This is a genomic window from Kitasatospora sp. MAP5-34 (genome assembly GCF_029894335.1).
In the GTDB taxonomy this organism is placed as follows: Bacteria; Actinomycetota; Actinomycetes; order Streptomycetales; family Streptomycetaceae; genus Kitasatospora.
In genome coordinates this window covers 1-57,671 of the sequence record NZ_JARXZC010000036.1, presented here as the reverse complement: position 1 = coordinate 57,671, position 57,671 = coordinate 1, and the positions used below count along the sequence as shown (strand labels likewise).

Below are 57,671 nucleotides of genomic sequence, written 5' to 3'. Positions count from 1 at the left end.
CCGCCTCCCAGCCGTGGATCGTGGCCATGATGCTCGAACAGCTCGGCGCCCTGCCTGGCGAGCAGATCTTCGAGGCCGGTGCCGGCACCGGCGTCAACGCCGCCTACATGGCCACTCTGGTGGGCTCCGACGGACACGTGGTGACCGTGGACGTGGACGACGACCTCGTCGACGGCGCCCGCAAGCACCTCGCCGACGCCGGCATCGCGAACGTCGAAGTCGTCCTCGCGGACGGCGCACTCGGCCACCCCGACGGCGCCCCCTACGACCGCGTCATCGCCACCGTTGGCACCAGCGACATGCCCACGGCCTGGCTCAGGCAGCTCAAGCCCACCGGCCGGATCGTCGTCCCGCTGCGGTTGCGCGGCACCGCCTCCCGCTCCATCGCCTTCGAACGAGGCCAAGGCGGCTGGGTGTCCGTCGACAGCCAACTCGCGGTGTTCATGCCGCTGCGTGCCAGCATGGATGACGCCCGACGCACCGTCACCCTCGGCGAGCAGGGCGACGTGGAACTCCAGGTCCACAAGGACCAGAGCGACGCGGTCGACGCCACCACCCTGCTCGGCGTCCTCGGTACTGAGCGCCACGAGTGCTGGACCGGCGTAAACATCGTCGCCGGCACGACCTACGAGTACATGGACCTGTGGCTGGCCTGCGTACTGCCGCACTCTCTAATGCGGATGAGCGTGGCCGACAGCGCCCAGGAGCGCGGCGTGTCCCGCATGTTCGGCTGGGGGTCCATGGCGACCGTGGACGGCTCCTCCCTCGCCTACCTCACCATCCGCCCCGCCGAACCGAGCGAGGACGGCCGGAAGACCTTCGAGACCGGCGTCATCGGCCACGGCCCCGCCAGCAGGGACCTCGCCGAGCTGGTCTCGCGACAGATCCGCATCTGGGACGAGGAGTTCCGCAACCGCACCGTTCGGTTCGAGCTGCCCGACGTCTCGGCCACCGCCGACCCCGGTGCCGGCCGGATTGTCCTGTCCCGCCCGCACCACCCGATCATCGTCATCTGGGAGTAGCCGCCGTGCACCCGACCGGACCCATCGCCCGGCGCTTCCCGTTGGTCGCCCGGATCCGGCCCGCGTGCCTGCCCCTGGAAGCCCGCGTCGACAAGCTCTGTGAGCTGGCCGACGCGGGCACCCGGCAGGCCGACCCTGGCCTGGCATCCACGGTCTTCAACCAAGCCGCTCTCCTCGCCTCCGACCTCGGCCTACCCGACTATGCGCGCGAGCTGTGCCGGCGCCATGCCCACCTCTACCTGAACCTCGGACCGCTGCCGCCGACGAGCGCCATCCGCGGCCTCGAACCCGTCGTCAACCTCGCCCGCCTGCACATCAGAGCCGGCCACCACGAACAGGGCCACCAGCTCCTGCTCGACCTCTACCAAGCCGTCACCACCGGCGCCGGAACCGTCCTCGACGGCGTCACCATCCCCGCCCACCTCACCGAGACCCACCAGCAACGTGCCGAAGTCCGCAAGTGGCTCTGGCGCGTGGTCCTGGCCGACGGCACCCGTGCCCTCACCACCACCGGCCGCTGGCACGACGCAATGCGCCATCTTCAGGAACACCGCGGTATCGGGCTGCGCATGCTCGACGGCCGCCAGGTCGCCGTCCTCGCCCGCGCCACCACCGGCGACACCGCCGGCGCACTCGCACTCCTCGAAGCCACCGAACCCGGCGAGCCCTGGGAGAACGCCGTCACCGCTGTCCTGACCGCCCTCTGCCGCCCCGGCCACCAGCACACAGCAGCCACCGCCATCGACCACTGCCTGTCCCTGCAACCGACCGCCGGGCTGGACCTGTTCACCACCCGCCTCGCCCTGACCGCCGCCGAAGCAGCCTCCGACGACCGGGGCGCTGCAGGTGGCCCGCTTCTGGACTCGCTGATCAGGCGGATGAGCGAGTCCGGCGACGGCTACGCACTGCGCGAGATCCTCGCCCATCCCCCAGCCCGCGCCCGCCTGAAGCCCACCGAAGCGAACGCCCTCGAACAAGCCCTGCACGCCTGCGCGCTGGACTCCGGCGAGCTACCCGAGCCCACCCAGGCCCAGCTGTGGGAAGCGCTCGGCCACGCCACGAACGTCCTCGAAAGCGCCCCGATCAACCGATGCACGCCCGGGGCCGGACCCGCTTGAACGTACGGTTCAAACCGCACCAACCTCGCTGGACCATCGTCAGCGAAGCGGCCTACAGCAGGGCGTTCCCGGGCCCAATCAGTCGGTCCCGCGTTCGTCCGGCCGCTGGGCTTCGAGGTCAGCGACACGGGCCCGCAGGCCCAGGATCTCCGCCTGTAGCTCCTCATTCGTACGGGCGGACAGCGGGCCCGGCGGATGCGGCTCATCGGGCTGCACTGACAGACGGGCCGCGGCTGCCTCGGACTCACGCTTGTCCTTGAAGAGGATTTCGAGCACCGCCATCATCTGCTCCGGGCTCAGCGGCGGCGGAGGGCAGCAGCGCATGCAGTGCTCGCCAAGGCGCCCAGCGAGCGTCCACCGGAAGGCATGGCACAGCGGGTGCCGAGCCCGGAACTCGGCCTCATACGCAGCAGCCTCGGCCTGCTCGTCCTCCGTGTAATACATGGTCCCCTTGGAATGCCACTCCGGCGCTTCCTGAGCAGTGAGCAGCGGCTGGCCGCAGCCACGGCAGGGTGCGCCGGCGGCGTACTCCTCCCAGCTCAGCTCGGCGCCCACTTCCCAAGCGGCATCCTCACCGACCGGGCACAGGAAGCCGTCGTCCTGCCGGTTGCTCAACGGGGTGAGAATTCCGTTCTCATGGCACTGCAGGCAGTACGACGTACCGTCAATGCCGACGACAGATAGGCGTTGAACCATGACACCGACCCTCCGCTCTCCACTCACGGGGACTACTGCCACCATGGTGACGGACCATCAGCCGTTAGAGCCGAAGCACGGTTCGAGGCCATAACACACCCCTGCCCGCTGTACAGCTGCTCCCACCCAGCCGTCGGCAGCGCGTCAGGCAGCAGCGACACACCGACCAACATCGCTGAAACGGGCTTCTCGCCCTTGACCCCCTGCAAATGGCCCCCGGGCAAGTGGCTTTAATCACGAGTCGTGACGTCAGTTGTTCACGAGTTTGGGAGGCACCCCGAACCACGGACGGGTGATGTTCACGAGTTTCAACGTCACTGGGGTACTTGCCAGGGCAGCATCGGGGTGCTCCTGGTGAAAGGCCCTGGTCATGCCGCAGATGTCGAAGGTCGAGCTGTACGCCGCGATCCGGCGCGACCACCGCGACGGCATGAAGCTGCGGGAAATCGAGCGCAAGTACAACGTGTCGTGGCGGACGATCAGGAAGGCCGTCGACTCGGTCTGGCCGGAGCCGCGGAAGAAGCTCCCGCCGCGGCCGACCGGGCTGGACCCTTACAAGGCGGTGATCGACGGGATCCTGCGGGCGGACCTGGACGCGCCGCGCAAGCAGCGGCACACGGTCACCCGGATCTTCCACCGCCTGGTCGCCGAGCACAGCGCCGAGGTCTCGTACCAGCAGGTCCGGCGCTACGTCGCTGACCGCAAGCCACAGATCCTGGTGGCGTCCGGCAAGGCCCCGATCGAGGCGTTCGTCCCGCAGACGCACCAGCCCGGGATGGAGGCTGAGGTCGACTTCGGCGACGTGAGCGTGCGGCTCGCCGGCGAGCTGGTGACCTGCTACCTGTTCTCCTTCCGCTTGTCGTACTCGGGCAAGGCCGTTCACCGCGTCTTCGCGTCCTGCGGGCAGGAGGCGTTCTTCGAGGGCCACGTCCATGCGCTGCGGACGTTGGGCGGGGTCCCGCGGAGCAAGGTCCGCTACGACAATCTGAAGGCCGCCGTTGCCCGGGTGCTTGGGCTGAGCCGAGCGCGGGTGGAGGCTGACCGGTGGATCGCCTTCAGGTCGCACTTCGGGATCGAGAGCTTCTACTGCCGGCCCGGCATCGAGGGCGCTCACGAGAAGGGTGGCGTCGAGGGGCAGATCGGCTACTTCCGGCGCAACCACTTCGCGCCTGTGCCGGAGGTCGAGTCGCTGGCGGAGCTGAACGAGCTGGTCGAGCAGTGGGACCGGCACGACGGGCGGCGCCGGATCGGCTCCAGGGCCCGGACGATCGACGAGTACTTCGAGGACGAGCGCCCGCGCCTGCTGCCGCTGCCGCAGGACCCGTTCGAGACGGGCCGGGTGTTCACCCCGCGGGTCGATCGCTACAGCCAGATCGCAGTCCGCACCAACCGCTACTCGGTGCCGGTGAGGCTGATCGGCAAGCGGGTCAGGGTGCTGCTGCACGCCTCCCACCTGGTGGTCTACGACAGGAACGTGGAGGTGGCCCGGCACTAGCGGCTGATCGCCAAGGGCGGCTGCCGACTGGAGCTGGATCACTATCTGGAGGCCTTGGTCCGCAAGCCGGGCGCCTTTCCCGGTGCAACCGCGCTCGACCAAGCCCGCTCCGCCGGGAAGTTCACCCCGGTCCACGACGCCTGGTGGGCCGCGGCGGTCAGGGCACACGGCGACGCCGAGGGCACCCGGGCGCTGATCGAGGTGCTGCTGCTGGGTCGTCACCTCCCGCACGAGCACATCGTCGCGGGCCTGGCCACCGCCCTGCGGGCCGGGGCACTGACCGCGGACGCGGTCGCCCTGGAGGCCCGCAAGGCCGCCCAGACCGAGGACGAGCCCGCCGTCGACGTCCCGGCGCCGCGGCCGGGTGCCGGATCGGGATCGGGGACGGTGACGTTTCTGCACGAGTGGAAGCTCAACCATCTTCCGCCGGACACCAGGCCGCTGCCCTCGGTGACCCACTACGACCAGTTGCTCCGACACCGCCGCGCCGGCGGCGGTGACCTGCGAGAGGGAGAAGTGCCATGACCGCCATGCTGCCCCGTCAGCGGAACCTGACCGAGCAGGCCGCGACCACGGCCATCGACACCGCCTGCCGACTGCTGCGGCTGCCGTCGATCCGCAACGAGTTCGCCGACATCGCCGACCGGGCGGTCAAGGATCAGATGACCTACCGCGGCTTCCTCGCCGAGCTGCTGATGGCCGAGTGCGATGACCGGGCCCGCCGCCGCTCGGAGCGGCGGATCAAGGCCGCCGGGTTCCCCCGGGACAAGTCGCTGCGGACCTTCGACTTCGACGCCAACCCCAACATCGACCCCGCCGTGATCAACACCCTCGCCAGCTGCGAGTGGATCAAGAAGAGCCAGCCGCTCTGCTTGATCGGCGACTCCGGCACTGGCAAGTCCCACATGCTCATCGCCCTTGGCACCGAGGCCGCCATGCAGGGCTACCGGGTCCGCTACACGCTCGCCACCAAGCTGGTGAACGAGCTGGTGGAGGCCGCCGACGAGAAGCAGCTGAACAAGACCATCGCCCGCTACGGCCGCGTCGACCTTCTCTGCATCGACGAGCTCGGCTACATGGAACTCGACCGCCGCGGCGCCGAACTGCTCTTCCAGGTCCTGACCGAGCGCGAGGAGAAGAACAGCGTCGCCATCGCCTCCAACGAGTCGTTCGGCGGCTGGACCAAGACCTTCACCGACCCCCGCCTCTGCGCGGCCATCGTCGACCGCCTCACCTTCAACGGAACCATCATCGAGACCGGCACCGACTCCTACAGGCTCGCCACCACCCGTGCCCGCACCGGACAAGCCGCCGCCAGCTGACCTGCCGCGGCCCGCCACCTCCCCGAGAGCGGGCCGCACCACTGGGATCGATTCTCAGCTGACCGTGAAGCCTCCACGGACCACCGTCTCGCGCAGCCACCCAAGCCAGTCACGCCAAAGCTCATCGGCCTCCGGCTCGGCACGCACGCTGACCGGCGCCTCCTCATACCGGTCCAGAGCCTGCGCGATCTCCTGAGAACCGACCAACCACGGGCCGTTGCTCAGCAGCTTGAACTCCGGGATCCCGACCTGCCCAGGCACGGTCTGCGCCGAGGCGGCTCGCTCGGCGGCGACATACGCGTCCCTCCGGGCCTGGTCAGCTGACCGCCAGTCCTCGACGTCCTTGAACGGCCAGGCGGGGAAGGGATGATGCTCTGCCCGATAGGTCATACCAGAACGGCGCATCACGTCCCGGCACACCGCCATCCCCGCGACGTTCAGATGGAATTGAAACGGCTCCGCGAGCGAGAAGTACGACTCCGAGCACCTCGGAACGTGATCACACGGTAGACCAGAATCGGTGCACGACTCCCATCGACTCCGCGCCTCCGCCACGGCTTCGGGCAACTCCACCCACTCCAGGTCATAGCTCATGCGTTCCCCCATCGAACAGTCCAAGGCTGCCCGCACAGAATCCCACGCCACGACCTGCCGAGACGATCAAGAATCGAGCCTATGCCACGGCCCGCCACCGCGACGCTGCTGTCAAAACTCGTGAACATCCACTCGTCGAGTGATCACTAACCGCTGTCCGAACTCGCGGACAAACGCTGTCCCTAGAAGTGAACGAAGCCAGGCAAGGGCACTCCCAGCCCCGAGGGCCCAAAACCGTTGACAGGTAACGCCGCTCCCAGTCAGAGAAACCTGGGAGCAGCAGGTCAGTGACCCCGACCAGTTGCGCACGCCAGCCCGTGCGCCCCCGGCGGACACGACACGCCCCGCCGCCACAGAAAAGATCTCTGCGAACTCGACCGCATCGGGTGACAATGCCCGCCGCCGCATTGACCTCTGGGAGCAGACTGGGAGCAAATCGCTCCCATTTACTCCCAACACTCCCAGCCCTGCGCTCCCAGAAGTTGCCCCCATGAACGCCAAAAGACCGTACTCTGAAAGTAGAGTACGGCCTCTGAGCTGCGACTTTGGACATCAGTCCGAAGTCGGGATGACAGGATTTGAACCTGCGACCCCTTGACCCCCAGTCAAGTGCGCTACCAAGCTGCGCCACATCCCGTGGTCTCGTGACCTCCGGTCAGAGCCTGGGGCTGCTGATCTTCGGTTTCTTGACCCGCCGCCCGATCTTCTGGCGACGTGGAAAACAATACAGCACGGCGGGGGGTGCTCGCTGCCAGGTTTCCGGTGGGGTCGGTCGGGTGGTGTCGCAGGTCAGGGAGCGGGGTGGCGAGCGTCGTAGCGGAGGAAGGCGGGGCGGCGGGCGGCGAGGAGGAGTACGGCGGCGATGCAGGCGAGGCCGCCGGTGACCGCTGAGACGGCGGGGGAGGTAAGGGCTGCGACGGAGCCGGACTCGAAGTCGCCCAGGCGGGGGCCGCCGGCGACCACCACGGTGAAGATGCCCTGCAGGCGGCCGCGCATCTCGTCGGGTGCCGCGACCTGCATCATGGTGTTCCGGAAGATCATGCTGATGGTGTCCGCGCAGCCGGCCACCGCCAGGAACAGCAGGCCCAACCACAGCTCGCGCACCAGGCCGAAGGCGGCGATCGAGAGCCCCCACACGCTCACGGCGACGAGGATGGCGATGCCGTGGCGATGCACCCGGGACACCCAACCGGAGAACAGCGCCCCGGTGAGCGCGCCGACGGCCGGCGCTGCGACCAGCAGTCCGACCGTGCCGGGCCCGCCGCCGTAGAACCCGACGGCGATCGCCGGGAAGAGCGCGCGCGGCAGCCCGAAAATCATCGCGGCGAGGTCGGCCAGGAAGCTGGTCCGCAGATTGGGCCGTTCGCGGAGGAAGCGCAACCCGTCCAGCACCGAGGCCCGCCGCGCGCCACCCGTGCCGGCCGTACGGGCGGTACCGGCCGTGACGGCATTGCCTACAGCACCCGTAGCGCCGGTCACCGCTCCCCCGGGCCGCATCGCGGGCAGGCGCCACATCGCGTACAGCGTGGCGCCGAACGCCACGGTGTCGACCAGGTACGCGGCCTGGGCCCCGTAAGCCCCGATCAGAACACCACCGAGCATCGGGCCCACGGTCATGCCGAGGTTCATGCTGACCGTGTTGAGGGCGTTCGCGGCCGGCAGCTGACGGCTCGGCACCAACCTGGGGATCATGGACGACCGGGCCGGCGAGCTCAGCGCGAAGAACGCGGCTTGGACAGCCACAGCCCCGTACAGCAACGCCACGGACCCGAAGCCCAGCAGTGCCTGCACGGCCAGCACCACCGAGACGGCGGCGAGCCCGGCCGAGCCGGTGAGCCCGAGCAGCCGACGGTCCACCCGGTCGGCGATCACGCCGCCGTACAGGCCGAAGGCGATCAGCGGCAGCAGCGAGAAGAGGCCGACCAGACCGGTCGCGAAACTGGATCGCGTCAGGTCGTAGACCTGTACGGACACCGCCACCGCCGTCATCTGCTGACCGATGGACGAGACGGACTGCCCGAACCACACCCGCCGGTAGTCCGGGATCTCCCGCAGCGGACTGAGGTCGGCGAACGCCCCCTTGGCCACCCGCCGCAGCCGCCCGGGCACTGGGCCGGGACCACGCCCGGACCCACGCCCGGACCCAGGTCCGGGCCCGGACCCGCCGGAGCCGATCGAACTGTCAGGGCCGGCCGCCTTGTCGGCGCTCGCATCGGACGGTGGGGAAGGTTGATTGGTCGACATGTTGGTCCATGCTCGTCCAGGCACTCGGGGGCCCCCGCCCCGGGGCCCCCGAACCCCCGCCGCCACCACCACCAGCAGCACCGCCACTACTCGCGTTACCGCGAGAGCACCTGCTTCTCCCCCGCTATACCGTCGCCGGTCACCGGTAGGAGCGTGTCACCGGTAGGAGAGTGTCACCGGTCGGAGAGCGGGCGGAACAGGCCCTCCTGCATGACGGAGACGACCAGCTGGCCGCTCCGGTCGTAGATCTGGCCCCGCGCCAGGCCGCGCGCTCCGTGCGCGACGGGTGACTCCTGCTGGTAGAGCAGCCAGTCGTCAGCCCGGAACGGGCGGTGGAACCACATCGCGTGGTCGAGCGAGGCCATGTCGAAGTTCCGCTCGCCCCACAGTGGTTCGACGGGTGCGCGGACCGAGTCGAGCAGCGTCATGTCGCTGGCGTAGGTGAGGGCACACACGTGGATCAGCGGCTCGTCGGGGAGTGCGCCGTTGGTGCGGAGCCAGACGCCGCTTCGCGGCTCGACTCCGACCAACTCCTCCTTCGTCCAACGGAGTCGGTCCACGTACCGGATGTCGAAGGGCTGCCGGCGGCTGATGAACGGCGGCAGCTCACCCAACCTGGCGCCGACCTCCTCCAGCGCGCTGGGCAGATCCTCCGGCGCGGGTACGTCGGGCATCGGGTCCTGATGCTCGATGCCGCCCTGCTCCGGCAGGTGGAAGTCGGCGGTGAGCGCGAAGATGCTGCGGCCCTGCTGGATGCCGAGGACCCGGCGGGTCGTGAAGGTGCGCCCGTCGCGGATCCGGTCGACCTGGTAGACGATCGGCACTCCCGGTACGCCGGGGCGCAGGAAGTAGGCGTGCAGCGAGTGCACCGGGCGCCCGGGGTCGACCGTGCGCCCTGCGGCCACCAGTGCCTGCCCCGCCACCTGGCCGCCGAACGTGCGCTGCAGCGACTCCTCAGGGCTGCGGCCCCGGAAGATGTTGAGCTCGATCTCCTCCAGATCGAGCAGATCGACAAGCTGGTCGACGGGTGTACCCATGGTGCGCTCCCTCTCCTGGCCGATCTTGGCCGACCCGGCGGACCGCACGGGGCGTCCACGCCCGGCACCTCCGCCATCGTCTATCAGAAGTCTGCTGCTCGTACCTGAATTCCCGCTCCCCGAAGCTCCCCCGAAGCTTCCCGGAGCCGTGGAGTGCTGCGTATCGCCCCGCACTCACCCCAGGCCCGACTGCCGCAGCGTGAGGTTGAGCCGCCCTACCAGCCCGAGGCCCGGATCGGCCGTCCCGGGCAGGGTCCGCACCACGCCGTGGTAGGCGAACCTGGCCGGGCCACCGAAGACCAGCAGGTCACCGCTGCGCAGTTCCAGATCGGTCCAGGGACGGGTGCGGGTCTCCGTGTTGCCGAGCCGGAAGACGCAGGTGTCGCCGAGCGAGAGCGAGACCACGGGCGCGTCGACCCGCTCCTCGCGATCGCGGTGCAGGCCCATCTTGGCGCCGTGGGGGTAGTGGTTGATCACCGCGACGTCCGGTGCGTACCCGGCCGCGCCGACGATCTCCCGTTCGCCCGTACCTCCCGCAGTCGTCCCGTAGGCGTCCGCCAGAGCCCGCCGGGCCAGCTCGACCAGCTCCGGCGGGAACGGCTTGACCGGGGCACCGTCGCCGTCCACCACCGTCCGCGCGTAGCCGTACGGGTACCAGTGCCAGCCGAGGCAGACCATCCGCACCGACATCACCCCGCCCCGGGGCAGCCGCACCGTCCGCATCCCGGCGGGCGGGCGGGCCCACTCACGGCAGGCCGCCACCATCTCCCGCTGCTCGGCCGGGCTGAGCCAGTCGGGCAGCAGCACGACGCCGGGCGCCGGTTCCGCCCGCTGACGCTGGGCCTGCCCGAGGGACGGCCCGGGGGGCTGCCCGAGGGACGGCTGACGGGACGGCTGACGGGACGGCTCGCCGAACAGCTGGGGGAAGAGATCCGGGAGCTGCTCGGGAAACAGCTCTGCGGGCTGCCCGGGGTACTCGGCCGCGGACTGCCCGGGGGCCTGCTCGGGTGAGCGTGCACCGTCCATGCCCCCATCCTCGCAGCCGACCGGCCCGCCATCCGCTCGGCCATCCGCATCCGCTCGGCGATCCCGTCGGCCATCCGCGTGGCCGTCCGTGCGACCGTCCGCGCGACCACCGCCGATGGGCGGCTGGGCCGTTCGGCGCAGGGTCGGAACGGCAGCGGGTGCAGCGACGGGCCGGGCGGCCCACGCTGAAACCGGAGTACTCCAGTCGGCAAGGAGCCGCCATGAAGACCCTGGACTTCAAGATCGTCGACTTCCCGGACACCTCGCTCAACAAATCCGCCGTGCTGGTCACCGGCGCGCGCGAGGCACTGCTGGTCGACGCGGGCTTCACCCGCTCCGACGGCCGACGGCTGGTGCAGGAGGTCAGGGACTCCGGCCGGACGCTGACCACGGTCTTCGTCAGTCACGGCGACCCGGACTTCTACTTCGGCGCGGAGGTGGTGAAGGACAGCTTCCCCGGGGCCCGGGTCCTCGCCACACCGGCGGTCATCGAGCACATCGTGGACACCTACGAGGTCAAACGGCAGAGCTGGGCCCACCTCGGCGACGAACTTCCCACCCGCCTCGTCGTACCGGAGCCACTGCCGGGCGACGTGATCGAGTTCGAGGGCCACCGGCTGGAGTTGCGCGGCGCCGACTTCCACCTGCCGGACCGGCACTACCTCTGGGAGCACCAGCACCGGGCGATCCTCGGCGGCGTACTGCTCTTCCAGGGGCTGCACGTGTGGACCGCCGACACACCCACCCCCGCACAACGAGCCGCCTGGATCGACCTGTTGGACGGCATGGAGGCGCTGGACCCGTCCTTCGTGGTGGCCGGGCACCGGACGCCCGGCGCGCCGACGGACGGCACGGCCATCCGCTACACCCGGGAGTACCTGCGGACCTTCGAGACGGAGATCGGGCGGGCCCCCGATGCCGCGACAGCGCGGTCGGAACTGGAGCGGCACTACCCCGCCGCCGGCCTCGTCCTCGCCGCCGAACTCGGCACCAAGGTCGCCAAGGGCGAGCTGACCTGGGGCTGACCGGGGCCTCGCACCGGGCCGACCGGCGCAGACACAACAGCACCGCCGGCCGTCCCACGCGTTGGGGAGCGGCCGGCGGTGTCGGTGCTTCGGGGTACGTCCCTACCGGGTACGTCAGACCGAGAGGACCTGGCCCGGGAAGATCAGGTCCGGGTTGCCGCCGACGACGCCGGCGTTGTGGCTGTACAGGGTCTTCCAGTCGAGACCCTTGGAGGCCGCGATGGTGCTCAGGGTGTCGCCGCTCTTGACGGTGTAGTTGCCACCGTTGCTCTTCGCCGCCGGGGAAGCCGGGGCGACGGGGGCCTTGGTGGTCTTCGGCGCCTCGACCGGGGCGGCGGCGCTCTTCTTCGATACCGAGGAGTCGGCCTTCGGGGCCACGTTCTGCGGCGCGGGGGCGGCCTTCGAACGCGAAGCCTTGGTGGAGGACGCGGACGAGTTCGCGGACGAGTTCGCGGACGAGGAGGTGTCGACCTGGGCGGCGGCGCCACCCTGGGTCAGGCCGGCCTTGACGGAGCAGACCGGCCAGGCGCCGGGGCCCTGCGAGGCGAGGACCTTCTCGGCGACGGCGATCTGCTGGGCCTTGGTGGCCAGGTTGGCCTGGGCGGCGTACTGGGTGCCACCGTAGGCGGCCCAGGTGCTGGAGGTGAACTGCAGGCCGCCGTAGAAGCCGTTACCGGTGTTGATGCTCCAGTTGCCGGTGCTCTCGCACTGGGCGACCGCGTCCCAGGTGGAGACCGAGGCGGCGGAGGCCGAGTTGGCCGTGACGAGGCCGGCCACCGGGAGGACGAGGACAGCCCCGCCCATGAGGGCCATCCGCACGCGGTTGCGCTTGGTGGTGGAGGTGGCAGCGGCGGTCTCGTTACGGAAGGTCATGTGTTTCCTCTCGACAATCCCGAGCGGGCATGCGGAACCAGACCCCAGGGGCCTTGATTTCGCTCACCTCGTCCGCAAGGCGGCCGTGCACGTGTCCGACGTGCCGCGCCGCCCCGGTCACCGTCCCGCGCACCGTCCGCCCCGGAGGGCGTGGGCTGCGGGGGTGAACCCGGGTAGTGCTCGTTGCACTGGTTACGAAGCTACGAGTCGCCCGGGCGTGGGCCAAACAGTTTCGGGTCGTCCCAGCTCAGGGCGGTGTTACCGGCAGTAAAGATCAAGCAAACAGTGGCCGGATGTCCGATTTGCACCCTATTTCCATGATCGAACCCTGGCCAAACCTTCTGCGGTTATGACCTGGGTCATATTTTGGACCCCGTGACCTCGGACACAGCGTCGACAGATCGTGACCAATCGTCCACACCGCGTTGTCAGATTTACGGCAATTCCTGACTTGGCCGAGCCCACCCGTGACCCCAGACACAACGGCCCGTTGGTAGTGGCGGCCGGGCGCGCCCCTGCCACCCCCTGACGACCCGAGGAGTACCCGTGCCGCGCATGCTCGATGTGAGCGACGAGGTCCGCGCCGAGATCGGCGATGACGAGGCCGACCGCCTGCTGGCCGGCGCCCACGCGCCCGACACCTACGACTGCACGTCCTGTCGAACGAACGGCGACTCCACCCAGGAGGCCACCAGCACCGTGCTGTTCGTCGGCGAGGAGACAGCCGTACTCGCGTTCGCCCATGCCCGCTGCATCCCCTCCCAGGTGGTGCCCGTCGCGGAGGAGCAGTTGCTCGGCGCGGTCCGCAGCATCAGCCAGGCCCAGGGCACCGCCCCGGCGCCGATGCCAACACCGGCACCGGCACCGGCACCGGCACCGGCCCAGGCGCCCGCCCAAGTACCGGCTGTCGCACCGGCCGCCGACCCCGTACCCCCCGCCGGCCCGGCCCCGATCGTGCCCAGCGCCGGCGCGCCGGCCATTCTCGGGATCACCTGCGGGCTGGTGCTGCGGGGCGACACCGGGCACGCCGCCCTGGTGGTCGAACCGACCGGCCCGGTGGGACGGCCTGGCGACCTCTCCGGCCAGGACCAGTTCCTCTCCCTCCTCACCGAGCACGGCTTCCAGCACGTCACCGGCGTCGACCAGCCACCGGCCCAGATGCCCGGTTGGTCGGTCCTGATGGCCATGGGCCAGCTGCACGCGATCCTGCACCCCACCGCCACCGGCGGCAGCGCCGCCTGGTGGCAGGCACACCAGCCGCTCCAGGTGACCGACACCTGGCGGTCCGCCGCAGGCCGGCAGAACGCCGTGACGGTGTACGCGGCACCGGCCGGCACCATCGGACGCCAGCCCCGGGAGGACCTGCTCCGCCAGGCGCTCGACCGGGCGGCGGCCCAGGGCCTGCTGGTGGCGGCCTCCTTCCCGCTCGCGGGCACCTGAGCGGGCCGGGCCGGCTCAGGTGCCCGGCCTCAGGGCGTCCGTCCTCCGGGAGGCCGGGACGGCTGCCACCGCGCCTGACTCCGGGACCTCGACCAGGTCTCGGCCCCATCCCGGTCACGGTGTCAGGCGTCGGGTGTCAGGCGTCGGACCGGTCGCGGCACAGGCCGCTCTGCCCCGGGCCCGCATCCCCCGGCTTTCTCGCTCGTTGGCTCCTACGTGTACAGCTACGACGTCGCCGCAGCCCACCGCCAGCCCACCAGCAGCCGTTCGATCCCGGGCATGCGCCCGTCGTACGACGCGGAGCACCCGTCCCCGGCCACGCCGATCTACGACGCGCTGTACTCGGAGTACCGGCGGCTCTTCCGCGCCCTGCCGGGCGACCGCTCCGGCGAGGAGGACATGCGCTTCACGGGCTTCGCCATCCGCGACCCGTACCCGTCCCGTGAGCTGTACCCATCGCGTGAGCTGTACCCGGCCAGGACGACGGAACCGGTCGGCTACCCGCAGCAGCAGGCGTTCCACACCTACCCGGGGCACGCCCAGGGGACGCCGCAGTTCATGCCCGCCCAGCAGCAGTTCCAGAGCGGCCAGACCCAGTCCGGCCACAGCCAGTCCAGCCATGCCCAATCCGGCCACAGCCAGAACGGAAACGCCCAGTCCGGCCAGGACCAGAGCAACCAGTTCTCCGGCGGGCAGGGCTGGATCGCGACGGGCTACCTGACCCCGCCTCCCCCGGCCGCCCCCCAGGCCACCGCAGCGACTGCGGCGGTCGGCGGGGTCGGCGGGCGGCACCGCATCAGCATGCTCTCGCTGCCGCCCGGCCGGGTGCCGGGCCAGGGCTGAGCGCGAAGTCGTAACGGATATGAAGTCGTAACGGATATACAGAGAGGAGGCCGGGCACCCTTTCGGGCGCCCGGCCTCCTCTCTGACTACCTCGGCTCGAACGCGCGAGCCGCCTCTCGACTACTTCTTACGGCTGCGCTTCTCGCGCACCCGCACCGAGATCGAGATCGGCGTGCCGACGAAGCCGAACTCCTCGCGCAGACGGCGCTCGACGTAGCGGCGGTAGCCCGCCTCCAGGAAGCCGGAGGCGAACAGGACGAAGCGCGGCGGACGCACGCCCGCCTGGGTGCCGAACAGGATGCGGGGCTGCTTGCCACCTCGGACGGGGTGCGGGTGGGAGGCCACCAGCTCGCCGAGGAAGGCGTTGAGGCGGGCGGTGGAGATGCGGGTCTCCCAGCCGGCCAGCGCGGTCTCGATCGCCGGGACGAGCTTCTCCATGTGGCGGCCGGTCAGCGCGGAGACGTTGACCCGGGGCGCCCACTGGACCTGGACGAGATCCTGCTCGATCTCGCGCTCCAGGTAGTAGCGGCGCTCCTCGTCCATCTGGTCCCACTTGTTGTACGCGATCACCACGGCGCGGCCGGACTCGACGGCCATCGAGATGATGCGGGTGTCCTGCTCGGCCAGCGGCTCGCTGGAGTCGACCAGGATGACCGCGACCTCGGCCTTGTCCAGCGCCGAGGAGGTGCGCAGCGAGGCGTAGAAGTCGGCGCCGGAGGTCAGGTGGACCCGGCGGCGGATACCGGCGGTGTCGATGAACTTCCAGGTCTTGCCGCCCAGTTGGATCAGCTCGTCGACCGGGTCACGGGTGGTGCCGGCCAGCTCGTTGACGACCACGCGGTTCTCGCCGGCCACCTTGTTGAGCAGGCTGGACTTGCCGACGTTGGGCCGGCCGATCAGCGCGACCCGGCGCGGGCCGCCCTCGACGACGCCGAAGGTCTGCGGCGGGGCGTCGGGCAGCGCGTCCATGACGGCGTCGAGCAGGTCGCCCGAGCCACGGCCGTGCAGGGCGGAGACGGCGTACGGCTCGCCGAGGCCGAGCGACCACAGCATCGCGGCGTCGGCCTCGGCGGCCGGGCCGTCGACCTTGTTGGCGCAGAGCACGACGGGCTTGCCGGCCCGGCGGATGAGCTTGATCAGTGCCTCGTCGGTGTCGGTCGCGCCGACGTTGGCGTCCACCACGAAGAGCACCGCGTCGGCGTTGTCGATGCCGACCTCGGCCTGCGCGGCGACGGCGGCGTCGAGGCCGAGCACGTCGATCTCCCAGCCGCCGGTGTCCACCAGCTTGAACCGGCGGCCGTTCCAGGTCGCCTCGTACGAGACGCGGTCACGGGTGACGCCGGGCTTGTCCTCGACGACCGCCTCGCGACGGCCGATGATGCGGTTGACCAGGGTCGACTTGCCGACGTTGGGGCGGCCGACGACGGCGAGCACGGGCAGCGGGCCGTGGTTGCCGTCGAGCCCGTCGAGGTCCTCGGGGTCGAAGCCCTCCTCGGCGGCCAGTGCCATGAACTCCGCGTACTCGGCGGCGTCCAGCTCGCCGTGCGAGGCGGCGGCGGTCTCGTTGCTCATCTTCGTTCTTCCATTTCCCGGCGCGGCCCTTCCCAGGGACGTGCCGTGCGTACCTGCCCTCGAGGGGCAGCGCGGTGCGGACCGCCCTGTCAGCGGGCGACGCAAAGTATGTGTGTGTGCACAGGCTGGTCGGACCGTGTGCTCCGGTCAGACCGTGATTCAGACCGTGGTGAAGCGGGCCTTCTCCTCCACCAGGCCGGCGATCCGGTCGATCACCTGCTCCAGCGTGAGTTCGCTGGTGTCGACCAGCACGGCGTCGGCCGCCTGGGCGAGCGGCGCGGTCTCCCGGGAGGAGTCGGCGGCGTCGCGGCGGGCCAGGTCGGCTGCCATCGCGGTGATGGTCGCCGCGTCCACGCCCTTGGCGCGCAGCTCGGCGGCGCGGCGCTCGGAACGGGCGGCCTCGGAAGCCGTGAGGAACACCTTCACGGTCGCGGTCGGGAAGACCACACTGCCCATGTCCCGGCCCTCGGCGACGATGCCGCGCTCGGCGACCTCCGCGCAGCCCCGCTGCAGCTCCACCAGCCGCGCCCGCACCTGCGGAACCGCAGACACGGCGCTGACCTGCGAGGTCACCTCGGGACCACGGATCGGCCCGGACACGTCCTGGCCGTCCACCGTGATGGTCGGGCCGGCCGCGTCCGTACCGGAGACGATCACCGGCTTCCCGCACGCGACGGCCACCGCCTCGGCGTCGTCGACGTCGACGTCGTTCGCCAGCATCCACCAGGTCATCGCCCGGTACATCGCGCCGGTGTCCAGAAAGCTGAGCCCGAGCCGGGCGGCCACGGCCCGGGAGACCGTCGACTTTCCGGAGCCGGAAGGCCCGTCGATGGCGACGACGACCGGGTCACAAGCTCGGTCGGCAGTGTCCACGGGGCGAACCTCTCTCTGTCTCGGAAGCCGTCTCCGAAACCCGGGCGACTACAACAAGGTTAGACGACCGGCGCCAACCCTCCGCCCGGCCCGATTTCCAGGGCACTCCGCGACGATGCGGCCCGCTCCCCTGCGCGAACAGGGGAGCGGGAACCAGTCGCGTACCGGTGCGTGAACTCAGTGCCCGCGGGCGTCAGTGCCCGCGAGCGATCCAGTCGTCCACGTGGGAGGCTTCTTCGCCGATGGTGGTGGTGGCGCCGTGGCCGGGGTGCACGGTCGTCTCGGGGGGCAGGGTGAGCAGGCGCTCCTGGATCGAGGCGACGATGGTCGGGAAGTCCGAGAAGGACCTCCTGGTGGCTCCGGGGCCGTCCTTGAAGAGGGTGTCGCCGGTGAAGACGGCGTCCAGCGCGGGCACGTAGATGCTGACGCCGCCGGGGCTGTGGCCCGGGGTGTGGCGGACGTGCAGGTAGATCCCGCCGACGGTGATGCGCTGGCCGTCCCGCAGGTCCTCGTCGGGGTGGTCGCTCGGGTGGGTCTGCTTCCAGAGCGGCAGGTCGTCGGGGTGCAGCAGGATCGGCGCGCCGGTCAGTGCGGCCAGCTCGGGGGCGGCGCCGATGTGGTCGTCGTGCGCGTGGGTGCAGATGATCGCCCGCAGTTCGCGGTCGCCGAGGGCCGTCGCGACGGCCCGGGCGTCGTGCGCCGGGTCGATGACCACGGCGTCGCGGTCGTTGGCGATGATCCAGACGTTGTTCTCGACCTCCCAGGTGCCGCCGTCCAGCGAGAAGGTGCCGGAGGTGGTGAGGAGTTCGATCTCGGGCTCGGGGGGCATCTGACGCATCAGAGCATCACCACCGAACGCAGCACGTCGCCGCCGTGCATCCGGGCGAAGGCTTCCTCGACCTGGTCGAGTGCGATGGTCTCGGAGACGAAAGCGTCCAAGTCGAGCCGTCCTTGCAAATAGAGGTCGATCAGCAGCGGGAAGTCCCGCGAGGGCAGACAGTCGCCGTACCAGGAGGACTTCAGCGCGCCACCGCGTCCGAAGACGTCGAGCAGCGGGAGCTCAAGAGTCATCTCCGGCGTCGGCACACCGACCAGGACGACAGTACCCGCCAGGTCACGCGCGTAGAACGCCTGCTTGTACGTCTCGGGGCGGCCGACCGCCTCGATGACCACGTCCGCGCCGTTGCCGTCCGTCAGCGCACGGATCTCCTCGACGGCGTCGCCGGTGGCCGAGTTGACGGTGTGGGTGGCGCCCAGGCGCAGCGCGGTGGCGAGCTTGCGGTCGTCGATGTCCACCGCGATGATCTTCGCCGCACCGGCCAGCCGGGCACCCATCACGGCGGCGTTGCCGACCCCGCCGCAGCCGATCACCGCGACGCTGTCCCCCCGGCCCACCCCGCCGGTGTTGACGGCGGCACCGAGGCCGGCCATCACCCCGCAGCCGAGCAGACCGGCGGCGGCGGGCGACGCGGCCGGGTCCACCTTGGTGCACTGGCCGGCGGCGACCAGGGTCTTGTCGGCGAAGGCGCCGATGCCCAGCGCGGGCGAGAGCGGGGTGCCGTCGAGCAGGGTCATCGGCTGCTTCGCGTTGTGGGTGGCGAAGCAGTACTGCGGCCGCCCGCGCCGACAGGAGCGGCACTGCCCGCAGACCGCGCGCCAGTTCAGGATCACGAAGTCGCCGGGCGCCACCTCCGTCACGCCCGCGCCGACGCTCTCCACCACACCGGCGGCCTCGTGCCCGAGCAGGAACGGGAAGTCGTCGTTGATCCCGCCGTCCCGGTAGTGCAGATCGGTGTGGCAGACCCCGCAGGCCTGGACCTTGACCACGGCCTCCCCGGGCCCGGGATCGGGCACCACGATGGTCTCGACCCGTACGGGCTCGCCCTTGCCCCGGGCGATGACGCCCCTGACCTGCTGTGGCATGTGGCCTTGACCTTTCTTCGCGGAGCGTCCGCGCAAAACGTCCTCGCGAACGGCGGGACCGGACGGCCCCTCAGAAATTGTCTCCCGAGAGCGCGCCCGGAACCGGCACAACGGCATCAGCCACAGACGAGGGGCGGCCCGCACCCCCCCGGCGCTACTCGCGTACGCTCCAGCCGTGCTGGCCCAGCGCGCCGATGAGCCGCTGGACGGCGGCGGGGGCGACGGAGAGCTGGACGAAGCCGACCTGCTGGCCGGTGGAGTGCTCGATCGCCACGTCCTCGATGTTGACCCCGAGCGCGCCGACCTCGCCGAACAGCCGCCCCAGCTCGCCGGGCTGGTCGCCGAGCACGACGGAGACGGTCTCGTAGCGGGTCGGCGGGGCGCCGTGCTTGCCGGGGATCCGGGCCTGGCCGCTGTTGCCGCGCCGCAGCACGGCCTCGATGCCGGCCGCGCCCGTGCGGCGCTCGCCCTCGTCGGCGGCCTCCAGCGCGCGCAGCGCGGTGACGGTGTCGCCGAGGTCGGCGGCGAGTTCCTCCAGGATGTCGGCGACCACCCCGGCGTTGGCGGAGAGGATGTCGACCCACATCGCGGGGTTGGAACCGGCGATCCGGGTGACGTCGCGGACCCCCTGGCCGGCCAGCCGGACGGCCGTCTCGTCCGCGTGCTCCAGCCGCGCCGCGACCAGCGAGGAGAACAGCTGCGGGGCGTGCGAGACCAGCGCGACGGCGCGGTCGTGGGCGGTGGCGTCCATCACTATCGGTACGGCACCGCACAGCGCGACCATCTCGAGGGCCGCGTTGAGCGTCTCGGTGTCGGTGTCCTCGGTCGGGGTCAGCACCCAGGGCCGGCCCTCGAAGAGGTCGGCGCGGGCCGCCAGCGGGCCGGTGCGCTCACGGCCCGCCATCGGGTGGCTGCCGATGTAGTGGACGGTGTCGCAGCCGAGCGCGGTCACGTCGGCGCGCGGGCCGGTCTTCACGCTGGCAACGTCGGTGTACCAGCGGGCCAGCCCGCGCCGCTGGCAGTCCGCGAGCACCTTCCCGACCAGCGCGGGCGGCACCGCGACGATCGCCAGATCGACCGGGCCGTCGGCCGGTTCGGTGGTGCCCGCGCCCAGCGAGGCCGCCGTCCGGGCGGCGTCCGGGTCGGCGTCCTCCAGGTGGACGGTCAGTCCGCGCCCGGCGAGGGCGAGCGCGAGGGAGGTGCCGATCAGTCCGGTGCCGACGACGGCGACAGTGCGCATGGCGTTTCACGTCTCCTGGAACGGGTGAGCTGCTGCTCCGCTCATCCTCCCTCACCCGGGCCTCGACCCGGGACGAGCCCGCGACGCGCGGTACAAATCCTCACCGCCGGGGGCGTCCCGGGGGCAGACTGGGCGCCCTGGGCCGGGGAGCGATGGAATGGGGTACGGCGGGGTGGCTGCTGAAACAGGGCAAGGCTGGGAGTCGGTGCTCGACTCGGTGGTGGTCTACGCGACCGGGGCGCTCTGCCGCCGACGGGCGCGGGTGACGGTCCCGCCGGACGGGCGGGTGCGGCTGACGGGGCTGCCCCGGGCGCTCGACCCGGGTTCGCTGCGGGCGTCCGTGGTCGGCGGTGACGGGCGGCGGGTCACCGAGGCGCGGTTGGCGGAGGACGCCGAACTGCGCGGGCCCGACGGACTGCCCGAGCTGCGCCGCCTCGCCGAACAGGCCCGCGACGCGCTGGACGCCGCCGAGGCCCGCCACACCCTGCAGCTGGGCCGGATCGACGAGGTCGCGGCGCTGCGCCCGGTCCCGCCGCCGCCCGGCCCCGACGAGCCGCACCGCCGCACCCCGGCCGACGCCTGGCTGGACCTCGCCGACTTCGTCGACGAACGCCTGACCGCCCTGCACGCCCGCGCCGCCCGGCTCGCGGACGAGCTCCGCCAGGCCGAACACGCCCTCGCCGTCGCCCAGGAGCGCCTGGACCGGGCCTCCAGCGCCGGTCCCTCCCGCCCGGTGGAGACCAGCGCGACGGCCATCCTGACCCTCAGCGGCGCCGGCGAGGACGAGGACGAGCTCGAACTCGAAGTCGAGTACGGCGTCCCGGGCGCGGTCTGGGTGCCCACCTACCGGCTGAGCCACCGGCAGGGCGCCGGTGACGGCACCCTGGTGCTGTGCGCGTCGGTGGCCCAGCGCACCGGCGAGGACTGGACGGGCGTACGCCTCGCGCTCTCCACCGCCGACCTGCGGCGGCGTACCGACCTCCCGCAGCTGCGCTCGATCCGGATCGGCCGGCGCCAGCCCGCCCCGGCGCCGTCCGGCTGGCGCGAAGCACCCGGCGGCCTGGACGACCTCTTCGCCGGGTACGACGCGGCGACCCCGTCCCCGCAGCCACCCCACGCCCAGGCGATGTCCTTCTCAACCGGAGCGGACGAGGGCGGAGCCCCCGTCGCGTACGGCGACGCGGCACCCGCGCCCGCCGGCCCACCGATGCCGATGCCGATGCCGATGCCGACGCGCACCCCGCACCTGCGGATGATGGCCCCGCAGAGCCCCGCCGCACCCCCGCCACCCGCCCCGGCGCCCGCCATGCGGCCGAGCCTGAACCCGAACCCGAACCCGAACCCACCGGCCCGCCGCACCCCGACGTCGGCTGGCTCGACTACGCCGCGCTCACCCTGCCCGGCCCCGACCAGGGCAGGACCCGCCGAGGCCGCCTGGTCCCGGGCGGCGGCAGCGCCGCTCCGGCCGCCGCCGGGTACCGGCACCGCGCGGAGGCCGTCGGCGCGCTCCCCCTCCCGCCGCACGCCGTCCGTCCGCGCCTCTCGGCCGGCTCGTTCGACCAGCGTTACGACCTCGCCGCCCGGGTGGACCTGCCGTCCGACGGCGGGTGGCACACCGTCACGGTCGGCGAGATCCCGGTGGGGCTGCGGAGCGAGTTCGTCTGCGTCCCGTCGGTCGAGGAGACGGTCTACGGCACGCTGGTGCTCACCAACGCTACCGACCGGGCGCTGCTGGCCGGGCCGGTCGAGGTCGGCGTGGACGGGCAGTTCCTGCTGACCGCCGCCCTGCCGACGCTCGCACCCGGTGGTACCCGGCGGGTCGGGCTGGGGGTGGCGGAGGGCATCCGGGTGGCCCGCCGCACCGAGCTGCGCGAGTCCACGGCGGGGATGCTGAACAGCACCACCGTCCTGGACCACCGCGTCCACGTCGAACTCGCCAACCGCCTCGGCCGTCCGGTCACCGTGGAGGTCCGCGAACGGGTACCGGTGAGCTCGGACACCGACATCCGGATCGAGGAACGTCCGGGCTGGCAGGAGGCCGAACCGTCGGACGACCTCCCGCCGAGCACCCGCCGTTGGCGAGTCGAGCTGCCCGCCCACGGCGCCGTCGAACTGGACGGCGGGTACGAGATCCGCATCCCGGCCGGCAAGACCCTGCACGGCGGAAACCGGAGGAACTGAACCGATGACCACCCTGCCCACCACCATCACGGCTCTCCCCGTCACCGCTGTCACCTGCCTGGAGGACCGCAGCCTCGTCGAACGCACCGCCGCCCTCGAACTGACCGCAGGCGTCCAGCGGTTGCGCCTCGGCCCGATCACCGCCCTCGCGGTCGACCGCTCGCTGCGCACCAGCCTGGAGGACTCCCCGGACGCCGGGGTGCTGGACGCCCGGATCGTCCGCTCCTGGACGCCCCGCCCCCCGCTCCCACCCACCGCCGAGGACTCCGAACTCCGGCGGCACGTCCACACCTTGGAACAGGAACAGCTCACCGAGGACGCCCACCGCCGGCGTCTGGAGGCCCGGCTGACCCTGCTCGGCCGGCTCGCCGCCGACCTGCTGCGCGAGATCGGCGAGGGCGCCGGGCGTGGCGAGGTCGAACGCTCCCGCTGGTCCAGGGAGTTGGACCGGGTGGACGCCGAACGCGAGTCGTACGGCGAGCAGTTGCGCAGCGTACGGGCCCGACTACGGGCACTGGACGAGGAGTTGTCCGAGGCCCGGCAGGCGCTGGAACGGGCCGAGGAGGAGCCCGCCGAGCTGGTCGCGTACGTCGAGCTGACCGTCGAGGCCCGGGCAGCCGGCCCGGCGGAGCTGACCGTCACGCACCTCACCCCGTGCGCTCTCTGGCGCCCGGCCTACCGGGCGACGCTCACCGAGGGCACCCTCCGGCTGGAGACCGAGGCCGTGGTCTGGCAGCACACCGGCGAGGACTGGTCGGGCGTCCGGCTGACGCTCTCCACCGCCAGGTCCGCCCTGGCCGGCGAGCCGCCGCGCCTGGTCGAGGACGTGCTGACCCTGCGGGAGCGCACCGCCGAGGAGCGCCGCACGGTCGAGGTCGAACTGCGCGAGGAGGAGATCAGCTCCACCGGCCCGGCGGCGGACGGCCTGCCGGGCGTGGACGACGGCGGCGAGGTCCGCGTGCTGACGGCGCCCGCACCGGCCTCGGTCCCCGGCGACGGCCGCCCGCACCGCTTACCGCTGACCGCCTTCGGCACGCCCGCGACCAGCGAGTACGCCTGCGCCCCCGAGCTCTCGCCGCTGGTCACCCGGGTGGTGCGGTTCCAGAACGGCGCGGGGCACGCACTACTGGCCGGGCCGGTGGACCTGGTCCTCGGCAGCGGCTTCACCGGGCGCGGCGAGCTGGCGTTCACCGCGCCGGGCGCGCCCGCCGAACTCTCGTTCGGCAGTACGGACGGCTACCGGGTGGTCCGCGAGACGGAGGAGAGCCGGAGCAACTCCGGGCTCTCCCAGCGGACCACCGTCACCCGGACGGTCCGGCTGCACCTGTCCCGCTTCTCCGGCCCGCAGGAGCACGACGAGCAGCTGATCACCCTCCGCGAACGGATCCCGGTCTCCGAGGTCTCGGCGGTCGAGGTACGGCTGCGCAAGGAGTCCTGCTCCCCGGCCCCGGACGCACTGGACGCCGAGGGCATCGCCCGCTGGGACCTCACGCTGCCGCCGGGCGGCCGCCGGACCGTCACGCTGGTGTACGAGGTCTCGGCGACGGCCAAGGTAGCCGGGATCTGACCGGAAAGCAGGTAAAAAGGGACACATGATCTACCACCTCGCACCCCTGGACGACTGGCTGCACGATCCCGGACGGCCGTACACCGCCGCCTCCCTGCTCACCGACGGGTTCATCCACTGCTCGGCCGACGAGCAGACCGCCCTGGCGGTGGCCAACGCCTTCTTCCGGAACGCCCCGGGCCCGCTGATGGCCCTGCTGATCGAGGAGAGCCTGGTCGAGCCGATGGTGAAGTGGGAGGCCCCGAACGGCGCCCCGCCACCCGGAGCCACGCCCGACATCCTGTTCCCGCACATCTACGGCCGCCTCAACCGCAGCGCGGTGGTCGGTCTGGAGAAGCTGGAACGCGGCCCGGACGGCCTCTGGGCCACCCTGCTCCCCTGGAGTTAGCACCGGCCACCCGAGGCCCACGGCCTTCGACCTCGGGCTTTGGGCCTTGGGGCCTTGGGGCCTTGGGGCCTGGGGGCCTGGGGGCCTGGGGGCCTGGGGGTCTCGGACCTTGGGGCCGGTCACTTGTCCGGCGTGCACTCCTGATTGGGCGGGCTCCCCTCCGGCCAGGCCAGGCCGTCGAACTTGATGCTCTTGTCCTGCGGGTCCAGCTCGACCACCGCCACGGCCTTGTCGTACGGGTTGCCGTAGTTGTCCAGGCAGATCCAGCCGCTGGTGCCCTCGACCTTGCTGGCGCTGCGCAACCTGAGCCACATGTTGGACACCTCTCGCAGGCTGGGCATCGGGTCGGTCTGTGAGGCGCTGTTGTGGACCGCGGTGATCGCGGTCCACACGGAGTCGTGCGCGACCATCGTCCGGGAGCCCTTGAAGTCGACCGCGCCGATCTGCCCGACGTCACTCGGTGCGTCCTTGCCGGTCAGAGCCTCCAGCTGCTTGACCGCATCCGGCGAGCTGCCCGGGCTGCCCGGGCCGCCCTTGGGGTCGCCGTCCCACATGTGCTGGTTCGCCACCGCCGCGTACTGCAGCGTGATGCCGCTGCCTCGGTTCAGCGCGCTCCAGTCGAAATCCGGGTCCGAGGCCAGGGTGTCGGCGGCGTCGGCGGTGATCACGGTGTACTTCGTCGTGCTGCAGCCCCGGTGGCCGAGCTCGTCGACGAACTGTCGCAACTGCGTGTACCGACCGGCGAAGTAGATCGTTCTGGCGCTCGAGGCGCAGATGTTCGGCACCAGCCGTTGGAAGTCGTTGGAGAGGTTTCCGGTCGAGTGGATGTCGTCCGGGGAGCGGAACTGCTCGGGCGGGTGGGACGAGTAGCCCTCGAAGGCCGTCCTGAGGCTCTTGATGTAGTTGTCGTCCTGGCGGAGGTCCTCCACGACCAGGGTCTGGTCCGGCGTAACGCCCTTGTTGAGCTTGTTGTAGGAGAAGAGCGCGGCGGCCTCCTCGGTGTTGGTCGGCGCGATCCGGGCGAGTCCCGGATAGGTGTCGGGATGCTGCTTGCTGTCGGCGAGGTCGTCGGCGGTGATCGCGCCGCCGACCACCGGGATGTGCAGGTCCTTGGTGAGATGCAGAATGGTCTGCTGGGTGCTCGTCACGCTGGTGTCGAATCCCGCCACCGCCCGCAGGTTGTCGCGCGGCGACTTCGCCATCTTCTCCAGCTGGTCCGTAACCGGCCTCCACTGGGCGCCGCCCGCCCCCGGGTTGGCGAGCACCAGACGGATCGCCGGGGCCTTCGAGTTGTCCCGGTTCGCCTGGTACTGCGCGAGGTAGGCGCCCTGGACCTCCCGCAGGATCTTCTGCTGCTCGGCGTCGTCGGTCTCGGTCAGCGGCACCATCAGTGCGACGGTGGCGTGCGGCCGGCCCGCGATCCGGTCGTTCTCGGCCTTGATCCGGGCGGAGACCGGGGCAAGGCGTGGCAGGAAGCTGAAGCCGCCGTCGGTGACCCCGATGCACTCGTGTGCGGGACCGCGCTTCTCGACCCCCGGGCCACAGGACAGGTCCGGCCGCAGGGCCGACCAGCCCGACCAGCCACCCAGCGCGAGCAGCAGCAGGACCAGGCCGAGGACCAGCCCCTTGGTCAGCCTCCCCCACGCTCCCCAGGGAAGCCAACTACGGACTCTTGCAAGGATGTTCATGCGCCGAACCCTCCCGCTACCGGTAGCTCAGGGGCCTGGACACCCTCGCGCAGCCGCTTGGGCCAGTCGCGGTGCGCCCGCTGGAGCGTGTCGTTCTCCTCGACGTGCTCGTACAGCGTGTGAAGTGCCGACTCGACCCGCTCGATGTAGTCGTCCCGGGGGACGGCCAGCGGGTCGGACTGCCGCCACAGTGCCAGCACCAGTCGCTTGATCGCTTTGTGCACAGGTACGCCGACCGGATCGGCACAGGCCGTGCACCGAGCCAGATCCAGCGGTTGCGCGAGCGTGTCAAGGGCATGCTGGGGCAGGTCGGCGGCGGCGAGCGGCGCCGCGCAGACGATGTTCACCATGGTCAGCCAGTCACGGAGTCCGTCCCGGCCGAACCCCTGGTGCAGGAACCGCACGACCAGGTCCGATTCGCCGAGGGCGAGACTGTGGTGCAGGTACCGCGCCTCCCGCCCGTCCGACCGCGACTCGCTGTGCACGGGGTCGTAGCCGGAGCGGAGCCGCCGCTGCGCCTGGTCCCAGCGCTCGTCCGAGAGGTCGGCGCGCAGCTGCCGCAGCAGCAGGGTGCGCAGCGCCCGGTCGGCGACGAAGGGCGCCGTGCCGCCCGTGCCCGGCCAGGCCCGGAGGTTCCAGCGCGTCTCGTCCAGGTGCTCCCTGACCTCGCGGACCCGCGCGAACGCGTTCTCCTCGGCATGGAAGGAGCCCCAGAGCCGACGGGCGGCCGCGTCGTCGAGCGCGGCCGAGAGGAGGGGTAACCGACCCTGCAAGTGCGGTGCGGGGAGCAGCTGTTCGAGCAGCCGACCGGTCAGGACGCCACTCGATGTCGGCCCGAAGAGCGCGTGGAACTCCTCCATCCGCAGACTGTCCCCGGTGGCCGGCAGCCGCTTGGCGGCGTCCGCCAGCATGCGGGCGCTGCTCGGCCGCCCTCCACTGAGCCGCTCGATCAGCAGCGGGAGGTGCGGCGGGTAATCGAGCGGACTCAGCATCGCCATGATGTCGTCACGCTGGACCGGCGGCAGCCCCAGCCACAGCACACGCGGACCGCCCGCGTCGCCGGAGACCGGGCGGCCGGGCCAGGCCGACGACTCGACGTCGGCCAGCGCGGTGACGGCCTTGGGGTCGCCGAGCAGCCCGGCCACGATCACCGGCCGGGTGACCCGGCCGGCCGCGCGGGGCAGTTTCTGGTACGCCAGGAGCAGCAGGTCGAGAAAGCGCGCCCCCAGGGGGCCGTGCAGGTTGTCCAGCAGGATCAGCGGATGCGGCGTGTCGTTGAGGTTCCGTAGCCGGCCGTAGTTCTCGTCGATGTCGGCGAGCAGGGCGGCGATCAGCAGGGTCTCGGCCTTGCGTCGCCGGTCGCCCGGCCCGTTGCGGAAGTCGAGCACGAAGGAGTACAGCCGCTGCAGGCTGTCCCCGGTGGCCATCGACAGCTGTTCGCGCCACCAGTGCAGCGCTCCACGGTCGGGGCGGGGTGCGAGCAGCAGCTCGCGGGCGGTCTTGACGACGGCGCGGAACATCGGGTCCAGCCCGGCGGGCACCCCGACGGCGCCGCTCACTGCCGGGAGCAGGGCGTCCAGCCACTGTTCGAGGACTTCCTTGCGACGCTTCTGGTCGCCGTCGTCCGCCCTGAGGATCTCGAAGAGCCGGCGTTCCGCGTCCCGGAGATTCGCGGGACGGACCGGCGCCGGGCCTTCCTCGGCGGTGGCCCCGCCGGGCTGCCAGGCACTGACCACCAGCAGGCCGACGGAGAGCCGGCGGAACTTCAGCCCACGGTTGAACCTGTCGGCCTTCAGGCCGAGTTGGTCCGAGAGCAGGTAGAGAAGACTGGTGATCGGGGAGGAGTTAGGGGTGTCGTCCTCCGCCAGGTCGGCCAGCTCGCGCTGACCGAACCCGGCGGCCGCGAGATCGGCGCGGGCCAGCGGCAGCCGGTTGTGGTACCCCTCGTAGAGAGCGTCGAGCATGGCGCTCTTCCCGCTGCCCCGACCGCCGACCACCTGCACGATCGGTCCGCTGTCGCGGTCCTTGAAGGGGACGAGACGCCGGCGGGTGCGCTCCAACCCCACCAACTGCGGTACCAGCCCGTCCAACAAGGCACCTTGACCGTAGAGTCTCTCGCCCATTGCTCCCCCGAGCGCTGTGTGCCCTCGTTGGGCAGACGGTGTTGGAAGAATACGGGCGGGAAGCTCGAATACGACTCCTGTTTCCAAGATGTGATGGCTCGTCAGACTCCGTCTCGGCGCGAATGTCCGGCAACCGGCCCGGCACCGGACAAAGGCCCAGGTCACGGCGGCCGTGAGCGCGGCAACCGGTCACGGTTGGCCGGTCGGCAGCTGACCGGCCAAAGCCGACCGGTCAGAGCCAGCCGCGCTCGCGGGCCGCCATCCCGGCCTGGAAGCGGGTGGTGGCGCCGAGTTCGCGCATCAGGCTCTGCAGCCGCCGCTGGGTGGTCCGGGCGCTCCAGCCGAGCGAGCGGGCGATCGACTCGTCCGTCAGCCCGGCCGCCAGCAGCCCGAGCAGCTTGCGGTGGTCGGCCTCGGGCTCCAACTCGCCGTCGCCGTGGCCGATCGCGGTCTGCAGCGGCACCGCCCGCTCCCACTCGGCCTCGAACAGCCCGTCCAGGGCCTGCAACAGGGCGGACGGGTGGATCACGTACGCCGCGTCCAGCACGGCGTCGCCGACGCTGATCGGGATGATCGCCATCCGGTCGTCGGCCATCATGATCTTCGTTGGCAGGACGGGCCGGACCCGGGCCTCCTCGCCGTCCGCGACGCCGACCAGGATCTCCTTCTCCAGCCGGCCCGGCCAGGCCACGGCCTCCTTGTCGAAGACCGTACGGAACCGGACGCCGGCCCTGAGCCGCTGGCGCTGCCGGGGCAGGTTCGCCACCGGGTCCTGGATGTAGGGCGGGCAGTCGAAGCCCCGGACCTGGTACTCGGCGGTCTCGATCAGGTGCTCCAGCCGCTGGGCGATGGCCTCGCCGCCGGTCAGCACCTCCACCGAGTGCGCGGGGTCGGTGAAGCGGGAGGCCTCCCGGAAGGCGTCCATCAGGCGGTGCATCTCGGCGCGGGCGCTGCGGAGCTGGGCCTCCCGGTGGCCGATCAGGGTGCCGATGGCGACGTCGGGGGCGACGGCGAGGAAGCGCTCGCGGTCCACCGGCGCGCGGGTCGCCATGCCCTGCTGGGCCAGTCTGTCCAGAGCGGCGCGGCTCTGCTCGAGCGTCAGCCCGCACTGCTCGGCGAGCTCCTCGGCGGTGGACTGGGGCGCCACCACGAGAGCCGCGTACAGCCGGCCGTCCGGCCCACCCAGGCCGAGCACTCCGAATGAGTCGAGCACAACGCTCCTTCCCCCGCTGGCCACACCCCTGGTGGCGCAGTTCCGCCACCTGGCAGTCGGTCATCCATTGGCTATCTTCCGCCACCCGTCCACAGGCTGACAAGCCGGTGCGGCCAGGCTCACACCACTACCCCCGAACGGCAGGAGCCCTCCCCGCCGAACGGCGGGGAGGGCCTCCTCCTCAGTGCTTACAGACCGGCTTACAGACCGACCTCGTGCATCAGCTGACCGACCTCGGGGTTGGTCAGGCGGCGCAGCCAGCCCGACTTCTGGTCGCCCAGGGCGATCGGACCGAAGTGGGTACGGACCAGCTTCTCGACCGGGTAGCCCGCCTCGGCGAGCATCCGCCGGACGATGTGCTTGCGACCCTCGTGCAGGGTCACCTCGACCAGGTAGTTCTTGCCGACGTTCGAGAGCACCTTGAAGCTGTCGGCACGGGCGAAGCCGTCCTCCAGCTCGATGCCCTGCGCCAGGATCTTGCCCAGGTCACGCGGGATCGGGCCCTGGATGGCGGCCATGTACGTCTTGGTCACACCGTACTTGGGGTGGGTGAGACGGTGGGCCAGCTCGCCGTGGTTGGTGAGCAGGATGATGCCCTCGGTCTCGGTGTCCAGCCGGCCCACGTGGAACAGCCGGGTCTCCCGGTTGGTCACGTAGTCGCCCAGGCACTGACGGCCGTCCGGGTCCTCCATCGTGGAGACCACGCCGGCCGGCTTGTTGAGCGCGAAGAACAGGTACGACTGGGTGGCGACGGTCAGACCGTCCACCTTGATCTCGTCGTTCTGCGCGTCGACCCGCTTGCCCTGCTCGGTCACCAGCTTGCCGTTGACCATGACACGACCCTGCGAGACCAGCTCCTCACAGGCCCGACGGCTGCCCATACCGGCCCGCGCCAGCACCTTCTGCAGGCGCTCGCCCTCGGGCTCGCCGAAGGTCTTCGGCAGCACCACGGCCGGCTTGTCGTGGCGCGCCAGCACGGCGTCCTCGATCTTCCCCTGCAGCTCACGCGAACGCTGCGGCTGACGACGCGGGTCGCCCGGGGCACCCTGGCCGGGCTGACGCGGACGCGCCGGCCCCTTGGCCTGCGGGAGCGCCTTGCGCGCGCCGTAGTGGCCGCCGGAGCCGAACTCCGGACGGTCGTACTTCCGCTCCTCGGGCCTCAGCGGACGGTCCGGGTACTGCTTGTGCTCGTCCCTGCGGTCGTCACGGCGAGCACCGCCGCCGTACGAGCCACCGCTGGACGACCCGCCACGCGAACCGCCACCGTAGGAGCCGCCGCCGGAGGAGCCACCACGGGAACCGCCGCCGTACGAGCCACCGCTCGACGACCCGCCACGCGAGCCGCCGCCGTACGACCCACCGCCGGAGGAACCACCACGCGAGCCGCCACTGCCGCCGCCGTACGAGCCACCGCCGGAGGAGCCCCCACGGGAACCGCCACCGTAGGAGCCACCGCCACTGCCGCCGCTGTACGAGCCACCGCTCGACGACCCGCCACGGGAACCGCCACCGTAGGAGCCACCGCCACTGCCGCCACCGTACGACCCACCGCCGGAGGAGCCACCACGCGAGCCGCCGCCGTACGAGCCACCGCCCGACGACCCGCCGCGCGAGCCGCCGCTGCCGCCGCCGTACGAGCCACCGCCGCTGCGGCCCCCGCCCTGTCCGCCACGGCCCTGGCTGCCGCCGCCACCACTGCTGTTCCTACCGCTACCACTGCTACGCATCAAAGAAGTCCGTACGTCGTTTCCGTCTGGGGAGTGCAAGTCGTGCCGGCCGACCTCACCGCTCCCTTACCGATCAGGCAGAACCCGACCGGTCTCATCGCCGCCGTCCGCCGCACGTGCGGCGGCGACCGCATCCGCGATCATCGTGCCCTCGAGGGACTCCGCTTCCACGTCGTCGACCTCAGGCAGGAAGGGCGCCAGCTCTGGGAGTTCCTCCAGGCCGCGCAGCCCCATCCGTTCCAGGAAGTAGTTTGTCGTCCGATACAGGATCGCACCTGTTTCGGGCTCGGAGCCGGTCTCTTCCACCAGCCCTCGCTGTACCAGGGTACGCATCACGCCGTCACAGTTCACACCACGTACTGCTGAGACCCTGCTGCGCGACACCGGCTGCCGGTACGCGACGACCGCCAGGGTCTCCAGTGCGGCCTGGGTGAGACGGGCCTGCCGGCCGTCCAGGACGAAGCGGTCCACGGCCTCCGCGCACTCGGCCCGGGTGTAGAAGCGCCAGCCCCCGGCGACCAGCCGCAGGTCGAAGCCCCGGCCCTGGGCGGTGTACTCGGCGGCCAGTCCGCGCAGCGCCTCGGCGACCTCGGCGCGCGGCCGCTCCAGGACGGCGGCGAGGTGCGCCTCGCCCGCAGGCCCGTCGACGACCAGCAGGATCGCCTCCAACGCCGCCCGCAGCGGCACGCCGGGCTCGGGGTCCGCCTCCACCGGCCCGTCCGGGGCCTCCAGGGGCTCGTACGCGGGCTCCAGCCACTCGCTGGCCTTGGGGTGCCCGGGGACTCCCAGCGCGCGCCTGGGCGCCCTCTGCTGCTCGCTCACGCCGGCTCACGCTCCCCCGACGCCGATGCCACCGATGGCACCGATGCCTGCGGCGCCACCGGCGCCACCGGCCGGTCGAACTCGTCCGTCACCTCGATCGCGCGGTCCTCCTCGGCGATCCAGCGCACCAGCAGTTCGCCGAGCGCCTCCGGCTGCTCGAAGGCGAGCGCCCGCTCCCGGTACAGCTCCAGCAGGGCCAGGAAGCGGGCGACCACCACCAACTGGTCGTCGGTGTCGGCGACCAGCCGGGCGAAGCTGGCCTCACCGAGTGCGGTGAGCAGCTCGGCCACCAGGCCCGCCTGCTCGCGCACGCTCACCGCCGGGGCGTGGATGTGGTCGACGTAGACCAGCGGCTTCGGCCTGGGGGTCATCGCCCGGGCCGCGAGCCGGGCCAGCCCCTCGGGCCCGATGCCGAGCACGACCTCGGGCAGCAGCGCGGCGTGGTGCGGCTCCAGGCCGACCGTCCGGGGGCTGCGCAGCAGCTCGGCGGCCCAGCGGTCGGCCAGTACGGCCGCCGCCCGCTTGTACGCCCGGTACTGCAGCAGGCGGGCGAAGAGCAGGTCCCGGGCCTCCAGCAGCGCGAGGTCCGCCTCGTCCTCGACCTCGGCGGCGGGCAGCAGCCGGGCCGCCTTGAGGTCGAGCAGGGTGGCGGCGACCACCAGGAACTCGGTGGCGGCGTCGAGGTCCCAGTCCGGGCCCATCGCCCGGATGTGGGCGATGAACTCGTCGGTGACCCTGGCGAGCGCGACCTCGGTGACGTCCAGCTTGTGCTTGGCGATCAGGCCGAGCAGCAGGTCGAACGGGCCCTCGAAGTTGTCCAGCCGCACCTGGAAGGCACCGCGCTCGGCTGCGGTGGCGGTCGCTGGGGATTCCCGAGTGCTCGGCATGACGGTCCATCTTCGCGCACCGGACGTGCACGACGCGCCCCCGACCCGCGACACGCCAGAACCAGGCCCACCAGCGCCAGCCGCAGCCAGGGGCGCGGGGAACTGCGCGAAACCGGAAGACAACAGGCCCGCACCCTCGCGCGCTTTCGGTTGCCCGGCTGCCTACCTAGTCTGGCGGAGCGCCTCAGCGCCCCCGCAGCCGCCGTACCAGGATGCTGGCCTCGCCGCGCTGCTCCAGGTCCGCCAGCACGACGGCGATCGCCTCCCGGACGATCCGGCCCCGGTCCACGGCGAGCCCGTGCTCGCCGCGCAGGACCAGGCGGGCGTGCTCCAGGTCCATCAGTTCCTCGGCGGAGACGTAGACGGTGATCTTCTCGTCGTGCCGCTCGCGCCCGCTGGGGCGGCGGGGCGCCCGGCCCCGGGCGCGGGGCCGCCGGGCCGCCGCCTCGCCCTGCTGCTCGTCGGCCCCGCCGTGCTCGGCGCGGGCGGCCGGCACCCCGTGGGCGCCCGGGGCTACGGGGGCCTCGGGCTGGGCCCGGTCCGTGCCGCTGCCGGGCTCGGCCGCCCGGGCCGGGTCCACCGGACGGGCCTGCTCGGGCCCCCGGGCGGTCTCCGGTCTGGGCGCCTCGGCCGAACGCGCGAGGGACGGCGACAGCGCCATCCCGCCAGTGGTCCGGAACAGCTCGTCGGCCCCCGGGAGACTCACTCGGCGGGGCGGCACCGGTCGAGCACCTCCCTGGCGAGCTGACGGTAGGCGGCGGCACCGACCGAGTTGGTCGCGTACGTGGTGATCGGCTCGCCGGCGACGGTGGTCTCCGGGAAGCGGACGGTCCGTCCGATGACGGTGTGGAAGACGTGCTCACCGAAGGCCTCGACCACCCGGGCCAGCACCTCGCGACTGTGCACCGTGCGCGAGTCGTACATGGTCGCCAGGATGCCGTCGAGCCGCAGGTCGGGGTTGAGCCGCTCGCAGACCTTCTCGATGGTCTCGGTGAGCAGCGCGACCCCGCGCAGCGCGAAGAACTCGCACTCCAGCGGGACGATGACGCTGTGAGCCGCCGTCAGGGCATTGACCGTCAGCAGGCCCAGCGAGGGCTGGCAGTCGATGATGACGAAGTCGTAGTCCGGCAGCAGCGGCTTCAACGCCCGGGCCAGCGCCGACTCCCGGGCCACCTCGCTGACGAGCTGCACCTCGGCGGCCGACAGGTCGATGTTGGAGGGCAGCAGGTCCATCCCCGGCACGGCCGTCTTCAGCAGCACCTCATCGGCCGTCAGGCCCCGCTCCATGAGCAGGTTGTAGACGGTGACGTCCAGCTCCATCGGGTTGACCCCGAGGCCGACCGAGAGCGCGCCCTGCGGGTCGAAGTCGACGAGCAGTACCCGACGGCCGTACTCGGCGAGCGCGGCGCCCAGGTTGATGGTCGACGTGGTCTTGCCGACGCCGCCCTTCTGGTTGCACATCGCGATGATCTGCGCGGGACCGTGTTCGGCCAGCGGCGCGGGGATCGGGAAGTAGGGCAGCGCGCGGCCGGTCGGGCCGACGCGCTCACGTCGCTGACGGGCTGCGTCAGGGGCCAGGGTCGCGGCATACTCCGGATCTGGTTCGTACTCGGCGTCCGGGTCGTCGATCGAGCCGTACGCGAAGTCGCCGTAGGCCAGACCGTGTGACGGCAGGTCCGCGTCGTAGGCGGTGGCGGTCGTGCTGGGGGCGGCGTTCTGGCGAGCCTCGAAGGTACGGACCGCGACCGAGCCGACCTCTACCGAGCCCACCGTGGCCTGACGGGCCGCGTGCTCCTCGTTCGGCTTTCCGGCGGCGTGCTCCGCCAGTCCTGGCTGACCACCCCCGGGAGCAAATGTCGACTCATTCACAAGTCGTCTTACCTCCTTGGGCATCCAGGACTCTATGTCGATTCGTCAGCGTGGCAGCATGCCGACGGTTTGCGACTCTAGGCCGTCCTTGCCTTCCGCAGCAACACAATCCACGGTAGTCGGCAGGATGTGTCGGCTATCAGCCCGGTCACTGTCAAGGGATGGGCACCCCATTGACCCTAACGTTTCTACCGCGACCGAGCCCCCGAAACCCGCCATCGGGGACGGTCACCGTACCGGGCGGGTGACGTGATGCACATTAATTGACATCTCGACGCCACCAGCAGGCCACCCGCCCACCCGAGGATGGGTCACCCACCCGTCCACGGGCGAGTCACCACCCGCCTGCGGACGAGTGACCCACCCGCCTGCGGCCATGCCGAAGCCCCCGGCCCGCGAGGAGCGGGCCGGGGGCGGCGAGACCTGTGGTCCCGGCTGATCAGCCGTCAGGCGAGCACGCTGTCAAGGGAGACGGACTCCAGGCCGAAGGCCTCGGCGACGGCGCCGTAGGTGATCTGGCCCTCGTGCACGTTCAGGCCCTTGGCCAGCGCGGCGTCCCGGCGCAGCGCGTCCTTCCAGCCACGGTTGGCCAGCTCGACGATGTACGGCATCGTCGCGTTGGTCAGCGCGTAGGTGGAGGTGTTCGGGACGGCGCCCGGCATGTTCGCCACGCAGTAGAAGACCGAGTTGTGGACCATGAAGGTCGGCTCGGCGTGCGTGGTCGCACGGGAGTCCTCGAAGCAGCCGCCCTGGTCGATCGCGATGTCGACGAGCACGGAGCCCGGCTTCATCCGGGAGACCAGCTCGTTGGTGACGAGCTTCGGGGCCTTGGCGCCCGGGATCAGCACCGCGCCGATGACCAGGTCGGCCTGGAGCACCGCGTTCTCGAGCTCGTAGGCGTTGGAGGCGATCGCCTTGATCTTGTTGCCGAAGATCCGGTCGGCCTCGCGGAGCTTGTTGATGTCGCGGTCCAGCAGGGTCACGTCGTAGCCCATGCCGATCGCGATGGTGGCCGCGTGCCAGCCGGAGACGCCGCCGCCGATGACGACGCACTTCGCCGGGTGGGTGCCGGGCACGCCGCCGGGGAGGGTGCCACGGCCGCCGGCCGGACGCATCAGGTGGTACGAGCCGACCTGCGGGGCCAGCCGGCCCGCGACCTCGGACATCGGGGCGAGCAGCGGCAGGGCGCCGTTGGCGAGCTGCACGGTCTCGTACGCGATCGCGGTGGTGCCGGACGCGAGCAGCGCGTCGGTGCCGGCGCGGTCGGCCGCCAGGTGCAGGTAGGTGAAGAGGGTCTGGCCCTTGCGCAGGCGGCCGTACTCCTGCGCGATCGGCTCCTTGACCTTCAGCAGCAGGTCGGCGGTGGCCCAGACCTCGTCGGCGGTGGGGAGGATGGTGGCACCGGCGGCCACGTACTCCTCGTTGGGGATCGAGGAGCCGACACCGGCGTTGTCCTCGATGAAGACAGAGTGTCCGTTGCGGACCAGCTCATGCACGCCGGCGGGCGTGATGGCCACGCGGTACTCGTGGTTCTTGACCTCGCGGGGGATGCCGACCTTCATGACTGAACTCGTCCCTTTTGCCTGGGGTCCCGGCCGGGGAAGACCGGCGGGCGGCGCGCACGTGGGGGAGACCCCGGAGGCGCCGGGGCACAGTTCGCTGCGCGACTAAGTCCGAGTGTAATGAAGCCCAGCCGATCCGTCAGCCTTCCAAAGTGAATAAATCAGCTCGCCACATTGGCAGGTTCGTAGGCTTGCGCTGGCCTTAAGCCTCTAAACCCCTGGTAAACGGGCATCTCGGACATTACTCCGAAGTCACCCGATCGCGCTCACCCGCTACCCGCTCCGCCCCGACCTGTTCCCGCAGTCGGGCCACGGCGGCGGTGACCGCCACCCGGCCGTGCTCGTCGTCGAGCCGCCGCAGCAGCGCCAGCGCGGCCCGGTACTCGCGCTCGGCCTCGTCGAACCGGCGCTGCGCCGCGTGCGCCTCAGCGGTGCGGGCCAGCAGCCGGGCCTCGGCCGGGGAGTCGCCCAGGCCCTGCCGGAGCGCGAGCGCCCTGCCGTACCAGTCGGCGGCCCGAACCGGGTCGCCGAGCGCCCGGTGGCACTCGGCGACGCCCTCCAGCGCCCGGGCGCAGGCGGGCTCGTCCGAGCTGTCCCGGGCACTCGCCAGGGCCGCCCGGTAGCGCTCCACGGCCTGCGGCCACCGGCCGGACGCGGCCTGGAGATCACCGAGATTGAGCAGCGCGGCTGTCACCCGTCTGGGGGTGTCACCGCGCTCGGCGACCTTCAGGACGAAGTGGTGCAGCCGGTAGAGGTCCGTCGACGCAGCGGCTCCGGTGAGCGGCAACGCCCGGAGCAGCGCGGTGACCAGGCGCCCGGCCGAACCGTCCAGATCCGCCGGGCCGATCGCGTCCCCGACCGCACACAGCAGCAGCTCACGCTCGTCGAGCAGCCACTGCCTGGCCTGGGCGGCACTGCGCAGCCGCAGCACGCCGGGCAGCGGGTCCGTCACCGGACCGTGCGCGGGGTCGAGCAGCGCGCGGGCGGAGTCGACCAGCCGGACCAGCCGCTCCAGCAGCCGCGCCCGGGCCAACTGCACCTCGGCCGGCCGGTCGGTGCTCTCCCGCAGCTGGACCAGCCGGGCGTACAGCCGCCCGGGCACCCGGTACCGGAGCGTGCCGTCGGCGGCGGGCGGCTCCTCGTCCAGCAGCTCGCGCCCGGCGAGCTGCCGCAGCAGGTCGGCGGCCTCGGGGGCGGGGCAGCCGACCAGCGCGGAGGCCGTCCGCGCGTCGGCGAGCTGGGCGGGGGCGAGGGTGAGCGTCCGCAGCATCCGGGCCTGCGCGGCGGGCAGCGAACGGTAGAGCAGCAGGAACGCACCACTCAGCGGATCGGTGTCGGGCACCGGAACGGGCCCGGACTCGGGCGCGTTCTCGTTCTCGGCCTCAGATACGGCCTCCGGCGTGGACTTCTTCGGCTCGGGCTCGGTACGCGCCCCCTTGGGCCGCCGCGCACCGCCCTTCGGTCCCGCAGCCGCCACCGGTTCGGCGGGCCCGCCGGGCCGTGCCACCGCGCCGAGTTCACGGGCGGCGTCCGTCACGGCCGCCTTCGCGTTGCCGCGCAGCCAGCCCGCCATCAGCCGCAGCGCGGCCGGGCCCGCCCCACACGCCTCGGCGAGGTCTGCCGCCCCCACCGGGTCGCAGCTGATCCTGGTGCCCCCGACCAGGCCGCTGAGCAGCTCGGCGGAGGTGGTCAGGCCGAGCCCGCCGAGGATGACGGGGTCGATGTCCTCGATGCCGGTCAGCGGGCCGGCCGTGGTGGCGAGCACCAGACAGCCGGGCGCGTCGGGCAGCAGTGGCGAGAGCTGGCCCGCGTCACGGACGTCGTCGAGCAGCAGCAGCACCCGCTTCGCCACCAGTGCCGCGCGCAGAGCGGCACAGACGGGCTCCGCACCGTCCGGCAGCAGAGCGTCCCCGGGCTCGACCCCCAACTGCTCCAGCAGCCCCCGGGCCACCTGCCCGGGCGGCACCCGGCCGCCGTCGGGCGCGGAGAGCCGGGCGAACAGCACCCCGTCCGGGTACTCCTCCGCCACCGACCGGGCATAACGGACGGCGAGCGAGGTCCGCCCCGACCCGGGACGCCCCGCCAGCACCAGGACCGGGCAGCGCCCCCGCGTCGGCCGGGCGGCAGCCGCCGCGAGCGCGGCCAGCTCACGCGTACGGCCGACCCAGACCGCAGGCCCCTCCGGCAACCGATCGAGCACTCCGCAGTCGGCGGGCCGTACGTCCATCGTCGCGGTCTTCCTCGCCACCTGCGTCACTCCCGACCAGTCGCTGAGCCCAGCCACCCCGCCTGCGAAGCGTAGTTCGAACCTACGACGCGACCGGGGGCGACACTGGTACTACCAACCGGCAAATCACCCCCCTGGGCGCACCAATCAGGATCGGTCAACCCAGGGGCGCGGGGAACTGCGCGAAACCGGAAGTCACGGCGCCGCACCCACCGCCCTGCCCAGCCCCCGCACCGCCGTGGTTACCGCGCCCCCGCAAACGGCCGCGCAGGCCAAGCCGAGTCCGCAGGACGCAACGCGTCGATCCCCGCACCGGTGAGCGCCGCGTGCAGGGCCAGCGTGCCGGTGATCAGGGTCGGGTTGTGCAGCTCACCGGCCAACACCAGGGCGACCAGCTCCGCCAGCGGCACCCGGGCGATCTCGATCTCCAGCTCCTCGCCGTGCGCGGCGTAGCGGTCGCCCTCCGCCTCGGCGAGGTCGGTGGCGAGGAAGAGCCGCAGGGCCTCGTCGGTGCCGCCGGGCGAGGTGTAGAAGTCGACCAGGACCTTCCACTCCCCCGCCTTGCAGTGCGCCTCCTCGTACAGCTCGCGCTGGGCGGCGTGCAGCGGGTTTTCCCCGGGTACGTCCAGCAGGCCGGCGGGCAGCTCCCAGAGCCGCTGGCGGACGGGGTGCCGGTACTGACGGACGATCAGCACCCGCTGCTGGTCGTCCAGCGCGAGGATGCTGACCGACCCGGGGTGGATCTGGTAGTCCCGGCGGGCGATCGAGCCGTCCGGCATCTCGACCTGGTCCGTCCGCACGCCCGTCACCCGGCCCTGGAACGGCGTCTCGCTGGAGACCACCCGCCACTCCTCGGCCGCGTCCCTGATCTGCTGAATGTCCGTCATCGCACTCCCCTTGTCCATGGGCCCAAACATATGCCGAACGGCGGCCGCGCATGATCGCGCGACCGCCGTTCAGGAATGTTCAGGCCCTACCAGCTGCTATTCAGCGACCTTGTTGGGACCCTTTTGAAGCGTGATCGCCGCCGCGACCAGACCCGCGAACAGCGGGTGCGGACGGGTCGGACGGGACTTCAGCTCCGGGTGCGCCTGGGTGGCGACCAGGTAGGGGTGCACCTCGCGCGGGTACTCGACGTACTCGACCAGGTCGCCCTTCGGGGACAGGCCGGAGAACTGCAGGCCGGTCTTCTCCAGGTCCGCGCGGTACGCGTTGTTGACCTCGTAGCGGTGGCGGTGGCGCTCCTCGACGTACTGCTCGCCGCCGTAGACCTCACGGACGATCGAGCCTTCCGCCAGCTTCGCCGGGTAGAGGCCGAGCCGCATGGTGCCGCCCAGGTCGCCCTTGCCGTCCACGATCGCCAGCTGCTCGGCCATGGTGGAGATGACGGGGTACTTGGCCGCCGAGTCGAACTCGGTGGAGTTCGCCTCGGGCAGACCCGCGAGGTTGCGGGCGGCCTCGATGACCACGCACTGCAGGCCGAGGCACAGGCCGAGCAGCGGGACCTTGTTCTCCCGGGCGTAGGTGATCGCGGCGACCTTGCCGTCCACGCCACGGTCACCGAAGCCACCGGGGATGCAGATCGCGTCCACGTCGCCGAGGTGCTCCTGCGCGCCCTCGGGCGTGGTGCAGTCGTCCGAGGTGACCCACTTGATCTCGACGCGCGCGTTGTTGGCGAAACCGCCGGCCCGCAGCGCCTCGGTCACCGACAGGTACGCGTCGGGGAGGTCGATGTACTTGCCGACCAGCGCGACCTTGACGATGTGCTGCGGCTCGTGGACGCGGCGCAGCAGGTCGTCCCAGGTGGTCCAGTCGACGTCGCGGAACGGCAGGTCCAGGCGGCGGACGACGTACGCGTCCAGGCCCTCGCCGTGCAGCACCTTGGGGATGTCGTAGATCGACTTGGCGTCGATCGCGGCGACCACTGCCTCCTCGTCGACGTCGCACATCAGCGAGATCTTGCGCTTGATGGCCGCCGGGACCTCGCGGTCGGCGCGCAGCACGATGGCGTCCGGCTGGATGCCGATGCTGCGCAGCGCGGCCACCGAGTGCTGGGTCGGCTTGGTCTTCAGCTCGCCCGAGGGGCCGATGTACGGCAGCAGGGAGACGTGCACGAAGAAGACGTTGTCCCGGCCGACCTCGTGGCGGACCTGGCGGACGGCCTCCAGGAACGGCAGCGACTCGATGTCGCCGACCGTGCCGCCGACCTCGGTGATCACGACATCGACGTCGTCGGTCGCCATCCGGCGGATCCGGGACTTGATCTCGTTGGTGATGTGCGGGATGACCTGGACGGTGTCGCCCAGGTACTCGCCGCGCCGCTCCTTGGCGATGACCGTCGAGTACACCTGGCCGGTGGTGACGTTCGCCGAGCCGTGCAGGTTGGTGTCGAGGAACCGCTCGTAGTGGCCGACGTCCAGGTCGGTCTCCGCGCCGTCGTCGGTGACGAAGACCTCACCGTGCTGGAACGGGTTCATGGTGCCCGGGTCCACGTTCAGGTACGGGTCGAGCTTCTGCATCGTCACGCGCAGACCACGGGCCTTGAGCAGGGCGCCGAGGCTGGAGGCGGTGAGGCCCTTGCCGAGCGAAGAGGCGACACCCCCGGTGACGAAGAGGTGCTTGGTCGTCACGGCGCGGCTGTTCGATGCCTTGCCGGAATGGGGCTGTGCCAAGAGGGGGCTCCCGTGGGTCGCGTGTCGATTGTGACGCTGGTGGAGGGGCCTGAGGCGCTCCTTGGCCCACCGGTCCACGGGATACCAGGGTATCAGCGACCCGCGCCGAACGCGTTCGGGACCGTCCCGGGGTACACCCGGAGCAGCTGCCCGGGTACGCCGATGGGGTGCCGTCGGGGGGTGGACGGGGGCTCGGAAGGATCAGCTCCGGATGGCCGGGACGGTTCATCCGGGATGCTCCAGACGGACCACTTTGGATTCTTTTGGTGTGACTGCGGCCCGACGGGGCGCTCTTCACGTGCCTCACCCCGTTCCACCGACGTATCCTGCACGGACGCATCGCCGACAAGCAGAGCACGCGGGAGGGCGAGGGGGTCAGGACGACGCCTCTCGGTCCCCGATGCGCGACCGGACATCTCCCGTACCAGTTCACCCGTTCAGGCCAGGGGCCCACCAGAACCCCGTCCGGACGCCCCACGAGCCCCATGCGCACCCGCAGGAGTCCGTGAAGCGCCCTGCCTGGGTATCCGGCCACGCAGACCGCCTTCTCCCCGCCGTCGGGCGCCGCCGAGCACATCTTGCGAACTGGAGACCCACGTGGCCGGCCGTATCGAGGATTACGCACTCATCGGGGACATGCAGACCGCCGCCCTGGTCAGCAGGGACGGAGCGGTGGACTGGCTCTGCCTCCCCAGATTCGACTCGCCGGCCGTGTTCGCCGGGCTGCTCGGCACCGACGAACACGGGTTCTGGCGGATCGGCCCCGCCGAACCGGTGGCGGACGCGGACGCAGCCGGCCCGCCGCGCTCGCTGTTCACCGATTCGGGTGAGATCCGCGTCATCCCGCCCACCGCCGCCGCCCCCGCCGTGCCCGCCGACCGGCGGCGCTACCGGGGCGACTCGCTGATCCTGGAGCAGGAGTGGGACTCCCAGGGCGGCAGCGTCCGGGTGATCGACTTCATGCCGCCCCGCCCGCTCGCCGGACGGGACTCCGTCCCGCAGATGATCCGGATCGTCGAGGGCCTCTCCGGCCGGGTCCGGATGCGCTCCGCGCTGCGGATGCGGTTCAGCTACGGCCGCGTCGTCCCCTGGGTGCACCGGGTCGAGCAGGCCGACGGCAGCCACCGCACCTGCGCCGTCGCCGGGCCGGACTCGGTCTGGCTGGACGGCGAGGCCGAGACGTACGGGCAGCACCTCACCACGTACGCGGACTTCACCGTCGGCGAGGGCGAGCGGATCGCCTTCGCGCTCACCTGGCAGGCCTCCCACCTGCCCGCGCCGAGCGCGCCGGACGCCGAGAACCTGCTGATCGAGACCATGCAGTTCTGGCGCGACTGGGTCAGCCAGTGCACCTACCAGGGCCCGTACCGGGAGGCCGTGGTCCGCTCGCTGATCACCCTCAAGGGCCTCACCTACGCCCCGACCGGCGGCATCGTCGCCGCGCCGACCACCTCGCTGCCCGAGGACATCGGCGGCGAACGCAACTGGGACTACCGCTACACCTGGCTCCGCGACGCCGCGATCACCCTCTCCTCGCTGCTGCGCACCGGCTACCGCGACGAGGCCCGCGCCTGGCGCGAGTGGCTGCTGCGAGCCGTCGCCGGCGACCCGGAGAACCTGCAGATCATGTACGGAATCGCGGGCGAGCGCGAACTCACCGAGTCCGAACTCGACTGGCTGCCCGGCTACGAGGGCTCCCAGCCCGTCCGGGTCGGCAACGGCGCCGCCGGGCAACTCCAACTGGACGTCTACGGCGAGGTGGTCGAGGCGCTGCACCTGGCCCACATGACCGGGCTGACCCGCAACGACCACGCCCACCACCTCCAGCTCAAGCTGATCAGCTACCTGGAGCAGCACTGGACGGAGCCGGACGAGGGCATCTGGGAGGTGCGCGGCCCGCGCCGCCACTTCGTGCACTCCAAGGTGATGGCCTGGGTCGCGGTCGACCGCACCATCAAGCTGATCGAGCAGTCCCCGACGGACGGCCCGCTGGAGCGCTGGAAGGAACTCCGCGACACCATCCACCGGGACGTCTGCGAGAAGGGCTACGACGCCGAGCGGAACACCTTCACCCAGTACTACGGCGGCCAGGAGCTGGACGCCTCACTGCTGCTGATCCCGCAGGTCGGCTTCCTGCCGCCGGACGACAAACGGGTGATCGGCACGATCGAGGCGATCCAGCGCGAACTGTCCACCGAGGACGGCTTCGTACTGCGCTACCCGACCCACGACGAGCACGGGGAGAACGTCGACGGGCTGTCCGGGCACGAAGGCGCCTTCCTGGCCTGCTCGTTCTGGCTCGCGGACGACCTGGCCATGATCGGACGGGTCCAGGAGGCCCGCGAGCTCTTCGACAAGCTGCTCTCGCTCCGCAACGACGTCGGCCTGCTCGCCGAGGAGTGGGACCCGCGCGCCAAGCGCCAGGTCGGCAACTTCCCCCAGGCGTTCAGCCACGTCCCCCTGATCGACACCGCCCTACGCCTCACCGCCTGCGCAGGCGCCTACCTCTCCGCCCAGGCGACCGTCTGACGGGAGTTTTTCAGGGGCGCGGGGAACTGCGCGGTTTTCAGGGGCGCGGGGAACTGCGCGAAATCGGGAGCAACGGTGCCGCACCTTCCCGCCTCGCGCAGCCCCTCGTGCCCCCGGGAGGGGCGCGCCGCCTAGGCGCGCTGCACCAGCTCGTCGTACGTACTGAGCACCTGCGCCACAGTCGCCGCCTCGTCCGGCCAGGTCTGCGCCTGCAGACGCCCCGCCGCCGCCAGTGCCGCGCCGCGCGAAGGGTCCGCGAGCAGCCCCCGCACCGCTGCGGCGAGCGCGGCCGCGTCGCCGTACGGCACCAGCACCGCCGCTTCGCCGACCAGCTCGGGCACGCCGCCGACGGCCGTGGAGACCACCGGGACGCCCGCCCGCATCGCCTCCTGGACGACCAGTGAGCGGGCCTCCCAACGGCTGCTGACCACCACCACGTCGGCGGCGGCGAGCAGGTCGGGGACGTCGGTGCGGTAGCCCAGCAGCCGTACCGGCAGCCGCTCGGTGGCGATCCGCTCGCCCAGCCCGGCCCGTTCGGGGCCCTCGCCCGCGATCAGCACCACGGGATCCGAGTCCCCCAGGTCGCGAGCCGCGTCCAGCAGCAGGCCGAAGGACTTCTGCTGGACCAGCCGGCCGATCGCCAGCACCACGGGCCGGTCCGGCCGGTCGCCCAGCAGCCGCGCGCGGGCCGCCTCGCGGCCCAGCTCGCCGGGCGGCATCGGCGGTGCGGCGACCGGGCCGAGCCGGGCGTCGGAGGCGCCCAGTTCGCGGGCCCGGGCGACCAGGTCCGAGGAGGCGCCGAGCACCAGGTCGGCCGCTCGGGCGACCCGGCGCTCCATCAGCCGCTGGAGGCGGCGCTCCATGCCGGTGGCCAGCATCGCGTGGTGCGAGGTCACCACCAGCGGGGTTTCGGGCCGCAGGCCGGGGAAGCGCCCGGCGGTGCGCAGCGCCAGGTCGGAGAGCAGCCCGGCCCGCAGGCCGTGCGCATGCACGACGTCCGCGCCGGTGAAAGCGCGCCGCAGCTCGCCGATGGCCGCCGCGTCGCTGCGGGCGCCCGCCGTCGGGGTGATGTCGACCAGGTGGAAGCGCGCGCCCGTACGGGAGAAACCGAACAGCGAGTCCGTCCCGGCAGGGGCGCAGACCGTCACTCCGACGCCGTGTGCCACCAGGCCCTCGGCGAGGGAGCGCACATGCGCGCCGATGCCGCCGGTGCTGGCGGCCAGGACGAACACCACGTGCAGCTGCCCCGGCTCGGGGACGGCCGCGGTGGCCCGGTTGACGGAATGGTCCACTTCGTCTCGCTCCGACTCGATCACGAACTCACGGCCTGGGGTGCCAGTGCCCAGCCGCCACCATGCCAGGTCGGACAGCCTCTTGGACAGTCGACGCACTCTCCAGGGGCGCGGGGCTCTGTTGATTTACCGCGTGCGCGAAACCGGAAGGTACGGCGCCGCACATTCGCCCGGACGTCAGCGCCCGCGCGGCATGCGCGCCGCTGCGAGCAGCTCCTCCGCGTGCGCGCGGCCGAGCTCGGAGTCCTCCAGGCCGGCCAGCATCCGGGAGAGTTCGCGGACCCGCTCCTCGTCGTTCAGCACCTTGACGCCGCTGCGGGTCACCGTGCCGTCGCTGGTCTTCTCGACCACGAGATGCCGGTCGGCGAAGGCCGCGACCTGCGGCAGGTGCGTCACCACGACCACCTGCGCGGTCTCCGCCAACTTGGCCAGCCGACGGCCGATCTCGACCGCCGCCTTGCCGCCGACCCCGGCGTCCACCTCGTCGAAGAGGTAGGTCGGCACCGGGTCGGCACCGGCGAAGACCACCTCGACGGCCAGCATCACCCGGGAGAGTTCACCGCCCGAGGCGCCCTTGGCGATCGGCCTCGGCGCGGCGCCGGGGTGCGGGGCGAGCAGCACCTCGACCTCGTCGACTCCGTGTGCTCCGTAGGCGACCGTCCGCCCGTCGAGTTCGATGCCCGCCAGGTCGTCGACCCAGCTGAGGGCGAAGGTCACCCGGGCGTGCGGCATGGCCAGTTCGGCGAGTTCGGCGGAGACGGCCTCGGCGAACCGTCCGGCGGCCGCGTGCCTGGCCGCCGACACCTCGGCGGCCAGCTCGGCCAACTCGGCGCGCAGCGCGGTCTCCTGGGCCCCGAGCTCGTCGATCCGCTCGTCGTCGCCGTCGAGTTCGGAGAGCCGCAGAGCGCTCGCCTCGGCCCAGGCCAGCACCTCGGCAAGAGTGCCCTGTCCTTGGGTGTGGGCCGGGCCGCCGTACTTGCGCAGCAGCTGGGCCAGGACGGCCCGGCGGTCCTCGACGGCCGCCAGGCGTGCGGGGTCGGCGTCCAGGTCGTCGGCGTAGCCCGCGAGGTCCTGGGCGACGTCGGTGAGCAGGTAGCCGACCTCGTTGAGACGGTCGGCGAGGGCGGCGAGGCGCTCGTCGTGGCCGCGCACGCCGTCCAGGGCGCGGCGGGCCTGGGCCAGCAGGGTGCCCGCGTCCACCGAGTCCGGTTCGGTCGGGTCGCCCGCGAGGGCGGCGTGCGCCTGGGTGGCGGCGGAGGAGAGGGCGTCGGCGTGGCCGAGGCGCTCGGCCTCGGCGGAGAGCTCGGTGTCCTCGCCCACGACCGGCTCGGCGGCGGCGACCTCGTCCAGCCCGAAGCGGAGCAGATCGGCCTCCTGGGCACGCTCGCGGGCCCTGGTGGTCAGCTCCTCCAGGGTCGTGGAGACCTCGCGCAGCCGGCGGTAGACCTCGCGGTAGCGCTTCAGCGGCTCGGCGACGGCCTCGCCCGCGTAACGGTCCAGCGCGCCGCGCTGGCGGGAGGGGCGCAGCAGGCGCTGCTGGTCGGTCTGGCCGTGCACGGCGATCAGGTCCTCGCCGAGTTCGGCGAGCAGCCCGACGGGCACGGCCCGGCCGCCGACGTGGGCGCGTGAGCGGCCCTCGGCGGAGACCGTCCGGCTGATCAGCAGCGCGCCGTCGTCCAGCTCGGCGCCCGCCTCCAGCGCCCGGGCCGCCGCCGGGGAGCCCGGGGGCAGCCCGATCCGGCCCTCGACCACCGCCCGGTCCGCCCCACGGCGCACGAGCCCGGGGTCGGCCCGGCCGCCGAGCAGTAGGCCGAGGCTGGTCACCACCATGGTCTTACCCGCACCGGTCTCGCCCGTCACCGCTGTAAAACCCGGTGCCAGTTCGACCACTGCGTCATCGATGACGCCAAGATCCCGTATCCGCATCTCGTCCAGCACGGAGACGACCTTACGAGGTTCCACCCCCCTCGCGCGACGAGCCGAGGTGCTGAGGGGACAAGTTCATCCCTTCCGGGCCTGCTCGGGGACCATGCACAACCTGAGGAAGAACTGTGCAAGCGGCCCGATCGCGAGCGCGTAGACGACCGTCCCGACACCCACCATGCCGCCGAGCAGAATGCCGACGGCCAGCACGGTGAGCTCGACGCCGACCCGCATCAGCCGCAGCGAGCGGCCGGTCCGCAGGTGCAGGCCGGTCATCAGGCCGTCGCGCGGCCCGGGGCCCAGCCGGGCGCCGATGTAGAGGCCGGTGGCCAAGCCGTTGAGCACGACGCCGAGCAGCAGCAGGGCGATCCGGCCGGCCCACGAGCCCGGGGCGGTGACCACGCCGAGGGTGAGGTCCATCGCGACGCCCAGGATCAGCACGTTGCCGATGGTGCCGAGGCCGGGCCGCTGCCGCAGCGGGATCCAGAGCAGCAGGACGGCGGCGCCGGTGATGGTCGTCCAGGCACCCATGCTGAGGCCGAGGTGACGCTGCATGCCCTGGTGGAAGACCGTCCACGGGTTGACCCCGAGCCCGGCCCGGACCATCAGCGCCGAGCTGGCACCGTAGAGCCAGAGGCCGAGCAGCAGCTGCGGGAGGCGCCGCCCGAGCCGGTCGAGGCTCCAGGGGGTGGGGGCGGTCATGGTGGTGGCGGCCATCAAGGCTCCTTGCGGTGCGGTGCGGTGCGTGGTGTCTGGCGGCCTTGGTGGCCGCAGTGCCATGATGAGCAGTCCAATCGGGCCGGAACCAGGTCCAATCTCGCTCAGGTGGACTGATCAAGATGACGGGGTGGCCCAGATGACCGAGTGGCAGAGCACCGTCACCCCGACCGCGCTGGCCCGCCTGCTGCGCGCCGCACACCTCCCCGAGCCCGTCGGCCACCGGCCCGCGTACCGCACGCTCGCGGGCCAGGTCCGCACGTTGGTCTCGGAGGGACGGCTGCCCGTCGGGGCCCGGCTGCCCGCCGAGCGGGAACTCGCCCAGGCACTGTCGCTCAGCCGGACGACCGTCGCCGCCGCGTACGAGACGCTCAGGGCAGAGGGCTACCTCCGCAGCCGCCGGGGCTCCGGCAGCTGGACCACCCTCCCCGACGGCAGCCGGCCACCCAGCGACGCGCTGCACCCCGTGCCGCCGGACGAGCGCGAGACCGTGCTCGACCTCGGCGTAGCCGCACTGCCCGCCCCGCAGCCGTACCTCGGCGAGGCCGCCGCCCAGGCGATCGAGCAACTGCCCGCGTACGCCGCCGGGCACGGCCACTTCCCCACCGGCGTCCCCGTGCTGCGGGAGGCGATCGCGCAGCGGTACACCGAACGCAGGCTGCCGACCACGCCCGACCAGATCCTGGTCACCACCGGCGCGATGGGCGCCCTGCACCTCGCCCGGCACGCACTGGTCGGGCGCGGCGGCCGGGTCGCGGTCGAGGCACCCAGCTACGCGCACACCCTGCAGTCACTGCGGCGCGGCGGCGCCCGCCTGGTGGCCGTGCCGCACGCCTGGCCCGGCGGCCCCGGCGAACTGCCGCGCTGGGACCTCCCCGAGTGGCAACGCGTGCTGCGCGGCGCCGCACCCCGGGCCGCCTTCGTCATCCCCGACTTCCAGAACCCGACCGGCGCCCTGATAGACGAGGGACAGCGCCGCGAGCTGCTCGCCGCCGCCCGCGCCGCCGGGACGACCGTCGTGGTGGACGAGACGATCGCCGAACTCGGCTGGGGCGTACGGCCCGAGGAGCTACCCCGCCCGACGGCCGCCCTGGACCGCGCCGCCCAGGTGATCACCGTCGGCTCGGCGAGCAAGACCCTCTGGGGCGGCCTGCGAATCGGCTGGCTGCGCGCGAACCCGAGCCTGGTACGGCAGTTGGCCACCGACCGGGTGTACACCGACGTCGGCACGCCGGTGCTGGACCAGCTGATCGCCGCCGCCCTGCTCACCGAACACTTCGCCGAGGTCCGCGCCCACCAGCACCAACGGCTGCGCTCCAGCGCCGAGGCGCTGGCAGCGGCGCTGCGCGCGCAACTCCCGCACTGGCACTTCGCGTTCCCACCCGGCGGCCTCTGCCTGTGGATCGCCACCGACGGACTCTCCGGCACCGCCCTCGCCCAGGCCGGCGACCGGATCGGCGTACGGATCGCGGCCGGTTCCCGCTTCGGGGTGGACGGCGCGTTCGAGAACTACCTCCGCATCCCCCTCACCGTCCCGGCCCCCGCCGCCCCCGCCGCAGTCACCCGCCTCGCCACAGCCGCCGCCCTCGCCGCCACCGGCCGCTGGCCCACCACCGACGAACACCCGCCCCTGGCCGTCTAACAGGATCGGCCAGCCACAGACAGGGGGCGCGGGGAACTGCGCGAAACGGAAGGCAACGGTCTGCCCCCTTCCGCCCTCGCGCAGTTCCCCGCTCCCCTCAAAAAAGGCTGCGTCAGCAGGTACCCCCACGCCCACGCCATCCCGTCACCGGCAGCGCGAACTTCGCCACCAGCCGGTCCGTGAACGGCGCCCGGTGCAGCCGCGCGAGCCGGACGGGGGTACGCCCGCGACGGACCTCCACCCGCGCTCCGGCAGGGAGTTCGACCGAACGGCGGCCGTCGCACCAGAGCACCCCGTGCGGGGTCTTCGGCTGCACCTCCACCGCGAGCACCGAGTCGGGCGAGGTCACCAGCGGCCGGGCGAACAGCGCGTGCGCGCTGATCGGCACCATCAGCAACGCCTCGACCTCCGGCCACACCACCGGCCCACCACCCGAGAACGCGTACGCGGTCGAACCGGTCGGCGTCGCGCAGACCACCCCGTCACAGCCGAAGTTGGAGACCGGACGACCGTCCACCTCGGTCACCACCTCGAGCATCCGCTCGCGCGAGGCCTTCTCGATCGACGCCTCGTTCAGCGCCCAGTCCTCGTGGATCACATCGCCGTTGGTGCGCACCAGCACGTCGAGGGTCATCCGGTCCTCGATCTCGTAGTCGGCCTTGACCACCCGCTCGACCACCACCGCCAGATCGTCCCGCTCGGCCTCCGCCAGGAAGCCCACCCGGCCCAGGTTGATCCCCAGCATCGGCAGCCCGGACTCGCGGGCCAGCTCGGCGCCGCGCAGCAGCGTCCCGTCCCCGCCGGCGACCAGGATCAGTTCGCAGCCGTCCGCCGCGCCGTGCCCGCCGGCCACCCGCTCGACCCCGTCCGGCAGGTCGAGCCCGACCGCCTCGGCCGCGAGCAGTCTGATCCTGATCCCCGCCTTGAGCAGGCCGTGCACCAGCCCTTCGACACTGCGCAGGGCCGCCTCCCGGCCGGTGTGCGCAACCAGGAAGACCGTACGTTCCTCGCTCATGCCGCTGCCCTCTCCCTACGCCTGCCCCTGGCGGTCGGACGTCTGCTGAGTACCCTATCGGGGGCCCTCGGCGACAGCCCGGTCCGCCTCGGCCGGGTCCAGCTGCGGGGCTCCCCGGCGCAGCCACAGGAAGTACTCGACGTTCCCGGACGGGCCCGGCAGCGGGCTCGCCGTGACAGCCTGGACGCCCAGCCCGAGCGCCCACGCCTGGTCGGCGACCCGCCGGACCATCTCGGCCCGCAGCTCCGGGCTGCGCACCACTCCGCCGCTGCCGAGCCGCTCCTTGCCGATCTCGAACTGCGGCTTGACCATCATCACCAGGTCGGCGTCCTCGGCGCAGCAGCCCGCGAGGGCGGGCAGCACCAGGCCGAGCGAGATGAACGACAGATCGCCCACCACCAGGTCGACGGGCACCCCGCCGATCTGCTCCAACGTCAGTTCGCGGACGTTGGTCCGGTCCATCACGGTCACCCGCTCGTCGCTCTGCAGCGACCAGGCGAGCTGCCCGTAACCGACGTCCACCGCCAGCACGTGCGCGGTGCCCGCCCGCAGCAGCACGTCCGTGAACCCGCCCGTGGAGGCGCCGGCGTCCAGCGCCCGCCGCCCCTCGACGACCAGCCCCTGCGGGACGAAGGCCGCGAACGCACCGGCGAGCTTGTGCCCGCCGCGCGAGACGTAGTCGGGGTCGTTGTCGTCCTTGGCCACCACCACGGCGGCCGAGGTCTCCACCTGGGTCGCGGGCTTGGTCGCGGTGGTGCCGCCGACCGTCACCCGGCCGGCCGCGATCAGCTCGCTCGCGTGCTCACGCGAACGGGCCAGGTTGCGGCGGACCAGCTCCGCGTCGAGTCGGCGTCGTGCCACTGCCACTGCTACTTCAGCTCCTGCTGCTGTCACTACTGCTGATCATGCTGATCGAGCGCGGCAAGGGTGTCCGCGAGCCGCTGGTGTACATCTTCGTACACGGCGACGTGCGCGCCGGTCTCCACCCCGTCCAGACCGTCCAGCCGACCCAGCGCGGCGTCGACGCCGGGATGTCCGGTGGGCGCCGGAACGGCCGCGAACTCAGACATCGGCGTCGGGGGCGGTCTTCTTGCGCGGCGCGGCCTTCTTCGCGGCCGGCTTCTTCACCGCCACCTTCTTGGCAGCCGCCTTCTTCTTCACCGGCGCGGCCTTCTTCGTGGGCTCCGGCACGGGCACCGGCTCCTCGGCAACAGGCTCCGGCGGCGCCGCCTCCTCGGCCTCCTCCGCTGCGATTTCGCTCTCGGCCTCGGCCTCCCAGCCGACCCCGAACAGGTCACCCGCCCGCGCCTCCGGCTTGGCGGCGGGCGCGGGGTGCTCCTCCTCGACCTCCCGGAGCCTGCTCTCCAGGTAGCCCAGTACGACGCCGACCTTCACCACCTGGTCGCCGACCAGCTCGAAGATCTTCTCCGCCTCCGCGCGGGCCGTGCCGACCGCGAGGTCGAGCCCGGCCCGGCCGACCGTCACGGCTTCGCCCGCCAGCATCTGTAGTGACCGCACCGAGGGCGGGAACTGCTCGGCCACCGTCCGCTCGATCGCCGCCACATCGACACCGCTGCGCTCCAGCAGCCCGGCCGCCGTACCGACGACCCGCTTCCCGGTCTCCTCCGCGAGCTCGACGGCCAGTACCGTCACACCCCGCACCGCATCCCGCAGCATTCGAGTGCCTCCTCAACGCCTCGCACCGTCTCCGGGCCTGCCCGGACATACCGGGCGCCCGCCACGACGCTACCCTTTCCGGCCCTCCCGGTGCCCGGATCCCCGGGCAATCGGGGGGCGGGCTCTGGGATAGCGTGGCAGCGAACCGGACCGGACGGGAGGGACCAGGACCCATGGCCAGCACCGAGCAGTGCCGCGAAGCACTGGAGCAGCTCAGCAGGAACCTGGCCGGCTCCGAGGGCGACGTCCGCAAGGCCGCCGCCCTCGACCGCTCGCTGACCTGCCGGATCACCGACCTGGACCTGACGTTCACCGGCCGCCTCCAGGACGGCCGGATCACCGACGTCGTCCAGACCCCGGGCCCACCGGCCGCCAAGGCGGAGATCCGGCTCACCATGGCCAGCGACGACCTGGTCGCCCTGGTCGACGGCAAGCTCAACTTCGCCTCGGCCTGGGCCACCGGCCGGGTCAAACTGGAAGCCGGCTTCCGCGACCTCCTCCGCCTCCGCACCCTCCTCTGACCAGCAGCTGGGCAACCGGTCGGCCACAGACAGGGGCGAGGGGAACTGCGCGCCCGACCAAGCACCCACGTAGAGCCTCGCGCCCACCGCTCCCCGCACCCCGGTAAGAACTAAAGCCCCAGTTCAGCGAGCGCCTTGCGCCCGTCAGGGGTCACCGCCGCCGCCCAGGCAGCCCCGCACAGCGCCCGCAGCCCGTCGTACGGGTCCTCCCCCGCGCCGTCCAGCCGCAGCTCCCCGCCACCGTCCACCGACGCGACGTACCCGCCGCAGCCGTACCGCCCCTCGCCCAGCGACTCGACGGCGGGCTGCGGGAGCAGCAGCCCGCGCAGGTCCGCCGCCAGGTAGGTGGGCCGGTGCTGGACGGGCGCGGTGAGCAGCAGCGCGGGCGTGGTGACGCCGGTGAAGACCAGCAGGCTGTCCACACCGCCGTTGTAGGCGCCCTCGATGTCCGTGTCCAAGCGGTCCCCGACCACCAGCGGACGCTTCGCGCCGGTCCGGAGCACGGTCTCCCGGTGCATCGGCGGCAGCGGCTTGCCCGCGACCTCGGGCTCGACGCCGGTCGCCGTCCGTACGGCGGCCACCAGTGTGCCGTTCCCGGGCGCGATCCCACGCGCGGTCGGCACGGTCATATCGGTGTTCGAGGCCACCCAGGGCAGCCCGCGCGCCACTGCGTACGAGGCTTCGGCGAGGTGCTGCCAGCCGACCGACGGGTCGTAGCCCTGCACCACCGCGACCGGCTCCTCGTCCAGCGAACGCACCGCGACCAGCCCGCGCTCGGCCAACGCCTCGACCAGCCCGGCCCCACCGACCACCAGCACCTTCGACCCGGTCGGCACCTTGTCGGCGACCAGCCGGGCCGCCGCCTGCGCGGAGTTGATCACGTCGGCGGCCTCGGCGGGCACGCCCAGCTCGGTCAGGTGCTCCGCCACCACGCGGGGCGGACGCGAGGCGTTGTTGGTGACGTACGCCAGCCGCATCCCGGTCTCCCGCGCGGCGGCCAGCGAGTCCACGGCGTGCACGATCGCGTCCGGCCCGGCGTACACCACCCCGTCGAGATCGAGCAGCGCGGTGTCGTACGCCTCGGTCAGCGGGCGGTCACAGCCCCCGGGTACGGTCCGGTTCTGCCCGCTGGCCTGGTCCGTCATCGCGCACTCCACCTCGTCATTTGATCCGTCTCGGGCCTACTGCGCGCCGTCCTGGGCGTCCGAGGACTCCCGGTAACCGGGCGCACCGGGCAGCAACGGCCCGTACGCCCCGGCGCGGGCCGCCAGCGTCGCCCTGGTCTGCCGCAGCGCGGCCCGGTAGTGCTCGGCCTCGGGCCGCATCGCCACCGCCAGGGCCAGGTGCTCGGCGGAGGTTTCGAAGTCGCCCAGCCGGGCAGCCGAGACACCCCACCCGAACTGAGCGTAGTCGTCGGACGGATCGGCCAGCGCCACCGCCCGGAAGTTCTCCAGCGCCGCCGCGTACAGCCTCGCGTCGAACTGCGCCCGCGCCAGCGTCTCCCGGATGCTCCGCGACTGCGGCTCAACCTCGGCCGCCCGCCGCAACAACTGCTCAGCGGCAGCCGGGTTCCCCTGCTCCAGCAACCGGGCACCCCGCCGGAACCAGTCGTAGACATCCCCCTCCGGCACGCCGGCACCGTCCGGCCGCCCCGCTCCGCCGACGCCGCCCTCCACGCGCCCCTGATCCTCGCTCATGTCGTACCTCGCTTCCAGTACCGCTTCCGGTACCGCTCACCGACACCCTTGACCCTTTTGATCTCCGAACAACGCATACCCGATTACGATGCCCAGAATGAGTGCACCCAGTGCAGATACCGGAGCAGAGGCTCCGGCGGGCGGCCCCGGAGACCCCGGGCACGTCGCCACCGCAGGGCTGTCCCTGTCCCCCTTCCGCGGCCTGCGGTACGTCCCCGACCGGGTCGGCACCCTGGCGGCGGTGACCTCGCCCCCGTACGACGTGGTCGACCCCAATCGCCGGCTCGACCTGGAGACGGCGGACCCGCACAACATCGTCCGGCTGATCCTCCCCAGGCCCGAACCCGACGACAGCGGCGACCGGCCCGACCGCGACACCCGCTACCGGCACGCCGCGCGGCTGCTCAAGGAGTGGCAGCGCGAGGGCGTCCTCGCCGCCGACCCCGAGCCCGCGTTGTACGTGTACGAGCAGCGCACCCACCCGGACTCCCCTGGCGGCGAGCTGCTCCAGCGCGGGCTGATCGGCGCGCTGGCCGTCAGCGGCCGGGAGGCCGGCGTGGTGCTGCCGCACGAGGACGTGATGCCGCGACCGGTCGCCGACCGGGTGGGCCTGATGCGGACCACCAGGGCCAACCTCGAGCCTCTGCTGCTCACCTACCGGGGCCACGGCGGCGCGGCCGACGTCATCGAACGCGCGGTGCTGCGCGAGCCGCTGCTCACCACGACCACCAGCGACGGCACCCACCACCGGCTGTGGGCGGTCACCGACCCGGCCGAACTGGCGGAGGTCACCCGCGACCTGGCCACCTGCCGGGCCCTGATCGCGGACGGGCACCACCGCTGGGAGATGTACCTGCGCCTCCAGCGCGAACACCGCCACCTCCCGCGCAGCCCGTGGGACCGGGGCCTGGTCCTGCTGGTCGACACCGCCCGCTACCCGCTGCGGGTCCGGGCCATCCACCGGGTGCTGTACCGACTGCCGATCGCCGAGGCGCTGGCCGCGATCGCCGACCAGTGGCAGGTCAAGGAGGTCCCGGGCCCGCTGGACACCGCCCTGCAGGCCCTCGTCGAGGCCAAGCGGCACGGCGGCAACTCCTTCCTGCTGACCGGCGGGGACGGCGTGTTCTGGCTGCTCACCGAGCCGGACGAAGCCCTGCTCGAGGCGACGGTGCCGACCGGCAAGCCGGAGGAGTGGCGGCGGCTGGACGCCACCGTCCTGCACGCCACCCTGCTCGACCACACCTGGCAGGTCCCGGACGGTCCGGACGACATCGGCTATCTGCACGCCGCCGCCTCGGCCGAACGCGAGGCCCGCCGCAGCGGCGGCACGGCGGTGCTGCTGAACCCGGTCCGGGAGAGCGTGGTCCGGCGGCTCGCCGAACAGGGCGTGACGATGCCCCGGAAGTCCACCTCCTTCGGCCCCAAACCCGCCACCGGGCTCGTTCTGCGCAACCTCGAACTGAGCTGACCCGGGCCCCTGGCTCCGGACCCGGAAACGGCGTCGGAAACGGCTGAGGCCCTGCCCGCACGCGGATCGCGTACGGACAGGGCCTCAGGCCTTACTCAGCGGCTAGCTCACGACGGGCTCAGCGCTGGTCGTTCTCGGGACGCTTGCCCTGGTCGCGCGAGTCGTGCTCGTCGTCGATCTCCAGGTCGTCCTCGTCGTAGTACTCCTCGACGTCTTCCTCGTCCTCGAAGATCTCCCGGTTCTCACCGGTGTCGTCCACAGCGATCTTGCGCGCCGGGGCGGACTCGCCGCGCCCGCCACGCTCCTCGCCCTCTTCGTCCTCGTCCTGCTCGGGGTCGAGCGCGTCCACGAACTCCAGACCGTCGATCTCGGCGAGCCGCTCGGAAGCGTTGGTCGCACCCTCGGTGTCGGCCTCCGCCGCCTTCGCGAACCAGTCGCGGGCCTCCTCGCCCCGGCCGGCCGCGATCAGCGCCTCGGCGTAGGCGTAGCGCAGGCGAGCGGTCCACGGGTGGATCGCGCTGGAACCCAGCTCCGGGCTCTGCAGCGTGACGACAGCGGCCTCGAACTGGCCCATGTCACCGCGTGCACCCGACGCGACCAGCCGCATCTCGACCTGGCCGGCCTTGTCCAGCTGCTTCACCTCAGGCTCACCGGCCATCGCCAGCGCCCGCTCCGGACGGCCGAGACCACGCTCGCAGTCCGCCATCACCGGCCACAGGTCGGCCCGACCGGTCATCCGGCGAGCCGCCCGGAACTCGGTCAGCGCCTCGGCGTACCGCTGCGTCACGTACGACGCGAAGCCGGCCGCCTCACGGACGGACGCGACACGCGACGCCAGCCGCAGCGCGACGCGGGAGTACTTGTACGCCTCCTCCGAGTCGGTGTCGAGCGTCCGGGCCACCATCACCAGGTTGCGCGCGACATCGTCGGCAAGCGTCTTCGGCAGGCTCTTGAGGTCCTGGCGGACATCGGCGTCGATCTCGAAGCCGGTGACATCCTCCGGGATCGGCAGACGCTGGACGGGCTCGAAGTTCCCACGACGGTCGTCGTAGTCCCGACGGTCGTCCCGCTGCCCCTCGAAGCGCCCACCACGGCTCTCGTACGAACGCCCACCACCGGACGACGGCCGGTCGTCCCGGCGGAAGCCACCGCCAGAGGGACGGTCATCGCGGCGCGGCCCACGGTCATCGCGGTTGAAACCACCACCGGAAGACGGACGCTCATCGCGGCGGAAGCCACCGCCGGACGGGCGGTCGTCACGGCGCGGCCCACGGTCATCACGGTTGAAACCACCGGAGGACGGACGGTCGCCACCGAAGGAGCGAGCGCCACGGTCGTCACGGTTGAAGCCACCACCGGAGGGGCGCTCGCCACCGAACGAACGACCACCCGACGGACGATCGTCGCGGTTGAAACCACCCGACGGACGGTCATCACGACGGAAGCCACCACCAGAGGGACGGTCATCGCGGCGCGGCCCACGGTCATCACGGTTGAAACCACCGGAGGGACGGTCGTCGCGACGCGGCCCACGGTCATCACGGTTGTAACCGCCACCGGAGGACGGGCGATCCCCACCGAACGAACGACCACCCGACGGACGATCATCGCGGTTGTAACCGCCACCAGAGGGGCGGTCGCCACCGAACGAGCGGCCACCGGACGGACGGTCGTCACGACGCGGCCCACGGTCATCACGGTTGAAACCACCGCCAGAGGGACGGTCGCCACCGAACGAACGACCACCCGACGGACGATCGTCACGGTTGAAACCACCCGACGGACGCTCATCACGACGGAAGCCACCACCAGACGGACGGTCATCACGACGCGGCCCACGGTCATCACGGTTGTAACCGCCACCGGAGGACGGGCGATCCCCACCGAACGAACGACCACCCGACGGACGATCATCGCGGTT

General features: G+C 72.0%; 47 protein-coding genes, 1 tRNA gene and 2 pseudogenes (1 of these 50 running past the window's edge). 15 read left to right on the top strand and 35 right to left on the bottom strand.

The window, feature by feature from the left end:
* Together fxlM and P3T29_RS25245 are read left to right on the top strand one after the other, a co-directional pair.
* Positions 1–1,022, top strand: the final stretch of a protein-coding gene (gene fxlM / locus P3T29_RS25250) for a methyltransferase, FxLD system (RefSeq protein ID WP_280718909.1). 1,054 nt of this gene lie to the left of the window's left edge; the window shows 1,022 of its 2,076 coding nt (coding positions 1,055–2,076); its start codon lies beyond the left edge, outside the window; the stop codon is at positions 1,020–1,022.
* Positions 1,023–1,027: 5 nt separating this feature from the next.
* On the top strand, positions 1,028–2,140 hold the full coding sequence (locus tag P3T29_RS25245) for a hypothetical protein (RefSeq protein WP_280718908.1): 1,113 nt from the start codon (positions 1,028–1,030) through the stop codon (positions 2,138–2,140).
* 78 nt (positions 2,141–2,218) lie between these two features.
* On the opposite strand, the gene P3T29_RS25240 is transcribed toward P3T29_RS25245, so the two are convergent.
* Positions 2,219–2,836 carry a hypothetical protein gene (locus P3T29_RS25240; protein ID WP_280718907.1) on the bottom strand — a complete coding sequence of 206 codons (618 nt, stop codon included), beginning with the start codon at positions 2,834–2,836 and terminating at the stop codon, positions 2,219–2,221.
* 379 nt (positions 2,837–3,215) lie between these two features.
* Between P3T29_RS25240 and istA the strand changes: the two are divergent.
* Together istA and istB are read left to right on the top strand one after the other, a co-directional pair.
* A pseudogene (istA, locus tag P3T29_RS25235) lies at positions 3,216–4,856 on the top strand (IS21 family transposase).
* Positions 4,857–4,861: 5 nt separating this feature from the next.
* Positions 4,862–5,653, top strand: coding sequence for an IS21-like element helper ATPase IstB (istB, locus tag P3T29_RS25230; RefSeq protein ID WP_280718934.1), 792 nt, complete (start codon positions 4,862–4,864; stop codon positions 5,651–5,653).
* 54 nt (positions 5,654–5,707) lie between these two features.
* On the opposite strand, the gene P3T29_RS25225 is transcribed toward istB, so the two are convergent.
* From P3T29_RS25225 to P3T29_RS25205, 5 genes are all read right to left on the bottom strand, one after another.
* The gene (locus tag P3T29_RS25225) at positions 5,708–6,247 is read right to left on the bottom strand and encodes a hypothetical protein (protein WP_280718906.1); all 540 of its coding nucleotides are present in this window, start codon (positions 6,245–6,247) and stop codon (positions 5,708–5,710) included.
* A 563-nt stretch (positions 6,248–6,810) separates the two neighbouring features.
* Positions 6,811–6,884 (bottom strand) — tRNA-Pro (locus P3T29_RS25220).
* Positions 6,885–7,036: 152 nt separating this feature from the next.
* A complete protein-coding gene (locus P3T29_RS25215) occupies positions 7,037–8,335 on the bottom strand; it encodes an MFS transporter (RefSeq protein ID WP_280718905.1) in 1,299 nt (432 codons plus the stop codon).
* Positions 8,336–8,664: 329 nt separating this feature from the next.
* Positions 8,665–9,528 (bottom strand): acyl-CoA thioesterase II, encoded by an 864-nt coding sequence (locus P3T29_RS25210; RefSeq protein WP_280718904.1) that lies wholly within the window; start codon positions 9,526–9,528, stop codon positions 8,665–8,667.
* 174 nt (positions 9,529–9,702) lie between these two features.
* On the bottom strand, positions 9,703–10,335 hold the full coding sequence (locus tag P3T29_RS25205) for an alpha-ketoglutarate-dependent dioxygenase AlkB (protein ID WP_280718933.1): 633 nt from the start codon (positions 10,333–10,335) through the stop codon (positions 9,703–9,705).
* Positions 10,336–10,775: 440 nt separating this feature from the next.
* Between P3T29_RS25205 and P3T29_RS25200 the strand changes: the two genes are divergently transcribed.
* Complete coding sequence (locus P3T29_RS25200) at positions 10,776–11,579, top strand: MBL fold metallo-hydrolase (RefSeq protein ID WP_280718903.1); 804 nt, start codon at positions 10,776–10,778, stop codon at positions 11,577–11,579.
* Positions 11,580–11,693: 114 nt separating this feature from the next.
* Here P3T29_RS25200 and P3T29_RS25195 read toward each other — a convergent pair whose 3' ends face one another.
* Positions 11,694–12,452: a transglycosylase family protein gene (locus P3T29_RS25195; protein WP_280718902.1), complete on the bottom strand. Its 759-nt coding sequence runs from the start codon at positions 12,450–12,452 to the stop codon at positions 11,694–11,696.
* Between the two features lie 555 nt (positions 12,453–13,007).
* Between P3T29_RS25195 and P3T29_RS25190 the strand changes: the two genes are divergently transcribed.
* Both P3T29_RS25190 and P3T29_RS25185 read left to right on the top strand, forming a co-directional pair.
* Positions 13,008–13,892 carry a hypothetical protein gene (locus P3T29_RS25190; RefSeq protein WP_280718932.1) on the top strand — a complete coding sequence of 295 codons (885 nt, stop codon included), beginning with the start codon at positions 13,008–13,010 and terminating at the stop codon, positions 13,890–13,892.
* Between the two features lie 216 nt (positions 13,893–14,108).
* Positions 14,109–14,735 carry a hypothetical protein gene (locus tag P3T29_RS25185; RefSeq protein WP_280718935.1) on the top strand — a complete coding sequence of 209 codons (627 nt, stop codon included), beginning with the start codon at positions 14,109–14,111 and terminating at the stop codon, positions 14,733–14,735.
* A gap of 120 nt (positions 14,736–14,855) precedes the next feature.
* Here P3T29_RS25185 and der read toward each other — a convergent pair whose 3' ends face one another.
* The 5 genes from der to P3T29_RS25160 all read right to left on the bottom strand — a co-directional run bounded on the left by der (position 14,856) and on the right by P3T29_RS25160 (position 20,343).
* Positions 14,856–16,307 carry a ribosome biogenesis GTPase Der gene (gene der / locus P3T29_RS25180; RefSeq protein WP_280718901.1) on the bottom strand — a complete coding sequence of 484 codons (1,452 nt, stop codon included), beginning with the start codon at positions 16,305–16,307 and terminating at the stop codon, positions 14,856–14,858.
* A gap of 159 nt (positions 16,308–16,466) precedes the next feature.
* Positions 16,467–17,180 carry a (d)CMP kinase gene (cmk, locus tag P3T29_RS25175; protein WP_280718900.1) on the bottom strand — a complete coding sequence of 238 codons (714 nt, stop codon included), beginning with the start codon at positions 17,178–17,180 and terminating at the stop codon, positions 16,467–16,469.
* Between the two features lie 193 nt (positions 17,181–17,373).
* Positions 17,374–18,018: an MBL fold metallo-hydrolase gene (locus tag P3T29_RS25170; protein WP_280718899.1), complete on the bottom strand. Its 645-nt coding sequence runs from the start codon at positions 18,016–18,018 to the stop codon at positions 17,374–17,376.
* Positions 18,018–19,103, bottom strand: coding sequence for an S-(hydroxymethyl)mycothiol dehydrogenase (locus tag P3T29_RS25165; RefSeq protein ID WP_280718898.1), 1,086 nt, complete (start codon positions 19,101–19,103; stop codon positions 18,018–18,020). Before P3T29_RS25165 ends, P3T29_RS25170 begins: the two co-directional genes overlap by 1 nt.
* 154 nt (positions 19,104–19,257) lie before the next feature.
* Positions 19,258–20,343 carry a prephenate dehydrogenase gene (locus P3T29_RS25160; protein WP_280718897.1) on the bottom strand — a complete coding sequence of 362 codons (1,086 nt, stop codon included), beginning with the start codon at positions 20,341–20,343 and terminating at the stop codon, positions 19,258–19,260.
* A gap of 157 nt (positions 20,344–20,500) precedes the next feature.
* On the opposite strand from P3T29_RS25160, the pseudogene P3T29_RS32750 reads away from it, so the two are divergent.
* The 4 genes and pseudogenes from P3T29_RS32750 to P3T29_RS25145 form a co-directional block, all read left to right on the top strand.
* Positions 20,501–21,379, top strand: a pseudogene (locus tag P3T29_RS32750) (DUF4139 domain-containing protein); the annotation flags it as partial.
* Positions 21,268–22,524: a DUF4139 domain-containing protein gene (locus P3T29_RS32745; protein WP_348532863.1), complete on the top strand. Its 1,257-nt coding sequence runs from the start codon at positions 21,268–21,270 to the stop codon at positions 22,522–22,524. The pseudogene P3T29_RS32750 and the gene P3T29_RS32745, both read left to right, overlap by 112 nt.
* 4 nt (positions 22,525–22,528) lie before the next feature.
* Positions 22,529–24,091 carry a mucoidy inhibitor MuiA family protein gene (locus P3T29_RS25150; protein ID WP_280718896.1) on the top strand — a complete coding sequence of 521 codons (1,563 nt, stop codon included), beginning with the start codon at positions 22,529–22,531 and terminating at the stop codon, positions 24,089–24,091.
* A gap of 25 nt (positions 24,092–24,116) precedes the next feature.
* Positions 24,117–24,479, top strand: coding sequence for a DUF952 domain-containing protein (locus tag P3T29_RS25145; RefSeq protein ID WP_280718895.1), 363 nt, complete (start codon positions 24,117–24,119; stop codon positions 24,477–24,479).
* Positions 24,480–24,598: 119 nt separating this feature from the next.
* Here P3T29_RS25145 and P3T29_RS25140 read toward each other — a convergent pair whose 3' ends face one another.
* The 12 genes from P3T29_RS25140 to P3T29_RS25085 form a co-directional block, all read right to left on the bottom strand.
* On the bottom strand, positions 24,599–26,167 hold the full coding sequence (locus P3T29_RS25140) for a hypothetical protein (RefSeq protein WP_280718894.1): 1,569 nt from the start codon (positions 26,165–26,167) through the stop codon (positions 24,599–24,601).
* Positions 26,164–28,257, bottom strand: coding sequence for a hypothetical protein (locus P3T29_RS25135; RefSeq protein WP_280718893.1), 2,094 nt, complete (start codon positions 28,255–28,257; stop codon positions 26,164–26,166). Before P3T29_RS25135 ends, P3T29_RS25140 begins: the two co-directional genes overlap by 4 nt.
* 265 nt (positions 28,258–28,522) lie before the next feature.
* On the bottom strand, positions 28,523–29,503 hold the full coding sequence (locus P3T29_RS25130; protein ID WP_280718892.1) for a transcriptional regulator: 981 nt from the start codon (positions 29,501–29,503) through the stop codon (positions 28,523–28,525).
* A gap of 200 nt (positions 29,504–29,703) precedes the next feature.
* Positions 29,704–31,230, bottom strand: coding sequence for a pseudouridine synthase (locus P3T29_RS25125; protein ID WP_280718891.1), 1,527 nt, complete (start codon positions 31,228–31,230; stop codon positions 29,704–29,706).
* A gap of 66 nt (positions 31,231–31,296) precedes the next feature.
* Positions 31,297–31,962 carry an SMC-Scp complex subunit ScpB gene (gene scpB, locus P3T29_RS25120; protein ID WP_280718931.1) on the bottom strand — a complete coding sequence of 222 codons (666 nt, stop codon included), beginning with the start codon at positions 31,960–31,962 and terminating at the stop codon, positions 31,297–31,299.
* 86 nt (positions 31,963–32,048) lie between these two features.
* The gene (locus P3T29_RS25115) at positions 32,049–32,939 is read right to left on the bottom strand and encodes a segregation/condensation protein A (RefSeq protein ID WP_280718890.1); all 891 of its coding nucleotides are present in this window, start codon (positions 32,937–32,939) and stop codon (positions 32,049–32,051) included.
* A gap of 184 nt (positions 32,940–33,123) precedes the next feature.
* Positions 33,124–33,645 carry a hypothetical protein gene (locus P3T29_RS25110; RefSeq protein ID WP_280718889.1) on the bottom strand — a complete coding sequence of 174 codons (522 nt, stop codon included), beginning with the start codon at positions 33,643–33,645 and terminating at the stop codon, positions 33,124–33,126.
* Positions 33,642–34,808, bottom strand: coding sequence for a ParA family protein (locus P3T29_RS25105; protein ID WP_280718888.1), 1,167 nt, complete (start codon positions 34,806–34,808; stop codon positions 33,642–33,644). The genes P3T29_RS25110 and P3T29_RS25105 overlap by 4 nt, the downstream gene beginning before the upstream one ends.
* A 446-nt stretch (positions 34,809–35,254) precedes the next feature.
* A complete protein-coding gene (ald, locus tag P3T29_RS25100) occupies positions 35,255–36,370 on the bottom strand; it encodes an alanine dehydrogenase (RefSeq protein ID WP_280718887.1) in 1,116 nt (371 codons plus the stop codon).
* A 241-nt stretch (positions 36,371–36,611) separates the two neighbouring features.
* Complete coding sequence (locus P3T29_RS25095; RefSeq protein WP_280718886.1) at positions 36,612–38,618, bottom strand: tetratricopeptide repeat protein; 2,007 nt, start codon at positions 38,616–38,618, stop codon at positions 36,612–36,614.
* A gap of 221 nt (positions 38,619–38,839) precedes the next feature.
* Positions 38,840–39,484 carry an NUDIX hydrolase gene (locus P3T29_RS25090; RefSeq protein WP_280718885.1) on the bottom strand — a complete coding sequence of 215 codons (645 nt, stop codon included), beginning with the start codon at positions 39,482–39,484 and terminating at the stop codon, positions 38,840–38,842.
* Positions 39,485–39,580: 96 nt separating this feature from the next.
* On the bottom strand, positions 39,581–41,269 hold the full coding sequence (locus tag P3T29_RS25085; RefSeq protein ID WP_280718884.1) for a CTP synthase: 1,689 nt from the start codon (positions 41,267–41,269) through the stop codon (positions 39,581–39,583).
* A 597-nt stretch (positions 41,270–41,866) separates the two neighbouring features.
* Here P3T29_RS25085 and P3T29_RS25080 point away from each other — a divergent pair.
* Entirely contained in the window at positions 41,867–43,798 is a 1,932-nt protein-coding gene (locus tag P3T29_RS25080) for a glycoside hydrolase family 15 protein (protein WP_280718883.1), read from the top strand.
* Between the two features lie 131 nt (positions 43,799–43,929).
* Here the strand turns inward: P3T29_RS25080 and P3T29_RS25075 are convergent, their stop codons facing one another.
* The 3 genes from P3T29_RS25075 to P3T29_RS25065 form a co-directional block, all read right to left on the bottom strand.
* Positions 43,930–45,090, bottom strand: a complete 1,161-nt coding sequence (locus P3T29_RS25075; protein WP_280718882.1) for a glycosyltransferase family 4 protein — start codon at positions 45,088–45,090, stop codon at positions 43,930–43,932.
* A 177-nt stretch (positions 45,091–45,267) separates the two neighbouring features.
* Positions 45,268–47,016 carry a DNA repair protein RecN gene (gene recN / locus P3T29_RS25070; RefSeq protein WP_280718930.1) on the bottom strand — a complete coding sequence of 583 codons (1,749 nt, stop codon included), beginning with the start codon at positions 47,014–47,016 and terminating at the stop codon, positions 45,268–45,270.
* A 75-nt stretch (positions 47,017–47,091) separates the two neighbouring features.
* Positions 47,092–47,730, bottom strand: a complete 639-nt coding sequence (locus P3T29_RS25065) for a hypothetical protein (RefSeq protein ID WP_280718881.1) — start codon at positions 47,728–47,730, stop codon at positions 47,092–47,094.
* Between the two features lie 139 nt (positions 47,731–47,869).
* Here P3T29_RS25065 and P3T29_RS25060 point away from each other — a divergent pair, with 139 nt between their 5' ends.
* Positions 47,870–49,372 carry a PLP-dependent aminotransferase family protein gene (locus P3T29_RS25060; RefSeq protein WP_280718880.1) on the top strand — a complete coding sequence of 501 codons (1,503 nt, stop codon included), beginning with the start codon at positions 47,870–47,872 and terminating at the stop codon, positions 49,370–49,372.
* A gap of 112 nt (positions 49,373–49,484) precedes the next feature.
* Here P3T29_RS25060 and P3T29_RS25055 read toward each other — a convergent pair whose 3' ends face one another.
* The 4 genes from P3T29_RS25055 to P3T29_RS25040 are packed head-to-tail and all read right to left on the bottom strand — an operon-like array spanning position 49,485 to position 52,064.
* Entirely contained in the window at positions 49,485–50,387 is a 903-nt protein-coding gene (locus P3T29_RS25055) for an NAD kinase (protein WP_280718879.1), read from the bottom strand.
* A gap of 54 nt (positions 50,388–50,441) precedes the next feature.
* Positions 50,442–51,248, bottom strand: coding sequence for a TlyA family RNA methyltransferase (locus tag P3T29_RS25050; protein ID WP_280718929.1), 807 nt, complete (start codon positions 51,246–51,248; stop codon positions 50,442–50,444).
* 32 nt (positions 51,249–51,280) lie between these two features.
* A complete protein-coding gene (locus P3T29_RS25045) occupies positions 51,281–51,457 on the bottom strand; it encodes a hypothetical protein (protein ID WP_280718878.1) in 177 nt (58 codons plus the stop codon).
* Positions 51,450–52,064 (bottom strand): hypothetical protein, encoded by a 615-nt coding sequence (locus P3T29_RS25040; RefSeq protein ID WP_280718877.1) that lies wholly within the window; start codon positions 52,062–52,064, stop codon positions 51,450–51,452. Before P3T29_RS25040 ends, P3T29_RS25045 begins: the two co-directional genes overlap by 8 nt.
* Before the next feature lie 173 nt (positions 52,065–52,237).
* Between P3T29_RS25040 and P3T29_RS25035 the strand changes: the two genes are divergently transcribed.
* Complete coding sequence (locus P3T29_RS25035; RefSeq protein WP_280718876.1) at positions 52,238–52,585, top strand: SCP2 sterol-binding domain-containing protein; 348 nt, start codon at positions 52,238–52,240, stop codon at positions 52,583–52,585.
* 110 nt (positions 52,586–52,695) lie between these two features.
* Here the strand turns inward: P3T29_RS25035 and P3T29_RS25030 are convergent, their stop codons facing one another.
* Together P3T29_RS25030 and P3T29_RS25025 are read right to left on the bottom strand one after the other, a co-directional pair.
* Positions 52,696–53,730 carry an HAD-IIA family hydrolase gene (locus P3T29_RS25030; RefSeq protein WP_280718875.1) on the bottom strand — a complete coding sequence of 345 codons (1,035 nt, stop codon included), beginning with the start codon at positions 53,728–53,730 and terminating at the stop codon, positions 52,696–52,698.
* Between the two features lie 36 nt (positions 53,731–53,766).
* Positions 53,767–54,282, bottom strand: coding sequence for a tetratricopeptide repeat protein (locus tag P3T29_RS25025; RefSeq protein WP_280718874.1), 516 nt, complete (start codon positions 54,280–54,282; stop codon positions 53,767–53,769).
* Between the two features lie 97 nt (positions 54,283–54,379).
* Between P3T29_RS25025 and P3T29_RS25020 the strand changes: the two genes are divergently transcribed.
* A complete protein-coding gene (locus tag P3T29_RS25020; protein ID WP_280718873.1) occupies positions 54,380–55,750 on the top strand; it encodes a DUF1015 domain-containing protein in 1,371 nt (456 codons plus the stop codon).
* 118 nt (positions 55,751–55,868) lie between these two features.
* On the opposite strand, the gene P3T29_RS25015 is transcribed toward P3T29_RS25020, so the two are convergent.
* Positions 55,869–56,762, bottom strand: coding sequence for a tetratricopeptide repeat protein (locus P3T29_RS25015; protein ID WP_280718928.1), 894 nt, complete (start codon positions 56,760–56,762; stop codon positions 55,869–55,871).
* Positions 56,654–57,671 (bottom strand): hypothetical protein (locus P3T29_RS25010; RefSeq protein WP_348532864.1); only part of this gene is annotated, 1,018 nt, incomplete at its 5' end. The genes P3T29_RS25010 and P3T29_RS25015, both read right to left, overlap by 109 nt.

Excerpts from the sequence above, each read along its gene's own strand:
- P3T29_RS25240 (WP_280718907.1), bottom strand. The coding sequence starts at position 2,836 with ATGGTTCAACGCCTATCTGTCGTCGGCATTGACGGTACGTCGTACTGC.
- P3T29_RS25190 (WP_280718932.1), top strand. The coding sequence starts at position 13,008 with ATGCTCGATGTGAGCGACGAGGTCCGCGCCGAGATCGGCGATGACGAG.
- P3T29_RS25150 (WP_280718896.1), top strand. The coding sequence starts at position 22,529 with ATGACCACCCTGCCCACCACCATCACGGCTCTCCCCGTCACCGCTGTC.
- P3T29_RS25090 (WP_280718885.1), bottom strand. The coding sequence starts at position 39,484 with ATGACGGACATTCAGCAGATCAGGGACGCGGCCGAGGAGTGGCGGGTG.
- P3T29_RS25045 (WP_280718878.1), bottom strand. The coding sequence starts at position 51,457 with ATGTCTGAGTTCGCGGCCGTTCCGGCGCCCACCGGACATCCCGGCGTC.
- istB (WP_280718934.1), top strand. The coding sequence starts at position 4,862 with ATGCTGCCCCGTCAGCGGAACCTGACCGAGCAGGCCGCGACCACGGCC.
- P3T29_RS25160 (WP_280718897.1), bottom strand. The coding sequence starts at position 20,343 with ATGCGCACTGTCGCCGTCGTCGGCACCGGACTGATCGGCACCTCCCTC.
- P3T29_RS25055 (WP_280718879.1), bottom strand. The coding sequence starts at position 50,387 with ATGAGCGAGGAACGTACGGTCTTCCTGGTTGCGCACACCGGCCGGGAG.
- P3T29_RS25025 (WP_280718874.1), bottom strand. The coding sequence starts at position 54,282 with ATGAGCGAGGATCAGGGGCGCGTGGAGGGCGGCGTCGGCGGAGCGGGG.
- P3T29_RS25030 (WP_280718875.1), bottom strand. The coding sequence starts at position 53,730 with ATGACGGACCAGGCCAGCGGGCAGAACCGGACCGTACCCGGGGGCTGT.
- P3T29_RS25115 (WP_280718890.1), bottom strand. The coding sequence starts at position 32,939 with ATGCCGAGCACTCGGGAATCCCCAGCGACCGCCACCGCAGCCGAGCGC.
- P3T29_RS25035 (WP_280718876.1), top strand. The coding sequence starts at position 52,238 with ATGGCCAGCACCGAGCAGTGCCGCGAAGCACTGGAGCAGCTCAGCAGG.
- P3T29_RS25065 (WP_280718881.1), bottom strand. The coding sequence starts at position 47,730 with ATGGCCGCCACCACCATGACCGCCCCCACCCCCTGGAGCCTCGACCGG.
- P3T29_RS25200 (WP_280718903.1), top strand. The coding sequence starts at position 10,776 with ATGAAGACCCTGGACTTCAAGATCGTCGACTTCCCGGACACCTCGCTC.
- der (WP_280718901.1), bottom strand. The coding sequence starts at position 16,307 with ATGAGCAACGAGACCGCCGCCGCCTCGCACGGCGAGCTGGACGCCGCC.
- P3T29_RS25020 (WP_280718873.1), top strand. The coding sequence starts at position 54,380 with ATGAGTGCACCCAGTGCAGATACCGGAGCAGAGGCTCCGGCGGGCGGC.
- P3T29_RS25140 (WP_280718894.1), bottom strand. The coding sequence starts at position 26,167 with ATGAACATCCTTGCAAGAGTCCGTAGTTGGCTTCCCTGGGGAGCGTGG.
- P3T29_RS25125 (WP_280718891.1), bottom strand. The coding sequence starts at position 31,230 with ATGCGTAGCAGTGGTAGCGGTAGGAACAGCAGTGGTGGCGGCGGCAGC.
- P3T29_RS25170 (WP_280718899.1), bottom strand. The coding sequence starts at position 18,018 with ATGCGTCAGATGCCCCCCGAGCCCGAGATCGAACTCCTCACCACCTCC.
- P3T29_RS25225 (WP_280718906.1), bottom strand. The coding sequence starts at position 6,247 with ATGAGCTATGACCTGGAGTGGGTGGAGTTGCCCGAAGCCGTGGCGGAG.
- P3T29_RS25060 (WP_280718880.1), top strand. The coding sequence starts at position 47,870 with ATGACCGAGTGGCAGAGCACCGTCACCCCGACCGCGCTGGCCCGCCTG.
- P3T29_RS25145 (WP_280718895.1), top strand. The coding sequence starts at position 24,117 with ATGATCTACCACCTCGCACCCCTGGACGACTGGCTGCACGATCCCGGA.
- P3T29_RS25195 (WP_280718902.1), bottom strand. The coding sequence starts at position 12,452 with ATGACCTTCCGTAACGAGACCGCCGCTGCCACCTCCACCACCAAGCGC.
- P3T29_RS25165 (WP_280718898.1), bottom strand. The coding sequence starts at position 19,103 with ATGCCACAGCAGGTCAGGGGCGTCATCGCCCGGGGCAAGGGCGAGCCC.
- ald (WP_280718887.1), bottom strand. The coding sequence starts at position 36,370 with ATGAAGGTCGGCATCCCCCGCGAGGTCAAGAACCACGAGTACCGCGTG.
- P3T29_RS25040 (WP_280718877.1), bottom strand. The coding sequence starts at position 52,064 with ATGCTGCGGGATGCGGTGCGGGGTGTGACGGTACTGGCCGTCGAGCTC.
- P3T29_RS25210 (WP_280718904.1), bottom strand. The coding sequence starts at position 9,528 with ATGGGTACACCCGTCGACCAGCTTGTCGATCTGCTCGATCTGGAGGAG.
- recN (WP_280718930.1), bottom strand. The coding sequence starts at position 47,016 with ATGCGGATACGGGATCTTGGCGTCATCGATGACGCAGTGGTCGAACTG.